Origin of the sequence: Acinetobacter sp. A3, assembly GCF_012371415.1 — a bacterium.
Classification (GTDB): Bacteria; Pseudomonadota; Gammaproteobacteria; order Pseudomonadales; family Moraxellaceae; genus Acinetobacter.
Map to the genome: position 1 here is coordinate 1 of NZ_JAAZQW010000005.1, position 57671 is coordinate 57671.

Here is a 57671-nt window from a genome sequence, read left to right on the forward strand (position 1 = left end):
TGACCGACTCAGGCTCTAGTTACACGCTTGGCAACAAGACATTAACAGAGTGCGAATTAGTCCTTGACTATGTTTGATACATTTTAAGGAACAGGATGGCATGCGATTACTCTTGGCTGAAGATGATGTATCTCAAGCAGAAAGTATTAAAACTTGGTTAGAAATGGATGGCTATAACGTCGATTGGGTCGAGCGTGGTGATCATGCTATTTTAGCCATTCAGCAGCATCAATATGATTGTGTGTTGCTAGATCGTGGTTTGCCTAAACACAGTGGCGATGAAATTCTGCAAGCCTTAAGACAACAGCAACAAGATACTCCAGTCATTTTCATCACCGCACGAGATAGCATTCAAGATCGGGTGCAAGGACTTGATTTGGGTGCCAATGATTATTTGGTCAAGCCATTCAGTTTAGAAGAGTTATCGGCTCGGGTGCGCAGTCAGTTACGCAATGCACAAAGCCATCCAAGCCATGATTTGGTTTTTGCTAATTTGGTTCTAGACACACAAAGCAAACAGGTGAAAGTAGATGATCAGCCAGTGAATTTAACTGCCAAAGAGTTTCAGATTTTACATAAACTGATGCAAAACCCGCAGCATGTAGTGACTCGCGAGCAGTTAGAAGAATCTTTATATGCATGGGGCGATGAAATTGAAAGTAATGCGATTGAGGTTTTTATTTATCAGTTACGTAAAAAAATTGGCAGTACTCGTATTAAAACCATACGTGGTTTAGGCTATCGTATGCAGCAAGATACAACCTAAAGCTGATTAAGCATGTCACAACATACGGTTTCTTTACAGTCAAAACTGGTCAAAAGTTCAGTACTGAGTTCAGTCTTGGCGGGAAGCCTTGCCTTAATTTTACTGTTGGCAGTTGCAAGTTATCAGACCATGCAAGTGCATGATGAAATTATGGATGAAATTGCCGATATGCTGCTGCGGGCAGACTTGCGTGATCATGCAGGTAATCAAGTTGATGAATTAAGCGAACAATTTCATATTGGCTATCAATTAACTTTGGATGATCTGATTCTGACGACATCAGAAGATGAAGATGACCTTTCTCAGCTTAACTTGCCTCAGCTAGTTCAAACTTCGACAGATAGTTTTTCATTTCATTGGCATGATGCTCAAATTTGGCGAAGCTATATTGCGCAAGAAGATGGCTTACAGGTAATTGTTACGCAGCCGCTAAAGTATCGCTTCAAGGAAATTGCTGCTACTAGTTTGGGTTATGCCGCCATTTTATTGGTGTTATGGTTACTGCAATGGGCAATTGTACATTTTATGATTGGTCGCCAATTTAAGCGGATTCAGCAATTATCTCAACAAATTGCAGCTAAAAATCAGCACGATTTAAGTGCCATTGTGCCTAGCCAACCCGAATTGAAAGAACTGCAACCGATGGTGCAGCAACTGAATAAATTACTATCACGTGTGGAACAATCTTTAATTGCAGAACAGCGTTTTACGGCAGATGCGTCGCATGAATTACGTTCCCCCTTATCTGCCATTCAAATGCGTTTACAGGTATTGAAGCGTAAATATCAACAGCAACCTGAGCTTGCACTAGATCTAGAGCAAATTCAGCGTGATGTTAGCCGTGGTACACAAGTGTTGGAAAATTTGCTGTTACTGGCACGTTTAGACCCGACAGATGAACAGTCCTTAAACAAAAGTGCGGTATCTGTCCAAACCCTCATGGATGAGGTTCTACAAAGCCTGGCGCCGTTCATTCAGGAAAAAAATATGCATGTTCAGTTGGATATACAGCCCATACAGGTACTGGGCAATGCAGAATTATTATTTAGCTGCTTACGTAACTTGGTTGATAATGCAGTGCGCTATGCTGCGCCACAAGGGACGATTTGGATAAAGACCAAAACCCATGAATTTACGCAGGAAATTTGCATAGCCGATAATGGGCAAACCGTAACCAATGAAGTCTTGGCACGTTTGGGGGAGCGCTTTTATCGGGCTTTGGGCAGTAAAACTCAAGGTTCTGGTTTGGGGCTTTCCATTTGTAAAAAAATTATAGAATTACATGCAGGTAAAATTGAGTTTGCACGAGCCGAACAAGGTGGTTTGCAAGTGCGAATTGTACTGCCTAAAAATAATTAAAAGGCCTCGTTAGTTTTTAAAATTGATCTAAAAAATAAATCCTTCAGCGCAAAAAAGCAGTATGCGCTGATTCATACTGCTGTTCCCACGTTTATTGTTGTATTAGTTATTTTTGTTATTTTGTGAGAATAAGGCGATTGTTGCGGGTTAAACGCAAACGATACTCTTCGCCCGCATGCAGAATACGAATTTCACGTCCTAGCGCAAATAAGTTATTTGAATGTAACATAGGTAAGGCATGCTGAGTGTCGGAATGACCTGAAAAAAAGCGAAATGGGGCATTCATTGTTATACTCCGTGGTGTGTAAGAATTGTTTTAAATGATAATCATTATCATGTAAACCTGTCAACGAATTATTGTAGAATTTATAAAATCGGTAATGCCTACCGAAATATGCTGCATTACAGAAGGAATGAGATTCATGTTCAAGCCAACTATTCATGTGGCAATAGCCTTACTTTTTCACCAAAATAAAGTTTTGGTTGGATGGCGGGAAGCCAAACAGCATCAAGGCAATAAGCATGAATTTCCAGGTGGTAAAGTGGAAGCAGGTGAAAGCCCTGTAGCGGCTTGCCGTCGTGAGGTATTTGAAGAAGTAGGCATTGGACTTCAGCATTGGCATGACTTTGATGTGATTTGCCATGAATATGACGATGTGATTGTCAATTTACACATCTTTCATGCTGCAGTACCCACTGCTTTATTAAAGGATATTCAAGTGCCTTGGGCTTGGTTTAGCCGCTCACAGTTATTAGATTTGAATTTCCCTCAAGCCAACCGTGCAATTCTACAGCGGCTAGTTTGGCCAAAAGCTATTAAAATTAGTGAAGATTTAAGCCTTTTAAGCAGCTTACCAAAAGAAAAATTACTGTATTGGCGAGTCGAGCCAACAGCTGAGCAGAAAATGGAGTTGATCCAATACTGCGTTGAACAATTGGGGCAGGTGATTATTAATTTGGAATTATGGAAGCAGCTTAATCCGATGCAGCAGCAAGCAGTCGCTGCGATTCATCTTAAACAATCTCAACTGATGCAATTACAAAAAGGCGATTTAAAAGTTGGTCTGCGCTATATTGCAGCGTGCCATGATATTGTTTCGGCACAGCATGCACAGCAGATTGGCTGTGAAGCAATTTTACTTAGCCCCGTTCTACCAACGGCTACCCATACAGATGCAACTGCTTTAGGGTGGGAAAAATTCCAACAGATTACCGAACTTGTCGATATTCCCGTGTTTGCTTTGGGGGGCTTAACGCAGGATGATCTCGCCGTGGCAGAGCAACACCATGCCTATGGTATTGCGGGCGTGCGTTTTATTTGATCTTTTGATTCCCAAACAAAAAAATCGCTGATGTGGTCTAACTCAGCGATTTTCTAAATTTTGCTCATGCACTTGTCATTACAAATTCTTTAAAGCCTGTTGGGCTTGCGCTAGGCTTTTCGCATTATTTTGTTTTTGTGCAGCTTTTTGAATCACCAGCCACAATTGGCGCTTCATGGCATCACTTTGTGCATAAGTCAAACCGCGACGTGCCAACGCTTCGGCATTGGCGGGTTGGTTTTTTTGATTGGCGATTAAAGCCAAATATAAATAAGTTTCAGCCGCTTGTGGAGCAAGACGCTGTGCTTGTAAGGCTGCAGTTTCAGCCTGATTAAATTGCCCTTGTTTATACGCCGTTTGGGTTTGCTGCATTAACTTTTTAAAAGCAGGTAAACTGCGACCATCTTCTAACTTTTGTTGTACCTTCTGTTGTGGCACCACCACTTGCAGAGATTGACGTTTAATTTCTTCACGTTCATAAGGTCGAATGACCACACCCTCGGGTGTCGTCACCGTTTTAGGTTTTTCTGGTGTTGGCTGAGCAGGAGTTGATTCAGGCAGACTTTGACAGCCCACAATTAAACTCAGTGAACCGAGCAACAGTGCGCTGAAAAAAGTTTTACCTGTAAAATGTAATTTCATAAGACCCAATGACCTATATCCTCAAGTGTTAATTGATATAACTACCGCTAGAGATGACACGTCCTTCAGCATTGTCATCAAATTCAGATTCAGTTTCACGGATATAATTCTCGATACTGTCGTCCGTTTCAGGTGTAGCTTGGTGAGTTTCGGTATCGGGTTGGTAAATAGGCTCGACCTGATAATGTGGCATACCACATGCTGTTGCCTGTCGTGGTACATTGTTACGATTCACAGGAATATACATTGCACCTTCACAGCCTTGTGCAGATAGATGCCCAGAACTGCGGTCAATCCAGTGCCATTGAATTTGCTCGGTTTGACGTAAATTAACTGGCTTTTGACGCAATTGCTGCATCACATTGGCCCACACTGGCAGTGCACCCGATGAACCTGTTAATCCAGTGACTTTGTTGTCATCTAAACCTAACCAAACCACCGCTAAATAGTTGCCAGAATAACCTGCAAACCATGAGTCACGGGTATCATTGGTGGTGCCTGATTTGCCTGCCAATTTTAAATCGGTGGATAAGCTGTTATATGCCGAGCGACCAGTACCTGAGCTCATGACTTGCTGTAAGCCATAATTCAAAATATAGGCTGCCGATGGGTCAATGGTTTGTTGTACGGTTAAGCCGTAACGATCTAATAAACGCCCATTGGCATCGACCACTGAACGAATGGCTTTGGTCGGATATTTGAAGCCACCTGTGGCAAAGTTGCCGTATATATCCATGACTTGCATAGGTGATAAATCTACCGCACCCAAGAAAATAGATGGGTATTGTGGAACTGCATCACTCGGTACACCAAATTTGATCAGGTGATTGCGGAAAGTAGAGAGTCCAAACTCTTGACCCAAGCGCACTGCAGACAGGTTATAAGACTGAGAGAGCGCTTGAGACATAGACACAATACCATGATCACTGCCACTGTAATTACGTGGTGTCCAAGACTTACCATCAATTGGGATACTGATGTGGCTGTCTTCTACAGGGCTGGCCCAGTTATAACGCCCGGACTCAATAGCACTCAAATAAATCACAGGTTTGAGTAATGAACCAACCTGACGTTTGGCATCTAATGCACGGTTAAAGCCTGTGAAATCTTGAGTTGAACCCACAGCTGCCACCAATTCACCATTTTCAGGATGAGAAATCAGCACCGCACCTTGTAGGTCTTTTAATCGTTTTGGATTGATTTTGCTTAAACGCTCAACCGAAGCTTTAAACGCACTTTGCACATTGGTTTGGGCAATTGGATCAAGCGTGGTAAAAATCCGCAAACCTTGATTGGTCAAGTCACCTTCTTGGTATTCGGTACGCAATTGACGACGCACAATATCCAAAAAGTCTGGGAAGCGGGCAGGGCCTAAGGTTGGTTTTGCAATGACATTTAATGGACGTGCAGTTTCTTTTTCATATTGTTCTTGGTTTAAATAACCCATCACCAACATATTATTTAAAACAATGTCACGGCGTTTTTTTGCAGCTTCTGGGTTACGCCACGGATTATATAAAGAAGGGCCTTGTACCAAACCGACCAAAAAAGCTTGTTGTGAAATATTCAGTTCACGTAATGGCATCCCAAAATAGAATTGCGAAGCCAAGCCATAACCATTGATTGAATAGTTACCATTTTGGCCTAAATTTACTTCATTTAAATAGGCTTCTAAAATTTCATCTTTGTTGTAATGCAGCTCAATAAGCATAGCCATAAGTGCTTCATTGGCTTTACGTTTTAAAGTACGTTCTGGGCTTAAATAAAAGTTTTTCACCAACTGTTGGGTGAGTGTAGAACCACCCTGACGCTTTCCGCCAGTGACGTTGCTGACAATGGCACGTGCAGTACCACGAATTGAAACCCCGTGGTGTTGATAAAAATTACGATCTTCAGTGGCAATTAACGCTTCAATTAAAGGTTTTGGTACTTTATTGAGTTTAATCAGGACACGGTCTTCATTGTGCTGCGGATAAATCCCGCCAATCAGCATAGGTTCTAAGCGTGCAATACCTGTATTAGACGGTTTGGTGGCACTCACTTCGCTAATTTGGTTATTGGCAAAACTTACTTTTAGTACTTGTTCAGGTTCGACACTATCGCCAAAGTCAAAACCACGGGTATGCACAAATAAGGTATTGCCATCTGTGACATAACTGCCTGTTTTGGCGTAATTATCCGTATTTTTATAACCCAGCAGTTTTAGTTCTTGCGTAAAGTCAGTCTGACTCACAGGTGCATTGCTATACACTTCTAATGGGCGTGCAAATACCTTGGCTGGAATATCCCATCGTTGTCCCTCGAATTTGTCTCTGACAATATTATCTAGACGAATCAAGTAGATACTAAATGCAATAAACCCACCAATAACGATAATGCAAAACAGTAATGCAATTATGCCTATGCCACGCTCAGACTTCATAAATCGCGATAAGATCCTGATAAATTTTGCTAATCATGCGAAGCTTTTACTGAATTTGCAATAATTAATCTGTGACTGAACAGAAAATTACGTCATAAAATAGGCCGTAAAATGTAGTTTTAAAGTTTTTTTAAATCAATCGGGTTAGTGCTATTATAGGCATCGAATCGTAGCGGAGCGATATCGCAGGTGCAACTCTCACATAAGAACTTTCGGAACATTGGACTGATTGGTCGTCCAGACAAATATTCTGTCGTAGAAACTTTATGTCTGATCCATGATCATATTTTAGGCTTGGGCTTGCATCCCGTTTTTGATTCTGAAACTGCTGAACTTGTGCCTTATGCCAACACACAAACCGTTAGCCGTGCTTTATTGGGGGAAGTGGTTGATTTGGTGATTGTGGTGGGTGGCGATGGTTCATTACTGCATGCAGCACGGGCACTGGTCAAATACAATACGCCTGTGATTGGGGTGAACCGTGGTCGTTTAGGTTTCTTGACCGATATTAAACCGACTGAAGTTATTTTTAAATTAGATCAGGTGTTACAGGGGCATTTCCAGTCAGACCGTCGTTTTTTACTGGAAATGGAAGTGCGCTCTAAAGGCGAAATCATTTATGAAGCGATTGCTTTAAATGATGTGGTGCTGCATTCGGGCAAGTCTGTGCACATGATTGACTTTGAGCTGAACATTGATGGGCAGTATGTCTACCGTCAGCATAGTGATGGTCTAATTGTTTCAACCCCTACAGGTTCAACCGCTTATGCTTTGTCGGGTGGTGGGCCAATTGTACATCCAAGCATGGATGCAATTGCGTTGGTGCCTATGCATCCACATACGTTGTCTTCGCGTCCAATTGTGGTGGGCGGACACAGTGAAATTAAAATCCAGATTCGTGAAAACCGTGTGTTGCCAATGGTCAGTGCCGATGGTCAACATAGTGTTTCATTAAATGTTGGAGATAGTTTGCATATCCGCAAACATCCTTATAAATTGAATTTATTACATCCACCTGGTTATGACTTTTATATGGCATGTCGTACCAAGTTAGGATGGAACCAAGATTTTGAATCAATGCAACAGCAGGATGAATGATGAATATTGAACAAATGCTTGCCGTACTCGATCCTGAAATTGTTGGACGTTTAAAAACGGCAGTTGAAATTGGTAAATGGCCAAATGGCGTTGCTTTGACCAAGGAGCAACGTGAAATTTGCATGCAAGCGGTATATGCATGGGAAATGAAAAACCTGCCTGAAACCGAGCGCAGTGGCTATATTGACCGTGGCACTAAAGAAGAAGGCGAGCAATGTGATGACGATCATCACAAGCATGAGGAATTTAAACCTATTCGTTTTGTTTAAATCACGCCATGTAACTTTTAATTTAGAATTGAAAGCGCAAAAAGACACCTCTGAAGGTGTCTTTTTTATTGCCGTATTTTTAGCAAAGTTTTGGGTTTTAGTGATGGCGATTTTGCCAAAGCTGCTGTGCGGTTTGCATTGCTGCATCATAATCGTCACAAACGCCCATGGTGTATAAAGCAATGCCCATGGTTTCAGTCACTGCAATTTCACCATATTCATGCGGTTGCTGACCTAACCACACCGCTTTCAAAACAGCCAAATCTAGTTCTTCTTCTACAGGGCTGCGGCTATCGGTCAATTTAGGTAGTTCGTGCTCATATAAGGTGCCATTCTTAATACCACAAATTAAAGTTCTGGCATCTGGATTGCGTTCAAATTCACCACCTTCACCTTTAATGACCGCACTGTTTTGATAACCTAGCTGAAATGCCGCTTGTTGATGTGAACTGCGGTAAGCAGGATGGAAAATAGCCTGCATCGTGGCTTTGGCATTAAATGGATTGATCAGCCGAGCAAGGGTATGAATTGGCGAGCGCAAACCCATGACATTGCGTAAGTTGATAAGATCACTCAAAATGGGTGAAATGGCATGTAGCGGCAAATAGGCAAAATTGCGTTGTGCCAATTGCTCCTCAACTTGTAGGTCGTTTTCGCAAATGGGGAAACCTAAATATTGCAGTGCTTGTTCGGTATATAAGCGGTTAATGGTGTGCCCAGAAGCGCCATGCATGACTACTTTATAGCCATGCTTTGCCAAAGTCAGTGCCGCCAATAAAAACCACGGATAATGTTTGCGTTTACCTGCATAAGAAGACCAATCTAAATCGACGTGTAGTGGTTTAAATTGCAACTGATCACGAGTCGCTTGGACAAAGCCTGCCAATTCATCTACCGATTCTTCTTTTACACGCAGCAGCATTAAAAAAGCTCCCAATTGCACATCGAGCACTTCATTGCGCAAAATCATGCCAAAGGCTTGATAGGCTTCATCATAGGTTAGTGAACGTGCGCCTGTTTTGCCTTTGCCAATAATACGGATAAATTGTGCAAAAGGATGTTCTGCATCTTTATAAATATTTCTTTTATTTGGGTTTGTATTTAGCATAAGCGGGTTCATACGTCTTTCATTTGAAATTTCACAATGACCTTAGTGTATAAACTTCGGCAACAGTTTGCAGCATTATTCACAGCGTTGGCTATAAGTTTAAGTGAGCATTTGCGCTGTGCATTAAAGTTTGACTGCAAAGTAATATAAGTGCGCACAATAATGCATGACAGCTAGGTTAAAAATGCATAGCATGGGATGGATTGAAAACAACAATTGAAAAACCAAGGATGTTATATGCTGGCTTATGATGCAGATTTAGAATTATTTAGAGATAACTTTCGCCGTTTTATGCAGGAACATATTGCACCGCATTATGCAACGTGGGAACGCGAAGGCATCATGCCGCGCAGTGTCTGGAATTTGCTCGGTGAAAATGGTTTTTTATGTATTGATGTGCCAGAAGAATATGGCGGTTATGGCGTGCCGACACATTATTCTTTAATGTTAGTCGAAGAATCAGCACGTGCAGGCTATAGCGCACTGTCTACAGGTATTTCTTGTCACTCTGAAATTGCTGCGCCGTATATTTTGCATATTGGTACAGAAGAGCAAAAACAATACTGGTTGCCACGCATGGTGTCGGGTGAGGTGGTTGGCGCAATTGGTATGACTACCAGGTGCAGGTTCTGACTTACAGGCCATGCGTACCAATGCCATTTTGCAAGATGAGTATTATGTTTTAAATGGCTCCAAGACATTTATTTCTAATGGTCAGCATGCAGACTTAGTGGTTCTCGCTGTAAAAACTGATCCACAAGCACGTGCCAAAGGTGTATCGCTGATGTTGGTCGATACGCATTTAGATGGCTTTAAAAAAGGAACCAATCTGGAAAAAATTGGTTTGCATTCACAAGACACGTCAGAGCTATTTTTTGACAATGTTAAAGTGCCAAAAAATCAATTGTTGGGTCAGGCAGGGCAAGGTTTTGCCTATTTAATGCAGGAATTGCCACGTGAGCGTACTGCTATTGCAGCGACAGCATTAGGCGCAATTCGCGGCTCGATTGATGTAACCACACAATATGTGCAAGAGCGTCAGGCTTTTGGACAAGCGATTGGACAGTTCCAGAACTCTCGCTTTGTATTGGCGCAGGCCAAAATTGATGAATTGGCAACAGCTGCTTTTTATAATCAAAACGTCGAATTGTATATGCAAGGCAAACTCGATGTAGAAACCGCAGCTGCGCTCAAAAGCTTTTCAACAGACATGCAAATGAAAATAGCCGATCAATTATTACAACTGTTCGGTGGCTATGGCTATATGACTGAGTATCCGATTTCACGTTTCTTTGTGGATGCGCGTATCCAGCGGATTTACGGCGGAACAAATGAAATTATGAAAGAAATTGTGGCACGTAGTTTATTAGGACGTTAAATAGATACATCTATTTTTGATATCAAGCAGCAAAATTTAAACGGAGAGTCAGCCCTGTGCTGGCTCTTTTTATATTCAGACTTAAAAGCAATCAGCTGATTGCTATTTACACTCAAACTAAGTTTGGAGCAGGTTAAAATAATCGGGCAAATAACCAAGTCAGTTATCGCTTATATTCATCATGTATTTAAGAGATTGGTGATGCTTTGATCAACTGTATGTTTTTAAATCTGAAACACTGAAAGTTGTATTGCGCAACATTTGAAAGCTAACTATTGTTATACTATTTGCAAAATGTTTATGAAGGGCGACATAACAATGATCCAAGACGATCAGAACACAACGACTTCTCTTGATCTCGCTAAAATCCGTGAAGATATTGACTCTGTAGACCAACAGATTCAACAGCTGATTAACCGTCGGGCACGACTTGCAGAGGCGGTGGCGAAAGCAAAATTTGCAGCAGAAGAGAATCCGTTGTTTTACCGTCCTGAACGTGAAGCACAAGTTTTACGTAATGTTATGGAACGCAACGAAGGGCCGTTGTCTGATGTGACCATGGCACGTTTATTCCGTGAAATTATGTCGGCATGTTTGGCGCTAGAAGCGCCACAAAGTATTGCGTTCTTGGGTCCAATTGGCACTTATACACATTCTGCCGTACTTAAACATTTTGGTCAGGATGCAATTGTGCGTCCGCTGCCTACCATTGATGAAGTATTCCGTGAAGTGGAAGCAGGCAGTGCACACTATGGCTTAGTACCTGTCGAAAACTCATCTGAAGGTGTGGTAAACCACACGCTAGATTGTTTTAAATCTTCACCCTTAAATGTCATTGGTGAGGTGGAGTTGCGTATTCATCACCAATTCCTTGTGTCTGAAAACACCCGTAAAGACAGCATTAAACAAATTTATGCACATCAGCAAACTTTAGCTCAATGCCGTAAGTGGTTAGATGTGCATTATCCGGGCGTTGAACGTGTAGCACTTAGCTCAAATGCAGAAGCAGCACGCCGTATTCGCAATGAATGGCATTCTGCTGCTATTGCTTCTGAAATTGCAGCTAGCATTTACGAACTCGAAACTTTGCATAGTAATATTGAAGATAACCCAGAAAATACCACACGTTTCTTGGTGATTGGTCGTGAGAAAGTTCCACAAAGTGGCAATGATAAAACTTCATTGTTAGTGTCTGCACATGACCGTGCAGGTGCCTTGCTTGAAATTCTTGCACCATTTGCGAAGCACAATATTAGTCTGACCAGTATTGAAACCCGTCCTGCTTTACCTGAAAAATGGTCGTATGTGTTCTTTATTGATTTAGAAGGGCATGTCGAGCAAGACAATGTACGTGCAGCGATTGAAGAAATTCGCCCATTGGTCAAAGAAATTCGTGTCTTGGGTTCATATCCTGCTGCAGTGCTATAACCGTATTTAATTTGTTGGTGTGCATTCCATGATGCGCACCACGTCCATCACCTAGTCTACTGGAAGTGTAAAATGTCGTTTGTCCCAGCCAATGAAGGTATCTCGAAGTTAAAGCCTTATCAACCAGGTAAACCAATCAGTGAACTTGAGCGTGAGCTAGGGATTACAGATATCGTCAAACTTGCATCTAATGAAAACCCATTGGGCTGTTCAGACAAAGTTAAAGAAGCTGTAGCGGCTGAAATTGCAGAAATTGGTCGCTATCCAGATGGTGGTGGTTTTATTTTAAAAGACCAAATTCAAAAACAGTTTGGTTTTGCACATGACCGAATTACTTTAGGTAATGGTTCAAATGACTTGCTTGAAATGTTTGCTCGTGCATTCGTTTCAGACAAAGATTCAGTTTTGTATAGTCAGCATGCTTTTGCAGTCTATGCCTTGGTAACGCAAGCAATTAATGCACAAGCCATTGAAGTACCTGCCAAAGGTTTTTCACATGACTTAGATGCAATGGCTGCAGCAATTCAAGACAACACTAAATTAATTTTTATTGCGAACCCAAATAATCCAACAGGTACTTGGTTTGAAGAGGCTGAATTTGAAGCCTTTATGCAAAAAGTTCCTGCACGGGTGATTGTGGTACTTGATGAAGCCTATGTGGAATATTTCCCAGAAAACTTCAACAGCCTGAAATTCCTTGAGCAATATCCGAACCTTATCGTGAGCCGCACCTTATCTAAATGTTATGGTTTGGCTGCATTGCGTGTTGGTTTTGCATTGGCATCGGCAGAAGTGACTGACTATTTAAACCGTATTCGTCAGCCATTTAACGTTAACCATTTGGCAATGGTGGCCGCAGTTGCTGCATTACAAGATGAAGATTTTATTGAAAAATCTCGTATTAGCAATAAAGCTGGTATGGCGCAATTAGAAGCAGGCTTTAAAGCATTGGGCTTAAATTATGTGCCTTCACGTGCTAACTTTATTTTGGTTGATGTAGAGGCTGATCCAGGTCAAACATTTAATGCTTTATTGAAAGAAGGCGTGATTGTTCGTCCTGTAGGTATTACAACGCATTTACGTGTTTCAATTGGTACAGAAGCAGAAAATGCCAAGTTCCTACGTGCATTAGCAAAAGTATTGGGCAAGGAAGCAAAGGCATAAAACATGGCGCAACCATTGTTTGAAAAAGTTGCATTTATCGGACTCGGGCTTATTGGCTCGAGTTTGGCACGTGTAATGCTGGCAGAAAATTTAACTCAGCATATTGTTGCTTCGACCCGCTCTGAAAAGACCTTACAGGATGCTTTAGAATTAGGGTTGATTGAACAAGGTTTTAATAATCCTGTAGAGGCCGTACAGGGTGCAGATTTGGTGGTGTTGGCATTGCCTGTACAAGCGACAGAAAAAGTCTTACGACAGATTCAGCCTTATTTGGCAGATCACGTGATTCTGACCGATGTTGGTAGCACCAAAGGTAGTGTAGTGGCTGCAGCCAAAGCCGTATTCGGTGATAACTTACCTGAAGGTTTTGTCCCTGGTCATCCAATAGCAGGGGCAGAACATACAGGTGTGCATGCAGGTAAGGTTGATCTATTTGCCAACCACAAAGTGATTTTGACTCCTTTACCTAGTAGTGCGTCATGGGCAGTCAGCAAACTGATTCAAATGTGGGAAAGCGCCAAAGCTGAAGTCATTTGCATGGATGTGGAAAAGCACGATGAAGTCTTGGCATATACCAGTCATCTTCCCCATTTAATGGCCTTTAATTTGGTCGAACAATTGGCAAATCGGGAAGATAATTTAGACATTTTCCGTTATGCTGCGGGAGGCTTTCGTGACTTCTCTCGTATTGCTGCCAGTGATCCGCAAATGTGGCATGACATTTTCTTTGCCAATAAAACTGCACTGTTAAAAGCGGTGGATGGCTTTGAAAGTCAACTTGAGATTATTCGCCAATTGATTGAACAAGAAGACTCGCATGCTTTAATGGGCTTGCTAGGACATGCGCAAGCGGCACGACAGCATTTTAACTACATGCTCGCCAAGAAACCTTTTATGGAGAACAATAACGTGACACAACAATTTACGATTTTGCCGGGTGCTAAGACTTTCCAAGGTAAATTTACCGTACCGGGTGACAAATCTGTGTCACATCGTTCAATTATGTTTGGTGCCATTGCTGAAGGCACTACGCATGTGACAGGTTTCCTTGAAGGTGAAGATGCTTTAGCGACTTTGCAAGCATTCCGTGATATGGGTGTAAGCATTGAAGGCCCTAAAAATGGTGAAGTCACTATTCATGGGGTGGGCATGCAAGGTTTAAAAGCACCTGCAGGCGCAATTTATATGGGCAACTCAGGCACCTCAATGCGCTTGTTAGCAGGTATGTTATCTGCGCAGCAGTTTGACTCTGTTATGACTGGTGATGCGTCATTGACCAAGCGACCAATGGAACGTATTGCAAAACCATTACGTGAAATGGGTGCTCAAATTCAAACGACGGGTGAACGTGGAACACCGCCTGTATCTATTACAGGTGCGCAAGCACTGAAAGGCATTCAATATGACTTGCCAATGGCATCTGCGCAAGTGAAGTCAGGTATTTTACTGGCAGGACTTTGGGCAGAAGGCGAAACGTCAGTGACTGAACCTGAACCAACCCGTGACCATACAGAGCGTATGTTGCGTGCATTTGGCTATGAAGTGAAAACAGAAGGCAACCGTATTTCATTGCAAGGTGGCGGTAAATTAGTTGGCACTAATATTCAAGTACCATCCGATATTTCCTCTGCTGCGTTCTTTATGGTGGGTGCTGCCATTACAGAAAATTCAGATGTCACCTTGGAAGCGGTGGGGATTAACCCAACCCGTACTGGTGTAATTGAAATTCTGAAACAAATGGGTGCGGACTTAAGTGTAGAAAATGAGCGCATTGCAGGCGGTGAACCTATTGCAGATATTCGTATTCGTGGTTCACGTACTTTAAAAGGTATTCATGTTCCTGAAGATCAAGTCCCTTTAGCAATTGATGAATTTCCAGCATTGTTCATTGCAGCAGCATGTGCCGAAGGTGAAACTGTACTGACAGGTGCTGCAGAATTGCGCGTGAAAGAATCTGACCGTATTCAAGTTATGGCAGATGGTTTAAAAACTATGGGTATTGACTGCACACCAACTGAAGATGGCATTATCATTCAGGGTAAAGGTAAAGCAGGCGACTGGTCACCAGTATTTACTGGCGGTGAAATTGAATCACATCATGACCACCGTATTGCCATGAGTTTCTCTATGGCAGGTTTGCGTACCTCAGGTGAAATTAAAATTGTCGGTACAGAAACTGTTGCGACCAGTTTCCCAACCTTTACTGAACTTGCTGGCGTGGCGGGTTTAAATATTCAAGTAACAGAATAAGCCAAAGTGATATAGGGGATGAGATGAAGCATCACAAACCCTATACTTTATGCTGAAACAGCCAAGCTTTTGCTTGGCTGTTTGCGTTTTATTGCTTATGCTAAACCCATACAAGAAAAAAGCCTTTGGGTCTGAGCATGCGCAAATTAAAATTTATGGCGAATTGTGAAAATAAACAAGAGTTACAAGATTGCACCTTGGCACAGAATTATGTTGCAAATTTACTTTCACAGAATTTATCCCAATATGGTTTTCAGACTTTGCCACAAAGCGGTGCGCAGGTGGCAGTGAGTGTAGATGAATACGCTTTACCATTGGCAGTAAACTGTCAAAGCCGTGATGAAGATGGGCATTTGGTTTGTGTAATTACCTCATACCCAAATGAAGAGCAAGACTGGCTAGAGCGTATTACTGAGCAAAGCTTGCTAAATCAATTGGCGCAAGCAGTAGAAAACACCCTGAAAGAAGATCATTCATTTAGCGAGTTTGAATGGAAAGGTTAAAACAATGTAGATGCAAATGAGTCATTTAAAATTTATACTTGATTTATAAATCAAAATTATTCATTTTTTAAATGATATGTCATCTAATTGACACATCCTAACCGTATATTGAGCAGCAAGAAAAATACAACATAACAACCTGATTTTAACCCGCTTAATTTGGGAGAGTTAAGTGGGTTTTTTATTGCCCAGAGAATAATAAAATTAAACATCGCCTAAGTTACAGCGACTTAAAAAATATTTTTAAGAAAACTTTTTCCGATGCAGTTAAGCAAAAACACACATTGGAGTTTGCCTTGTGCTGCTGCTATAGTGAGCTCTGTATTTTTTATTTAGGTGGTTTATGCTCGCTTTAATTTCTCCAGCCAAGACTTTAGATTACGAAACTGCATTACCTAGCGATGTATATACTCAACCTAGATTACTTGAACATTCACAAGAATTAATTGATGTGGCACGTAAACTATCAGCGACTGAAATTGCCAGTTTAATGAGCGTGAGTGAAAAAATTGCCACTTTGAATGTTGAGCGTTTTCGTGACTGGCAAGCAGAATTTGATCTTGCCAATGCGCGTCAAGCCATGTTTGCCTTTAAAGGGGATGTGTATACAGGTTTAGATGCCTATAGTCTGTCTCCTGCAGATATTGAGTTTGCCCAACAACATTTGCGTATGCTTTCGGGGCTATATGGTTTATTGCGTCCTTTAGATTTAATGATGCCGTACCGCTTGGAAATGGGCACTAAATTGCATAATGCACGTGGTGAAAATCTATATCATTTCTGGGGTGAGATTATCACCAATTTGATTAATCAAGATTTAACGCAAAGTCAGTCTGATCTATTGGTGAATTTGGCTTCAGATGAATACTATAAAGCCGTTCAGGAAACAAAAATTCAGGCTGAAATTATTAAGCCAGTATTTTTAGATCAGAAAAATGGCAAATACAAAGTCATTAGTTTTTATGCCAAAAAAGCCCGTGGTTTGATGGCACGTTTTATGATTGAAAATAAATTAGAACGCGCAGAAGACTTAAAAGCATTCAATAGTGAAGGTTATTATTTCGATGCAGACAGCTCATTAAAAGGTGAACTGGTCTTTAAACGTGATGAACAGGCGGCCTAAACTGTCGGTTTAATTCTTAAAACTCCCATCATGGCTAAAGTTTAGCTGATGGGAGTGTTGATTCAATCTGCATTTCGCCTATAACTGTTTAAATGCCTCAATCGCGCGCAGACGACTCTGTTTTAAATCTACTATCGGCTGAGGATAATTCAGTTTTAAATTTGGATTTTTCGCATAAGGTTCGTGAATGTGTTTGGCATCTAAATGTGCCAGTTCAGGTAACCAGCTGCGAATATAATCTCCCTGTGGGTCAAACTTTTGGGACTGGCTTACAGGGTTGAAAATCCGAAAATAGGGCACAGCATCTGTCCCTGTCGAGGCGCACCATTGCCAACCACCATTATTGGCAGCTAAATCACCATCAATCAAATGCTGCATAAACCACTGTTCGCCTAAGCGCCAGTCAATCAACAAATTCTTGCATAGAAACATTGCAGTAATCATTCTGACCCGATTGTGCATCCAGCCTGTATGCAGGAGTTGCCGCATTCCTGCATCTACAATTGGGATACCTGTTTGTCCTTGTTGCCATGCCGCTAAACCTGCTGGATCATTACGCCACACAATTTGTGCAGTCTGGTCTTTAAAAGGTTGGCGTTGGGAAACTTTGGGATAATCAAACAAAATATGTTGATAAAACTCACGCCAAAGTAATTCATCTAACCAAGTTTGTTGCCCAATATTTTCCAGATGAAAATGACCTTGCGACGAAGCAAAAACCGCAGCCAGACACTGCCGAATAGATAAAATCCCACAATTTAAATAAGCAGAGAGCCGACTTGTGCCTGACCGTGCAGGAAAATCACGCTGTTGCTGATAATCTTGCATGTGCTGATGCACAAAATCATCCAACAATTGCTGCGCATGTTGTTCCGTAACTGCCCATAAATTTTGCTGTTCTTGTGGCACAGCAGCCCATCCCCAAGTTTCTAAATTGGGAACAGTCGATTCATATTCAGAGGGTAATTCAATTGCAAATTGCGGCTGTGGAGAGGGGAAGCAGCGTGGTATAGCCAAACTTAATTGCTGATAGGCATACTTTTTAAATGCGCTAAATATCTGATAGGGTTTCATGCTCTGATTGCGCACACTGCCTACAGGGAAAAGCGTACGATCATGGTAGAGGATTAAATCCAGCCCTTGCTTGTTCAGGGTCTGTTGTAGTTGAAAGTCACGTTTTAGCTCATTTACGCCCAGTTCAATATTGGCATATATGTTTTGTATGGGGTGTGAGGTACTCAATTGTGTACAGAGTTGGCTTACGGCAGTTGGAATATCTGACCAAAGTGGAACTGTTTGGATAATAAGGGGGATATTTAGCTGTGCTAACTGCTTTTTTAAGGCCTGTAACTGACGCAAATAAAAGTCAATTTTAATAGGCGCATCATCATGCAAGAGGTGTTGCTGTGGAGACAGAACCACCAAACCAATACATGGCGCATTTTGACTCGCATGCCAAAGCGCACTGTGATCTGAAATTCTTAAATCTTGTCGGAACCAAACTAAATTATAGCTGCGCATGGAAAATATGCTTGCGGTGGGCTGAAATGTCGTCTCATTATAAGCATGGCTGTGCAGCCTTGTGTTCAATGAAAAAAGTTTGTTTGCTCAATAAATCGGCAATGTATAGCGCAGAATAATAATGATAAGACTTGAAGATTACTTTCCAAAATAAAAACAAAAAGGCAAAGTTATATAACTTTGCCTTTTCATTTGATCAGATGATCTTAGTGGTGATGACCACCCGCACCGTGTACGTGACCGTGATCTAATTCTTCTTGAGAAGCTTCACGGATTTCAACGATTTCAACTTCAAAAGTTAAATCTTGACCAGCAAGTGGGAAGTTTGCATCTACAACAACGTTGTCACCTTCAACCGCTTTTACAGTTACAATTTGAACGCCATCATCAGTTTGCGCTTGGAATTGCATACCAGGTTGGATGTTGTCTACACCTTGGAACATTTGTGCAGGAACTTCTTGAACTAGGTCTGGGTTGTATTCGCCATAACCTTCAGCAGCAGGTACGTTTACAGTAAATTTTTCGCCTACTGTTTTACCTTCTAACGCTTTTTCTAAACCAGGGATGATGTTACCTGCACCATGCAAATAGGCAAGTGGTTCACCTTGAGATTTGTCGAGAGTTTCACCCTCTGCGTTAGTCAATGTGTAGTGGAAAGAAACCACGAGGTCATTTGCAATAGCAGTCATGTTATTGATCCATTCAATTTTTTAAGGGTACATCATAAAGTGAAATGTGGAATTTGTTATAGACATTTCTGCAAATTCTTCACTTTTCCAAGTTTTTTATGACATTTTTTAATTAATAAGGGCAAAGTTTATTATTTCAATGCAAAAATATGCAAGTCTGCAAATTTTTACGGTTTTTCGCTGCAACTGATTCTGCCAGCTTTTTGTAATGTGTAGATGACAATAGAAAAGATGGGACATGGCCCATCTTCACTATATTAAAACTGAGTGATGTTTTAGTTCTAACCCAAAGAAGTATGTTGATCTTCTGCAGTTTGCTGCCCGAAGAAATTAAACAAGTTTCCAAACCACATCATAATACGTTCAAAAATATTGGCTTCTGCAATTTGCACTTGTTCTTCAATTGCGAAGCTATTAATCAATTGATTATTTTGATAGACATGCACCGTTGCTAACTTCATAACTTGCTCAAGTGGGGCAGTCAGTAACTTTTCTGACAATTCAATGTTCAAGTGGGTTTGAGTCCGTTGTGCAGGCTCAATGCTATGTAGCAGGCCATCTGCTGTTGCCACTTGCAGGCGTAAAGTATTTTGGTCAAATGCTGCTAAATCAATCGCATCTGCACGTTCGTATAAAGATGTTGTCACAAACTTTGGTTGGCTGCTTTCAATTTTAAACATACGTAATGTCGATTTTACGACAGGGAGTTCAGCAATCATTTGTTTTGGTTTAATTGCAAGCTCGTTACGGGTGTAGCTATAGGCTAAATTTAACAATTTATGCGCGACTTCAGCACGTTTTTGTACGCTTTTGGTGCCCATAACTACCACCACTAAACGACGTTTTGGTGCATCGCTGTCTAACGTTGGGCGGTTTGCGGTTAAAGCAAGGTTATATCCCGCTGCTTTGGTATAACCTGTTTTTAAACCATCTACACTCGGGTCTTGTTTTAATAAAATATTGGTCGCACGGTGATAGTGCTGATTATAGGTAAAACTGGTCTGTTTAGAGTAGGTCAAATAATCAGGTGTTTCGGTCACAATAGCTTGTGCCAAACGGGCCATGTCTGCCGCAGAAGAATAATGGTTTGGCATGGTTACGCCAGATGGATTCTGAAACAGTGTATCTTGCATGCCCAGCGCTTGTGCTTCCTGATTCATTCGAGCAATAAACTGCGGTACACCACCTGCAACTCGTTCACCCAAAGTCAGCGCAGCATCATTGGCAGACATAATAATTAGCCCAGCCAACAATTGATCTACCGAAATTTGTTCACCTGCTTTTAAGTACATTTGTGATTCATCCCACATCACTTGCTGTACCACAGGTGTTACGGTCAAAATTTCATGCTTGTTTAATTTACCTGCCTGAATATCTTTTAGCACAATATAGGACACCATCATTTTGGTCAGTGACGCAGGCGCACGTTGTACGTGGCTATTGTGCTCTGCAATGATTTGTCCAGATTGTGGGTCTAAAATTGCCCAAGCTTCGGCTTCAACACTTTCGGCTTGGATATTCAATAATGCGGCATGTGTGATTGCGCTGCAAAGCCAGCAGAGTAGCGCAATCAGATAAATAACACGTTTCAAAGAAGTTCCTTATGTACACCAGTCCGTTGGTGCTGTAATGGTGTCTAAACAGTAAAATCGGTGTCGAGTGACTTAGGCATGCTATGCTTTTTTTTGCCGAATGACTAGCCAAAAATACCCACAAATCAGGCGATGACGCATCAATTGCTAAAAAAATGTTAAGCTTGTGGCCAAGTTCTTATTTATACATTTTGTATTGCCCATTATGTTGCATTATCAAATCGAATTTGACGATTATCGTCAGCATCTTATGCATGTCACCGTGCGTTTTTTGGCTAATCCTACTCAGGTTTTATCATTACCCACTTGGATTCCAGGCAGTTATTTAATTCGTGAATTTTCAAAACATATTGAGTCGGTGCGTGCTTATGATGAGGCGGGGCGCATCCTCAAAATTCAGAAATTTGCAAAGAATAAATGGCGTTTGTTCAATACCGACCATGAATTGATTACGGTGGAATATGATGTTTATGCCTATGATTTGTCGGTGCGTGGCGCTTATGTCGATCAGACCCGTTTATATGTCAATCCTGCCTGTGCTTGTTTGGGCTTAGATGGTCAGGAAGATAAAGCAGTTGAAGTCGAATTATTTTTACCAGATGAATTAAAGCATTTTCAACTTGCGACAGGTTTGGCTGCAAAAAGTTTGGTGAAAGGGCGGTATACCTTAAAAGCCAAAAATTATGCAGAATTGATTGATGCGCCATTTGAATTGGCAGAACAAACCCGTTTTAGTTTTAGCGCAGCAGATATTCCACATGAATTTGTGGTATCGGGCAAACACGCGATGAACGCTGTGCGTATGCAGCAAGATATTGAAAAAATCTGCGCTACACAAATTGCTATGTTTGGTTCTGCGCCATTTGAAAACTATACCTTTATGACCATGGCAACAGGCAATAGTTATGGTGGTTTGGAGCATCCAAACAGTACTAGCCTGATTACACCACGTGATGATTTACCTAAAGCCAATGAGCCTGAACAACCATCTAAAGATTATCAGCGCTTTTTAGGCTTGTGTAGTCATGAGTATTTCCATAGTTGGTTAGTCAAATTCATTCGCCCTGAAAACTTTGTTAATTATGACTTGAATCAAGAAGGCTATACCTCACTGTTATGGATTTTTGAAGGTTTTACTTCTTATTACGATGACTTGTTATTATTGCGCAGTGGCGTGATTGATCAGGCAGCGTATTTAGAATTACTTAAAGCACAAATTGATCGCTATTTACAAAACCCAGGGCGTGCGATTCAAACTGTGGCAGAATCAAGTTTTGATGCATGGGTGAAGTTCTATCGTCAGGATGAAAACTCGAACCATGCAGGAACCAGCTACTATAACAAAGGCTGTTTGGTTGCTTTGTGCTTAGATTTGGGCTTGCGTTTACGTGGTTCAAGTTTAGATGCCTTAATGCAGAAATTATATGCCAATGCGCAACAGGGCATTCAAGTGCATGAGCGTACAATTTTTGAGTTATGTAAAGAGTTGACAGGAGATGATTGGTCAGAGCAAATCCATCATTTAATCAACACGACAGATGAATTGCCTTTAGATCAGTTATTGCCTGAATTTGGTATTCAGTATCAGCTTAAGCAGGACAAGTCTTTGCCATTTGGTCTGAAACTGACAGATAAGCCTGAAGGGGTGTTGGTCCAAGCTGCGCGTCGTGAAGGTGCGGCTGCAAAAGCAGGGCTTTCTGCACATGACGTGATTGTTGCGATAGATGGTTTAAAAGCTACGACAAAGTCGCTTGAGCAATATGCTAAACAAGATGCAGCTTATACTGTTCATGCTTTCCGCCGTGATGAGTTGATGACCTTTAAAGTGAATGCTGCACAGACTGAATTACATGAAGTTGAATTAAAACTGCAAGATCAGGCGAAAGTGGAATTGTGGTTAAAAGGTTGATTTGAAGTTAATTTTAAAATTCTGCAATAATAAAATGGATGCTTTGGCATCCATTTTTTGTGTTGAGCTAATGCGGCACTCAAGCATTAACGCGCCCGACGTCCACGGCTTTTGGTATTTGGGCGTGTTGTACCATTGGTCTTACGACGTGGTTTTTCACCTTCTTCCATTTGCCAAATACGTGGCGTACCAGATTTTTTCTTAGGCGTACCATCTTTATTTTTCTTTTGATGCATTGGCTTGCCGCCCGTACCACCTGGTTTTTTCACATAAGAACGCGAGCGATATGGCTCTGCCGCAGGGACATCTTTAAAGTCAGGATACAACAACGGTTCAATTTCTTTGGTTTCACCAGGTTGCAAGCCAAGTTGTACCAAGTCGATTGAACCTATTTTAGTACGAATCAAACGCAGGGTTGGAAAACCAACAGCAGCAGTCATGCGGCGTACTTGACGGTTGCGTCCTTCGCAAATTGAGATTTCAACCCAAGAGGTCGGAACAGAAGCACGGAAACGGACAGGTGGATCACGCTCCCATAACCATTCTGGTTCATCTACTTTGTGTGCTTGTGCAGGTAAAGTCATACCATCTTTAAGCTCTACACCTTTGCGTAGTTGTGCTAAAGCTTCTTCTGTGACATCACCTTCGACTTGTACCAAGTAGGTTTTGTATTTTTTATTGGCAGGGTTGGTAATAAACTGATTTAAGCCGCCATGATCGGTTAGGAATACCAAGCCTTCCGAATCCATATCTAAACGCCCTGCTAAACGTAAGTCAGGGTCGTCTACAAAAGCAGACATGGTGAGGTGTTTTTCATCCTCACGGAATTGAGAGAGAACGTCATATGGCTTGTTCAGGATGACGATTTTCATAAGAAATGCTTCTTTAAATTCAACAAATTGGAGATAAAGTGAGTTGTCTAAAATGAGGAAAATATTATTTCCCAATTAAAACTCAAATAAAGTGGGTTTGGATGTCGCTATTATGCGATAAGAACAACAGAAAGTATTGCATATTGGCAATTATTTTTAGTGTGTGCATTTAAAATTACAGAAACAGGCTAGGCATCTATAGTGCATAAAATTAAGATAAAACTGATATGAATAAAAATTAGGATGTTATGCAACAAGGTCGTTGGTGCTTAAAACTCTCACTTATCTTCTCAATGTTGGCTTTGCTTAGTGCATGTCAGCCACCTGTGTCTGGTGAATCTGCAGGAATTCAAACCCCGTATTTATACTGGAAATTGCAACAAACTGAACTGGCTGGGACTCCATTACAAATTCCCGTGAAAGGAGTAAATATAGGTCAAATACAAGATACATGGGGTGCAGCCCGCAGCGAAGGCCGTAAGCATCAGGGGACTGATATTTTTGCAGCGCGTGGTACAGCCGTCATTGCTGCGACAGATGGCATTGTGCATAAAATTGGTTTAGACCGTTTGGGTGGTAAAGTTGTTTGGATTACAGGGCCTGCATTAAGCCAGCATTATTATGCGCACCTTGATGATTATGCCGAACACATTCAAGCGGGAGATTGGGTACAGGCTGGAGAAGTCATTGGTTTTGTTGGCACAACAGGCAATGCCCAAAACACACCACCACATTTGCATTATGGCATTTATGTACGTGAGCAAGGAGCAGTGAATCCTTATCCATATTTACAGGCAAGTGCACGTTAATTTCAGATCAAATATTGTGTAAATATCAAATCTTTTAACCATTTCCGTTTCAAGCCTATTTATATTAGGTCGATGCTATCTTTTTTAGGACAAACCGTTTAGCCATGAAAATTTATCAAGTCGATGCTTTTAGCCATACATTATTTAAAGGCAATCCTGCTGCAGTTGTATTACTTGATACATGGTTAGACGATGACTTGATGCAACATATTGCACAGGAAAATAATCTATCAGAAACCGCATTTGTGAAAATGTTGGATGCTGAAAACTTTGAAATCCGCTGGTTTAGCCCGACCACCGAAGTTGATTTTTGTGGACATGCGACGCTTGCAAGTAGCTTTGTCATATTTAAGGACTATACCGCTGCCAAAACCATTCAATTTCATGTGAAAAATTTGGGTATTTTTACGGTACATCAACAGCCAGATGGCAAAATCTGCATGAATTTTCCAATCCGTCGTGCCAAGTTAGTCAAGGAATATCCTGCAGTTTTGCGACAGGCACTGAGCAAGCCATTTAAAAATGTATATCTGAATGCGCAAGCTTATATTGTGGAATATGAATCTGTGCAAGATGTACTAGACGAGCAGCCGAATCTAGAATTATTAAAACAGCTTGGACAGTTACGAACTGCTTTAACTGCCGCATGTTCAAGTGTTGATGTTGCAATTACAGCATCTTCACAAGCCGATTATGACTGTGTTTCACGTTATTTTGCGCCCGTCATGGGTATTCCTGAAGACCCTGTAACAGGTTCGATTCATACAGCAATTGCCCCGCTTTGGGCAGAACTATTAGGGAAAACTGAATTGGTGGCTTATCAGGCTTCACAACGTGGTGGGGTGTTGTATTGCTGTGTGCTAGACCATGAGCGCATTGAAATTTCAGGTTATGCCCAGTTATATCTACAGGGTGAAATTATGCTTTAAGTCCAATTTGGCAGTGTGTTGGTTGTTTGATTTAAATCCTGAATTTTGCAAATTTTTACTGTTTAAAGAAGTACATCTTGTTAAGCTGTTTTGGCAAAAATGCGTGATGACTGTGCGCTGTAGCAGTCAAAAATAAAATGAAATTTATCGGAAAAATAATGTTGCTACGTTTGAAAACCTTGAGCTTGTCTTTATGTGTGTTAGCATTTAATGGTGTGGTTTTTGCCCAGCCTGTTTTAGTTAAATCAAAACAAGATATACAAGAATATCAACTAGATAATGGTTTACGTGTCATTCTTGCACCTAATCAAAAAGAAAACAAAGTCTTTATGAATATGGTGTATTTGACAGGATCACTCAATGACCCACAAGGCAAAGGTGGTTTAGCACATTTATTAGAGCACTTGGCGTTTAAAGGTACAAAAAATGTGCCCGAAGAGGAGTTTCAGCGCCGTCTAGATCAACACAGCTTAATGCACAATGCCAGCACGGATTATTACTCGACCAAATATACCAATATCATTCGTCCTGAAACACGTGCAGTTAATGAAATGATTTTTCTAGAAGCTGAACGTATGGACAAACTGGTGCTGCAAGAAAAATACGTACCTGCTGAAATTGCGATCGTGAAACGCGAACGTGAAGTACGTATGGATCAGCCATTTTCAGTTTTGTTGGATCAGGTGTGGAAATCGGCCTATGGGAATCAGTATTTTGGACGCTTACCGATTGGTGATTTAAATGAACTGCAATCCATTAAAATGCAGGAATTGAACCAGTTTTATCGGACTTGGTATGCACCGAATAATGCTGTTTTGGTTATGACAGGTAAGTTTGATCAGACTGCTGTGTTAAAGCAAATTGATCAGCATTTTAGTCCAATTGCAGCACGTCAAATTCCAAAGCAGGTGCAAGTTCCGTTATTGGACAGCAAAAAAATTCAGCCACGCAATTTTGTCGTACAAAAGGGCAGTCAACTGGCAAAATTTAATTTGTATTTAAATGGCAAGGACGAAAAGTTAAAAACCGCTTTGGTGTTGTCGCCTTATTTGCATACCTTACAGCCGAGCGGACATTTATATCAAAATCTTGTGGAAACAGGTACAAGCACCATGGTGCAATCTAGCACATGGCTAGATCAAGATTTTAATTTAGTGCTGATGGGGGCATTGTATGCGCCAAATCACGACGCTAAACAAGTACAAGCTAGTTTGAATAAGAGCATCGAGCAGGCCAAGAATTTTGATGCAGCAGAATTACAACGGGTTAAAAACCTGATTCAAAATCAAGCTGATAGTGTTATGAATGATGCAGTAGCTTTGGGCGGTCGCTTGAGTGATTATGCGGTGGCTTATCAGGGGGACTGGACGCAGTATTGGCGTGATTTACAAGATATTCAGCAGTTAAATGTAGATGAGTTGAATCGACATTTAAAACAGTTTTTTACCGCAGAACATCGGGTCATTGGCGAAATTCAACCCACACCTGAAGATCAAAAACAGGCACTTACAGCGAAAAATAATTCAAGCGTTGCTAAAACTTTAGATCAGCAAGATGCACCTGTTATCCCTTTAAAAGATGTGCAAAGTTATCAGCACGAAGTTGCAGAGTATGTGCAAAAATCCAAACAGTCTTTGATTAAAAATGAAAAAAAGATTCTGCGTGGAAGTTTAAAAAATGGGGCCAAGTATGCATTATTTCCAACAGCGACCCGTGATGATAAAACCTATGCCGCTATTTCAGTCAATTTAGGTACGGCTCAGACTTTATTTAAGCAAGGTGAAATTCTAGATTTAACCGCATATTTATTGCTACGGGCTTCACAGGAACATAGTTTGCAAGACATTGCAGATCAATCCATTGCCGCAGGCGGTTCAGCTTTTGCCCAAGCCGATGCCAATAGTATGCATATCCAAATTGTGGCAAAAAAAGAAAAATTTGATGAATTTTTTAACTTTGTTTTAGATGTGATGCAAGCCCCAAGCTTTGAACAAAGTCAGTTCGATTTAATACGCTCACAAAGTCTATCGAGTTTAGAACGACCTTATACCGAGCCTGAAACTGTAGCGGCGTTGACCATGGCACGTTTAATCGAAATTTACCCAAAGGGCGATTTACGCTATCACTTTGAACCAGAGTTTGCCAAACAGCAATTACAAGCTGCGACACAGGTACAAGTACAGCAGTTGTATCGTCAGTTTTTTGCTATGGATCATGCCCATATTGCGATTACAGGGGAGTTCGACCCGAAATCGATGCAGAAGCTATTGAGCAAGCGTTTAGGGCAGTGGCGAAGTCATCAGCCATATCAACGCCTAGATTCGGCATACACGGCATATCCTGCACAAAAGTTGCATGTATTGGCAGAACAACGTGAATTTGGTAGTTATCAGAGTCTACTGACTTTACCTTTGGGCGTGAATCATCCAGACACACCTGCCATGATGGTGCTGAGTTATATTTTAGGTGAATCACAATTGTCTTCTCGTTTGGCACAAGAGTTACGTGAAAAAAATGCTTTGGTCTATGGTTTTAACAGTGGCTTGAGTCTAAGTGAGTTTGAGCAATCGGGTGCGCTAAGTATTTCGGCACAGTATAGTGCAGGCAAGTCGGCTCAAGTATCGCAAGCTGTTCATAAGGTGTTGATGGACTTGCGCCGTGATGGTGTTACGCTGCAAGAAGTTGAAGCAGCAAAAGCAGATATTCTAAAAAAACGTGTTACGGCTTTGGAGGATGAACGCAGTATCCACCGTATGTTGGTGCCGCAATTAGAACAAGGGCGTGATCTATTGTTCCGTGAACGCCGTGATCAGGCTTTGGCCAAACTCAGTAAAGCTGATGTGGATGCTGTGATTCAAAAATATTTAAATTTGGAACATTTACTGGAAGTGGCGGCAGATCAATACGGTCAAGTGCAAGCAGATATGGTCACACCCAAAGCTGCACAGAAATAAGATTCAATCTAGTATTTAACAGGCACATAAAAAGCGCATCAACTTCGATGCGCTTTTTTTTTCTTGAAGTTTGATTGGAGCGTTTTGAAAAGCTGTTTCACGGCTTTATAAGCGGTAAAACTGTTTAGCGTTATGATGAAACACTTGTTGCAAAGCATTTGGATGATATGCAGCAACAATATCGCTAGTTGCATCAATTAAATTGACCAAAGAGGTACTGACTCGATCCATAGGGAAGTTTGAGGCAAACATTAACCTATACATACCAAAGCTTTGCAAAGCATGCTGAATGAGTGGTGCGGTCAAATCTATAATTTCCTGTTTCGATGCTTCACGTTTTTGTGGGTGAAATTGGTGCCCCAAAACAGGCATGAATAAGCCTGATATTTTGCTGTAAACATTTGGACAATGTGCTAATTCTGCAATATCTTCCTGCCAGCGGAACAGGATATTTTCCCGTGCAGTTTTTGTCACACCTGTGTGATGGCCCACCTGTCCAAACAGTCCAGCAGGTGTGCCCAAATGGTCAAGTACAATGGATGTTTCAGGAAACTGTTTGGCCAGTGCCAAGACATCACTCAGTTGGGTCGAATATGTCCATGCATCAAAACTTAAATTGTATTGTGCCAAGACTTCAAAGCCTTTTAGAAACTTTTTATTTCGATACAAATTAGGTTCATCTGCCCATGCAAAAATCCCACGATCTTCATGCACTGCAGCCATTTTGCGAATACCACAAAAATGCGGTGAAGCTTTATGATGCAGTTTTAGAATTTTCTTAAAATTTGGGTCACGCGGGTCTGCGGCAGCCACAATTGCACCCAAGGCGAAACCATTATTTTTAAAATCTAGGCGTTCTATAAACTCCGTTTCACCAACCACACCTTTGCTTTTATGATCGTGCCAGTTGGCTTCAATATGCACGACTTTTTCGGCAGGATAAAAGCCTAAATCACGTGCATAGTGTTCAGGTAAATAGGCTGAAGTAACGTGTTCTGTGCGTCCCAATGTTTCAATCAGCGCTTTGGGTTTAATCAAGCGGATGGTTTTATCGAGTAAATTGGGATGTTTCCCCAAAAGTTTTACCGCCAATCTTGCGCTGTGTGGCGTGTTATACGGGTCCCATTGGTGAATATGCGCATCAATGAGTGCAAATCCTAGATTCTGCATAATCATCCTTTTTTATAACGCTGTTATTTCACTATTCAAAGCCATCACGTTGCAAAAGGGAAGGGTATTGATCGAAAAACTACAAATTGGAAAACTAGCGCATTAAAAAAGCCCCATAGGGCTTTTATGCAGAACTTAATGTTCGTGATCGTGTGAATGATCATGTTTATTGGTATGAAACTCTTCGTTATGACGGAAGCGCAAATAGTTTTCAAACTGTTCGCAGTATTCGTCGTAGTTATCTTCTAGCATCATTTGAAATTGCTGCAAAATATACGACATCACCTGATCTTTGGCATCGCGCATTTCATTGCCATCTTTAAAGTTATTGGCAGCGACCCAAGTATTAAAACGCGCTGTAGCGAACAACATGGCAGCACTGACCTGACCACGAATTTCAGCGGGTTTTACTGTAGAGCCTTTTTCAAAGTGACAAAAGCCATTCGCCTGTTTAATAAATTCATCGGCACGTTCAAAAAAAGTGGCATTTAATGCTTCTTCTTCGGTTACATCGGTTGCTTCAATCTTTTGAACCATGAACTTTTCCTAAGCTAAGAATTTAGATGCCTCATTATAGGCAAAGCCTTGCAGAAACAAAACCTTTGCCTTAATCTAAAAATAGCCTAAGTAAGATTGGAGCGGGTCATGCAAGATGCAATTGCAGTACAAAGTTTAAAAAGTGATATTGCCTTATTACGTCAAAATATTTGGCCACCTGCACAGCTTGCACATGTAGAAGGGCTGCCTATTTACTATGGAACTGCTGCCGAAGTTGCACATTATTATGGGCAGTGGACGGGGTTAATTGAGCGTGCTCAGGATTTATTCCAGCCTTTTATGCAAGATGAAGTAATCGATGCCATTCATTTGCCTAGCCATTTAAATTTACCGTTGTTTTATTTTCATGTAGATCGAATTCGGGTGAATAAAACCCGTGCTAAAGAGTCTAAAACTTTTCGGGGGATTGCCAGTCTAATTGAAAAATGTGGGCAATTTGAACCATCTGAAATTCAGGCCATGCAGCGCTGGTTAGATAGTGATGATACAGCAGCACTGGTAGCACATCGTGAGTTTATTGATTTGCGCACTTACGTGTTTCAACATGGGCAAAGTGACTATACTCGTACCCGTTTTTATGTGAATGGTATTGTTTTAAGTGTAGAGCCGCATTTTGAACTGGTTGATGCTCGTGACAAGCCACGTAAACAGCGCAGTGACAGCTATCAAGACCCTTTAGCCGATAATCAGACTTGGAAAGTATTTGGTAAGTATCGTTAGAAGGTATGGGGGTATTGATTAAATCTTGTGGTAATAAATGTGATTCAAAAATGATCACAAAACCATTTAGCTCAACACAATCCTAATGACTGTGTTGAGCTATTTATTTATCAAAACTGAACAATCAGCTATGACCAAAATGGTTCGCTTTGCGCAAATTGTTGTAAATCTTGCTCGGCCTGCACGGAAATGTGACGTTCTTCTGATGCAATCCAACCCAATACAAACCACGTTTTGGGTTCAGTTTGAGCGTGGCTTTCGTATAAACCTTGTGCCACCATCAAATCATTAAAATGTCCTAAAGTTTCCTGTAACGGTTTTAGGGTTTTTAAATATGTTTTGACTTCGTTTTCTGCAAATAGACTGCTGACAAATTCAACTGTATAACGCAAGCGTTTGACTCGTTTACGGGTACGGTGCTTGGTTTCTACATCAAATTGTTGGAAATGACCTGCATCTTCACAAATCTGTTGATGCATTTTTTGCAGTCGTTTACGCAAAATTTTCTTGATTGGTTTTTGCTCAGGGTCTTCAGCAGCCGAAGCATGGCTAAAGCTGATCAATTGTAAAAGTAAGAGTGTGGTTGTGGGTGAGCGGAAAATCGCATCAATCGCAATATTTTCATTGGCCGCAGGTGGTAATTCTGTAATTGGCGAACCAGCACTTTCAAGTTGTGGAATCAGGCTTTCACGCAAGGCATCTTGATCGCGGGTGGAGCCTAATTGCTGAAACAGGGTGGCCAATTGGCTTTCCCAGTTTTGATTGGCCAGCGCATCGTATTCAGCAAAGATTTTAAAGGCACTGCGTAAACGGCGGATAGCGACACGCGCTTGGTGTACATGCCCACTGGCATAATCTTGACTGGCAATGGCGGTTGCATTCGGTAGTAAATGTGCCAAACAATTTTGGGTAATTTGTGCCAACAGTGCGTGCATATTTTCTGGATGTTCCAGTTGTAAAGCACTTTGCTGTTGCACAGGAATCATACTTTCATTGTTATGCAGCATATTGCCACGTTGTGATTTACTGCGTGTATCGAGCCACAAATGGTACTTCTTAATCCAAGGCTGAATATAGGCAATTAAATCTGCAATCTCACCTTGTTTGAGTTCAAACTCAACTTCGTAAATTTCTACCGATTGTTTGCCTTGGCGGATTTCACCTAAGTCAAAAGCAACTTCAATTTGACTGTTTTTATAATGTGCCAATTGGCTGTAGCGCAAAACATCGGTTTCAAATTGCAGGGTTAAATTCGCATTTGAACCATCCAATGCTTTTTTCAAAATCTTTCTGGCTTGTTTATGGTTTTCATAACATGCCAAGTCGCATTGTTCAGGTGCTTCGTATCCTAATTCATGCTCTAGCTCAAAGCGTTCATAATGTTGTGGACTGGGTGCTTTTAGAGTCTGACGCCAAATATCACCCTCTAAACGCTGACGCAGTGCAATGCGCTGCTTGGCCAAGTGCTGTTCAGGGCTATCATAATATTTAGCCCATAAGCGTTGTTGCTGAACCAGTTTGTTCTTTTTAAATGCTTTTTCAAATGCGGCACGATAAGTAGACGGAATTTGAAACTTTAATTCTATTTCAGACATCGGGAACACCCTCGATGAAACAAGCCAAGTTCTTTTTACTATAGTGCAAATCTATAAATGAACAAGAGAGAAAATGTGAATAAAAGATTGAAAAGGAAAATAAATCTAAAGTTGGTGTTTTGCCCAAGCAGCAGGGGGAGTGCCCATGCTGCTATGTATGATTTTTTGTGATTACTTTAAAAATTTACGGCTCACCATAAATTGTTCTGTCGCTTCTAACAGACGTTGTGCATAGACTTCTTGTTTAGCCGTGAGCCAACCTAAAACAAACCAGTCGCTGGCTTCAAGTTCCGTTTGCTGAATATATTGTGCAGAAGATGCCAAAATTTGATATTCCTGTGCAGCCAGTTGCGCATCATTCAGGGCTTTACTATATTTTTGCAAATTTTTCACATCATAAATATGTGTTAAAACTGGGAAGCTAAATTTAAGTTCCTGAATACGCAAAGCCAGCTGATCTAAACTTTCAAAGTCATGAATATTGCTTTGCTGTAGTTGTTCATGCAGCTGTTTATATTGTTGTTGCAGGGTATTCTGTGCTGCAGTTTTTAAGTCAATACCTGTGCTGTCGTTTGGTGCCAAACTAAACATGAGCAATTCTAAATAGTGATGCACATTTTGCGTTGAGCGGACTAAGTTGACCAGTTTTTCCTGTGCATACAGTGTGTCTTTTTTCAGGTTTTCTGCTGTGGTTGGATTCTGTAAAAAAGCACCCAGTGTGGCCTGCATGTGTTCTAAGTGCTGCAAATGGTCAAAATGCTGTTTAAAAGCTGCAATTTGCATGGCCCATTTATCACCCAAATGTTTAGACCAGTCTTTAAATAACGACAGGGTGAATTGTAAATGCTGCAAGGCAAGCTGTGCCTGATCAATATGACTTTGCTCCGCCACTTGTGCAGAAATAGCGGCAATATTAGGCAACAAATGCTGTAATTGTTGTGCAATCAAGAGGCGTAAATTTTGGTCTGCATTGTCCTTTTTGCTAAAGTGGAATTCTTTAGCTAATGTTGCAGGGCTGACTTTTTGTTGTACCGAAAGTAAATGTCCAATTTCTGCTTTATTCCGTACATCTAACCACAAATGGAATTTTTTTACCCATTCAAAGCTGAAGGCTAACAGGTGCTGAATCGAACCTTGTTTAAGCTCAAATTCAACTTCGTGTACCTCAACTTCTGAATCTGCACAACGAATCTTGCCAACGTCTAAACTGATTTCAATATCAGTATCTTCTAACGTCATCACCCGTGAGGTACGTTGAATATCCGTTTCAAATTGAAGCTGTAATTGATCGAATTTTGTGCCCAAAGCATGCTGTAAAATTGCCTGTGCTTCTGGAGTATTTTGATAAATGTGCAGATCAAGCTGTGGAGGAGTGTCTTGTATCTCTGTTGTTTCGAGCGGGTGGTTATGTTCAAAACTGTGAAAATGACTTTGTCCTGCAGCTTTCAACGTTTGAATCCATTGTTGGCCTTCTAAACGCTGTCTAAGGGCTACTCCGTGTTGTGCTAAATCATGAGTTGGTGTATCAAAATACAAAGCTTTTAATGCAATTTGAGTGGATTTTTTAGGGTCTAAAGTTTTGAGTAAAGCAGTGCGGCGTGCGACTGGAATTTGAAATTTTAATTCAACTTCGACCATGAATGACGTCCTGAAAATAAAGCAAGCTACCATGAAGCAGCAAACATATTGGTATTATAAATTTGTGATAAAGCGCAAAATTTGAGTTTTGCAAAAGTGCCGTTGATTGTAACTAAAATCAGCAAAGATGTAAGACTTGACCTGATGCTTTTTCATGGGTTGGTTTTTATTTGAGCATCGTTTAGAGTGTGGTAATAAGCATAAGAATTCGCCCAAGCCAATTAACATCAGGAAGATGAACATGAACGCTGCATTAAAATCAGAATTTGAACCGACGCCAGAACCTGAGTTTGAATTGCCTATTCAAGACTACTCAACTTTTTATCGTTTTTATTTGACTGAACATCGCAATATCATGAGTCGTCGTTTGCACGTGGCGGGTAGCAGTATTGGGTTGTATTGTGTGAGCAAAGCGATACGGCATAAAAAAGCCAAATATGTGTTGTATGGCTTGGTTGCGGGCTATGCCTGTGCATGGGTTGGGCATTTTGTATTTGAAAAAAACAAACCTGCCAGTTTTAAACAACCTGTATATAGTTTCATTTCAGATTGGCGCATGTTTGCCGACGTATTACGCGGTCATTTAAGTTTACAAAACCGTGCTAAAGATAAAATTCCAAGTTGAATAAAAAGTATTTTTATACCATTTAGACAAAAAACTACCGATGTGTGATTATTTTCATAAAAAATGTACAAATTAAATTAATTTTTTCTTGAAATACTAGAGTGAATATTCTAATAATGTGTCTATCAAATTTAATATGACAATTTGATGACATTTGTGACTTTCCAAGCCTAGAGCGACCTTCTCTAGGCTTTTTTTATGGCTGTGCAATTTCGACTTAATATGAATAAAGATCAACTATCTAATACCTTTAAGCATAGCTTTTATAGGATGTAAGTTGGAGATAGCCTTAAAAAAAATTGCATTGAATACATTGTTTATTAAAAAATTTAGACACCCGATGATTTGTCGCACCCCCACATGCGCTCTGGCACAAACCCTCGGGTGTCTAATGGCTTACCTAAATATATTGTTATTATGTTAGGTAAACATTATGGATTGCTCAGTCTACATCACCAAGTATCCATATCTTATTGAACTTTTTACAGTTCTTGCTTTGTTTTGCGCAATTCAATTAAAACTAAATTTGCTAGATGCGGCTATCACTAGAATTGGGTATTTTTAAAATTTTTATCTCTATAAATGAAGCGCATAGCATTTGAGTAAATTTAGCTTTTATCCGCAGGCTTCTGCCGTAGTGCATCCGAATATGTCATAATGCGCGCATTGTATTTTGTGTGGTTGGGATGATGCGCGGTTTATATTTGATTACCAATGATGATCCGATTGAACTTCTGTTGGCAAAGCTGGAAGGAGCAATGGCAACCGCAGAAGTGGCAGTATTGCAATATCGCCGTAAAAATGTGCCGAAAGAACAGCAGGCTTACGAAATTGAATATATGAAATCGATGTGTGATCAATACAAAGTTCCTTTTGTGATTAATGATGATCTTGAAACAGCGGTTAAATATGGCGTTGGCGTGCATTTGGGCCAAGACGATGGTTCAATTGTTGAAGCGGTCGCGCGTTTACCTAAAAATGTTCTGATTGGTCGCAGTTGTAATAACTCATTGAAACTGGCGGAACAAGCCATCGCCGATGGTGCTAACTACGTGGCATTCGGCGCAGTCTATCCAACACCAACCAAACCAGAAGCGAGTCAGGTCAGCCTAGATACCATTCAGCATGCTAAGCAAAATTTGAATGTGCCTATTTGTGTCATTGGTGGTTTAACGGTCGAAAATAGTCAACCTGTGATTGATGCAGGTGTAGATTTGTGTGCAGTAGTGAGTGATGTATTGGATCGTCCGATGCACACCGTTGCACAGCGAGTTTATGATTGGTCTGCTCTTTTTAATGCAGAAGCCTAATTTTTAATTTTATCTTTTAAGTTGAGTGCCTCCATGAGCTTATCTCCAAAGCAAGAACAATTGTTTAAACAAGCCAATAAACATATTCCAGGTGGGGTCAATTCACCTGTACGTGCATTTAATGGGGTAGGTGGAACCCCTGTGTTTATTGAAAAAGCCAAAGGTGCTTATTTGTATGATGTCGATGGCAAACGCTATGTTGACTATGTTGGTTCTTGGGGACCAATGATTTTAGGGCATGCACATCCTGCAATTATTCAGGCAGTGCAAGCTGCGGCAGAAGATGGTTTGAGCTTTGGTGCGCCAACTGTGCATGAAACAACCTTGGCCGATATTATTTGTGAAATCATGCCTTCAATTGAATTGGTGCGTATGACCAACTCAGGTACAGAAGCGACCATGACTGCAATTCGCTTGGCGCGTGGTTATACAGGCCGTGACAAAATTGTGAAATTTGAGGGCTGTTATCATGGTCATTCAGATTCTTTGTTAGTAAAAGCAGGTTCAGGACTTTTGACCAGTGGTGAGGGCGAGGCGACTTCTGCGGGTGTGCCTGCCGATTTTGCTAAACACACCTTAACCCTTCCATACAACGACATTGCAACCTTAAAAGAATGTTTTGCAAAATTCGGTGCTGAAATTGCAGGTGTAATTGTTGAACCTGTTGCGGGCAATATGAACTTAGTGAAACCAATCGATGGTTTCCTGCAAGCCATTCGTGATGTGTGTGATGAACATGGTTCAGTCTTTATTATTGATGAAGTAATGACTGGTTTCCGTGTTGGTTTAGGTGGTGCTCAGGCACATTATGGTGTTAAACCTGACTTGACCACATTGGGTAAAATTATTGGTGCAGGCCTACCAGTGGGCGCTTTCGGAGGTAAGCGTGAAGTGATGGAATGTATCGCACCATTAGGCAAAGTGTATCAAGCCGGTACTTTGTCGGGTAACCCATTGGCCATGCGTGCAGGCATTGAAATGTTCAAACATTTACGTGCCGAAGGTTTTTATGAAAAGCTAACAGCACAACTGGAAAAATTGCTTACAGGCTTGCAAGCTGCAGCAGATGAAGTCGGTATTCCATTCAAGACGCAACAAGTTGGTGCGATGTTTGGTTTGTACTTTACCGATCAAGAAGACATCACTAGTTTTGATTCTATGCTGAAATGTGATGTAGATGCTTTCCGTAAGTTTTTCCACGGTATGTTGCAACGTGGTGTGAACTTGGCACCATCTGCATTTGAAGCAGGCTTTATTTCATCTGCACACAGTGATGAAGATATTGCTTTCACCATTCAAGCAGCGAAAGAAACATTTGCGGAAATGAAAGCTTAAACATTTTATTTTTGCAAAACATTAGGCCCGAATTCGTTCGGGCTTTTTTATACGACTTTGATTAAGAGAAATAGCGAGATGCAAACCAAACATTATTTGACTTTAAGCGATGCGGAATTTTTATTAGACCAAGCCCATCAATACTCAATTCAGAATAACTTTAATGTCAGTATTGCAGTGGTCGATGAAACAGGTTCTGCTTTGGCGATGAAACGTATGGATGGTGCATCGCCAATGACAGCAAGTTTGAGTTTGGAAAAAGCCAAGTGTTCTGCGCTCAGCCGTTGCCCAACTAAATTGTTGGAAGATTTGATTAAAAATGGACAATTAGGTTTTCTCAGCCTAGACAGTTTTTCAGGCATGCTCGAAGGTGCTGAGCCGATTATCTATCAAGAGCAATTGGTGGGTGCAATAGGTGTGTCTGGCGTCAAGTCATTTGAAGATGCGGAAATTGCTCAGGTGGCGATTGAGAAGTTTTTGGCGCAGCAAAGCTAATTCAAAATAGAAATTGATTAGCTCAATTCAATAAACTCAACTAAAGTTGTTCCAACATGAAGCGTGGAACCTGACAAATCATTAAAAAAGCCCACTCAGGTATGAATGGGCTTTTTGGAATGCTGTAAGAGTGTGATTTATATGGAATAAAAAATTGAATTGCGTATAAGCTGTACTATGTTAATTTTAGGGAAATTAAATAATTGATGAACAATGAAATTGAAAGTCTAGAGCCTTAATAATTTAAAAGCTGATAACATTATTTGAAGAGTTTGATTTGAAATTTGGGAAAAATCATATAAGAATATGCTCTTATGTCTTCAAGAAGATCCCGATTATGCAAAGTATCAATTGCGTATTAGTTTTGGTGGAATGGGATCAATTAATGATCTCATCTTACATAGTGATGGAATTCCTATTATTAAAGAAAATAACTATTTAAATGAATTAAGAAACAAATTGTATGCTTATTTAACATAATGTCTGTATGGGACATTTCTATTTGGTTTTAAGGTAGGACATTTCTACTTGGGAATAACATATGATAATGAAGGTTTGGAAAATAACATCAAAAAGATAACTCAATTGTAAACTACAATAAACATCGAATGATTGAAGTATTACTTTGTTTTTAAGAGCCGCTCATGTTTTACCCCATGCCTAAAAAAATCCAATTGGCAGCATCACAAGCCAAATGGTCACTGCATGCATCTACTTCAGTTTTAGTGTTAGTCGGTTTACACCATATCAGAAGTTTGTCTGGGGCTTTAGAAAGCCAACTCATGCAGCATCTGATTCAAATTAGCAACAAAGCCAAAGCACTTGATATTCCAATTGTCGATTTATATGGCGATGATCTGATTCAAGGGATGCAGCAACTTGGAGAATATGCAGCGAGTCATCCACAGCTTATTTTTGCAGGGCAGATCACACCCGCTTTGAAACAGGTTTTGCCTTATTTGCAAAGTGTCACAGAAACAATTTGTGTGGTGGATGACGCCATTTTATTGTCCAATTTAGAGCAGCATATTCAATGGATTGATACTATTTCCAAGCAAGGCTTACATCATGTAAATAGCTATACGCTGAATCGTTTATGGAGTTTAACTGCACCATCCGACTATGTTCTTTCCCCTAAAGGAATTTTGCTCGCTCTTGCAGAACAGCTCAATATGGAAGCCTTAGAAATTGATCCACATGTTGCTTTAAAAGATTATGGGCTCGATTCTGTGGCAATAGTCAGCTTAGTTGGATTGTGGCGAGCCAATGGCGCCAATATCCGTTATGAAGATTATCAACCGAGCTTAAATTTGTTGCAATTGCTGCAGATTTTAAAGTCACCCATATCATCTACGTCATAAAAACACATTTCTAAAAGTGGTCTGATTTAAAATCCAGCAGATTGTCGGATTCAGGAATGTAAATCGGAAAATTCATCTGGAATTCGCAAATTTTGCATTGTAATTCTGTGTCAGGCTTTTTATCATTGCCGCCTTATTTTCACGATCGGCCTGGAATTGAAATTGAGTAATTTTCTAAGCGAACACCTGATTCATCGTGATGATGAGTTTATGGTGATACATAAACCCGCAGGTCTACTCACAGTTCCAGGTAAAACAGTCGATTTGCAAGATTGTCTGATTAGTCGTTTAGTTAAAATTGAACCACGTACTTTGCTGATACATCGCTTAGATCGTGATACTTCTGGCATTTTGGTTTTTGCTTTAAGCAAATGGGCGCAAAAGCGAATTTCACGTCAGTTTCAAGAGCGCCAAACCGACAAAACCTATCAAGCATTGGTAGCAGGGCAACTGCAAGGTGAAGGCACTGTAGATGTGCCTGTGGTGTATGATCCTGCACATCCTCCATTACATATTGCCGATGCAACCCATAACAAACCAGCTTTAACGCATTGGCGTGCGTTGGAACAGTTTGAATTGCAGGGGCAAACCGTGACCCGTGTAGAGCTAACTCCGATTACAGGGCGTTCACATCAACTGCGGGTGCACATGCAATATTTAGGTCATCCGATTATTGGCGATACCTTATATGCTACGCCAGAACAACAACAACTCATGCCGCGTTTGTGTTTACATGCTGCCGAATTGAGTTTTTTGCATCCGCAAACTGAACAACGTGTGCAGTTTGTTTGCCCAGTCCCATTTTAAGCTAAAAAGATTATGTAAAGCCTGTGCTTTAGGCTCTCTTTTTAGTGCGCTTTATGTCAAAATATATTGCTATACGCACTGAATTTTTGCTCAAATACTCATCAAGTTTTGCGCAAAAATTTATACGTCCTAACTTCTAAATAAAGGTGGAAAAATTGCAGCAGTTTGCTATTGGTCAACGTTGGTTATCAGACACAGAAACAGAATTAGGACTAGGTGTTCTGATTGATGTAGATGAGCGATCGGTCAGCATTTTATTCCCTAAAAGTGATGAAACCCGTGTCTATGCACGCAACAATGCACCTTTATCGCGTATTATTTTTAATGTAAATGATGAAGTTCAAGACCAAGAAGGCAATCTGTGGACGGTTGAATCTGTAGAAGACCGCCATGGGGTGCTGCGCTATAACGTCGGACGCCGTTTAGCCGATGGCACAGAAGAACATAAATCACTGAATGAAACCCGTATAGGGGCCAGTATTCAACTGTCTAAACCTTTAGACCGCTTGCTTGCCAGCCAAATTGATTATAAAGAATGGTACGACCTGCGTATTGAAGCGATGTTGATGCAAGCCAATATGCAAAGCAGTCCATTACGAGGCTTGGTCGGTTCACGTGTCGGTTTAATTCCGCATCAGCTTTATATTGCACATGAAGTGGGTAAGCGTTTTGCACCACGCGTACTGTTAGCAGATGAAGTTGGTTTGGGTAAAACCATTGAAGCAGGTTTGATTATCCATCAGCAACTCAAAACAGGGCGTGCAGAACGTATCCTGATTTTGGTGCCAGATTCTCTGCAATATCAGTGGATGATTGAAATGCGTCGCCGTTTCAATCTGCAATTCTCTTTGTTTGATCTAACCCGCACAGCATCTATTAAAGAACATGACCCTGACCTGAATCCATTTTTAACTGAACAATGTATTATTGCTTCAGTCGACTTAATGATTGACCACGATGATTTACGTGAGCAAGCCCTAGAAGCCGGTTTTGATTTGCTGGTGGTGGATGAGGCGCATCACTTAATGTGGAGCGAAGAAGAAGGCGGCAATGACCGCTATGATCTGGTCGAAGAGTTAGCAGAACAAACGGCAGGGGTGTTATTACTCACAGCAACGCCTGAACAATTGGGTGTAGAAAGCCATTTTGCACGTTTACGCTTGCTTGACCCACAACGTTTTAGTTCACTAGATCGTTTCTTGGATGAAGAAGCACAATATCAACATACGGCAAAAATTGCTGAAGTGTTAATGTCAGATACTGCATTGGAAGAAAACCATTTTGCAGCATTGGAAGGTTTGTTGGGACATCGCATTGAAGATAATACCGAGCAGCGTTTCCGTGCTATCCACGAATTATTAGATCGTCACGGTACAGGGCGTATTTTGTTCCGTAACACGCGTGAAGCAATTCAAGGTTTCCCAGGTCGTGATTGTCAGCCTGCGCCATTGGCTGCACCAGAAAACTGGTCTAAAGATGGTAAATTACGTGAACAAATGTGGCCAGAAGAAGCACAGCTCGATGGTAGCTGGATGGAAACTGACCCACGTGTGATGTGGTTAATGGAGCGTTTGCGCAGCGATTTAAAACACAAAAAAGTGCTTTTAATTGCGCGTAGCGGCCCTGTAGTAGAGGCGCTTGAAAATGCGCTGCGCCTACATGCAGGTATTCGTACAGCAATGTTCCATGAAGGTATGAGCTTACTTGAGCGTGACCAAGCGGCAGCGTATTTCGCAGAAGACTCTTACGGCGCACAAATTTTATTGTGTTCTGAAATTGGTTCTGAAGGACGTAACTTCCAGTTTGCCTCAGACCTGATTTTGTTTGACCTGCCAGCCAACCCAGATGTATTGGAGCAACGTATCGGTCGTTTAGACCGTATTGGTCAGGAAAACCGTATTCAGATTCATGTGCCATATTTAATTGGTACAGCACAAGAACGTATGTTCCGTTGGTACAACGAAGCACTTAATATTTTCAGCAACATTTCCCCAACTGCACAAACCTTACAAGAAAACTTTATTGTCGATTTAAAAGACTGCTTACTTGCAGATTTGGGACAACAGTTTGAAGATTTATTGGAAGCAGTAAGCGTACAGCGAGAAGCGTTGGAAGCAGAATTACAAGCAGGCCGAGATCGTTTGTTGGAGTACAACTCATGCCGTCCTGTGGTAGCACAAGAAATTGTGCAGGCACTTGAAGAGTATGATGACAATACCACTTTGCCAATATTTATGAAGCGCTTTATGGCCTCGACCAATATTGACTTCGATGAGCAAAGTAACGGTACAGTGATTATTAAACCTACGGATCAAATGCAAGTTCAAGGTTTGACTTTAGACGAAGAGGGCATGACTGCGACTTTTTATCGTGATCAGGCACAAATTCGTGAAGATGCGCAATATCTAACACTAGAGCATCCATTCACAGAAAGTGTGATGGAAATGATCAATACTCAAGGGTTCGGTAGTACTAACGTTGCAGTATTAAAATCTGCTGCCTTGCCACAAGGTTCGATATTACTGGAAGTTTGGTTTAAAGTGGATGTAATTGCACCGAAAGCGCTGAACTTGCCATCGAGTCTGCCGCAGCAACTTGTTCGTGTTTTATTGAGTGAAAAAGGTCAGGACTTATCGCAAAAAATTGCACCTGAAATTTTAAAACCTTATTTACATCATTTAGATGGCAACAGTTGCCGCCAAGTGGTGAAAGCACGCCGCGATGTAATCGAAGCACGTTATACACAAGCCTTGGAATTGGCCAAAGCTGCGTTGCCTGAATTTAAGCAACAAGCCAAAGATGTATATAGCAAAAAATGGCAATACGAAATTGACCGTTTAAGCTATTTAAAGCAATTTAACCCAAGTATTCGTGAAGATGAAATTACACGCTTACAGAAATTGCAAAAAGAAGGTTTGAGTTTGTTGGATGGTTTGTCGGTTACGCCTGAAGCCATTCAGGTGATGGTGGTGGTTAAGCCATAATCAGTGACAGTAAATCTGTATCTACTGTATCCATAATAAAGCGCCTTCGGGTGCTTTATTTTTTGACTTTAGTTGTGTCATGCAGGTTTTGCTATTTAGGGTTTGTCATTTAATCTGTGTCTGTTGCATCACCTAGTAGAAAGTAGGTATTGAGTAAATATTCGACTTCTGCCTCAAAGTTAGCATCGGGTTTGATCATATAAAATAAATGACTCAATTGTTTAAATTGAGGATGATCCTGAGATAGCATCACGATTACATTATAAAAACGCTGTTGCCCACGTTGTAAAAAGGCTTGTTGTAACTTTTCAAAAGAAACATTTTCTAGCGTTGGTTGTTTGAGGGCAATGGCACCGCAGTGAGGTTGAATTTCAGGTAAATTTTCTAAAATATAATTTGCCTCTATACCTTCAGCGACAATCACTTCAGGTTTATGCTTTTGACAGAGTGCTAAGATGTGTCGCTGAATAGAGGCAGCATTTTGTGATACATCGAGGCTGAATTGTTGTTGCGGTTGTGCATCGTTCGTGTCATCAAGAAAGAGCATATTTTTCCTTTATTTTGTTGTTATTACACTATTATCATAGAAAGTTTGGGATTTATTGTCGAATTTCTGCGTCATAAAGTGACGTTGTGGTTTTCTGCTTAGTAAATTATGCTGTATATCAAAACAGATTCATTCCAAATAAAAAATAAGCTTTGTATTCACAAAGCCGCTTTGATAGAGAGGAGCAAAGTTTAGATTTATCGAATTTTAGCTTCATCCAAATGACGTGCGCCTTCTAAAATCATACGAATCATAATCATGGTTTGTTCGGCGGTTTCTTTACGTTCAGCCGTGGGCATATCAATCACTTTGGCGCCCATATTAAACACCAGTTGAGTAATCGCTTTGGCTGCAATATCAGGATGCGCCAGCTTACTGTTATTTAAGCGTTCTAGACGAATTAAATCATCCTGCAATTCTTGTTGGAAGTAGTTCAATTGACGCTCTACTGCCAGTTTATATGGAATTGAACCTGTATACCCTTCACGTAATAACAGACTTAAATTGCCTTCATCGGTATCTAATTGTTCAATAAATACTTCAACCGAGCTGCGAATAATACTGTTTTGTTTAGATGCTTTTAAGCGTGCTTGATGCAAAATTTGACGTAAGACCACACCTGCACGATCAATCAACTCAATTGCAAGTTCATCTATATCTTTAAAATGACGATAAAAACTGTTTGGTGCAATGCCTGCTGCACGTGCAACTTCACGTAAACTTAACGAGGCGATACTTTTCTGTGGGCCAATTAAATTTAATGCTGCCTGAAATAGCTCTTGTTTGGTAATGGTGGCTTTTCGCCCAACCGTACGCACGACAAGAGGCTCACGAACCGTTTCAGATTCTGGGAAAGTCACATCATGGTTTGTTTTCATGGCAGGTTGAGTCATATTTTCAATAATTTATAAGCTTAGAGGCATTATAGCGGCTGCGCTAGTACTTGTGAAATGATTAGAAACAATACAAGTGTATATACAAATATATATACATGTGTATAATAATTAAAATTTCATCGGGTGGTGCTGAATCATGCAGCTAACTGAAAAAAGAAAATCTCCCCTTAGTAGTCTTGCAACGGCTGTGTTAGACCCTTATGCAGCAAACTTCTGGTTGCAAAAAGTAAATCCTTTATGGTCGGTGAATCAGTCACTCGGCAAAATTGTAAAAAAAGAGCAAACCGCAAAAGATGTGGTGAGTCTCACACTACAAGTCAATAAAAAGTTTCAAATGGGTGCAGCAGGTCAGCATCATCCAGTTTATGTAAACATTCAAGGTGTACGCTATGAGCGAACTTATAGTTTGACTCAGTTAGATGCACAACATGTTTTATTGACCGTGAAAAAGGTCGATCAGGGCAAAGTCAGTACATGGCTGGTTGAGCAGGCTAAGTTGGGCGACACATTAGAATTTGGTGCACCTTATGGCGACATGCAATTGCCTGCTCAAACGCAGCCTTTAATCTTATTGGCAGCGGGCAGTGGCATTACGCCAATGTACAGCTTCATTCAGAATTTGGTGCAGTCAGGCCGTTTGGGTGGTACTTCAATTCATTTACTGTATTGGGTTAAAACCTTTGCAGATGCAGCTTTTAAAGCACAATTCGAAGCTTGGGCAGAGCAATTTCCTAACTTTACATTGCAAGTATTTTATACCCAAGAGCCGAGTTTGAAACACAGTCGTTTAAATGCGGAACATCTACAAGACTTGGCAAATATGGATCAGAGCACCGTATTTGCATGTGGCCCATCTGGTTTTACTACTCAGGTTGAACAACTGTTTACTCAGGCTGCTGTGGTTAAAACTGAAGCTTTTAGCATGACCCCTGTTTTAGGGGACGATGTGGGCTTGGTACAAGTCACCTTAACTAAATCTAAAAAGATTGTGACCATTCCAAAAGGCAAATCAATTTTAGAAAGCCTAGAGCAGCAAAATATCAAACCGAAATATGGTTGCCGCATGGGTATTTGCCATAAATGCGTATGTAATAAAGCTGAAGGCTCAACAAAAAACTTGGTAGATAGTGTTCAAAATAGTGAACCAAATAACCAGTTAAAAATATGTGTTAACTCAGCACAAACAGATTTAATTATTGATTTATAAGCGAGTTTCGATTATGAATATGCCAGTGAAAATAGAATACTTTCGCAATCCTAAAAACCGTGAACTCACTCAATTAGAATTAGATGAGCTTGCACGTGAATTAGATGCTATTAAACAAGAAGTTTTGGATGATATTGGCGAAAAAGATGCGAAATACATCCGCCGTGTTTACTCAACGATTCGTTATAGCTCAATGGCAGGTCGTGCCTTATTGTTTGCTGGTTGGTTTCCGCCAGCATGGGTATTGGGTACAGGGCTATTAGGCTTTGCCAAAATCATGGAAAACATGGAGTTAGGCCATAACGTCATGCACGGTCAATATGACTGGATGAATGATCCTAAATTCAATGGCGCAAGCTATGAATGGGATACTGTGGGTACTTCAGACAACTGGCGTCAAACCCATAACTTCAAACATCATACCTATACCAATATTAAAGGCATGGATGATGATATTGGTTATGGTTTAGTGCGTTTGTTCCCAGAACAGCGTTGGAGATCGGGCTATTTATTACAACCTTTATATAGTATCCCGTTCTGCTTATTGTTCCAGTGGGGCGTTGCGATTCAGAATTTAGAAATTGGTAAAATTTTGAATGGCCGAAAAAGCAAAGCACAAGCTAAAAAAGAATGGCAGCCAATGCAGAAGAAAATTGGCAAACAATTGTTCAAAGACTATGTGTTTTTCCCACTAATTGCTGGGCCATCAGCTCTGCCAGTATTTACAGGTAATTTGGTTGCGAATGGTATTCGTAATATTTGGACATTTAGTATTATTTTCTGCGGTCACTTTACTAAAGATGTAGAAGTGTTTCCAAAGTCAGTCATGCAAAATGAAAGCCGTGGACATTGGTATATGCGTCAAATTCGTGGTTCATCTAATCTTACAGGTTCAGAAGCATTCCACATTTTGACAGGGCATTTAAGCCATCAAATTGAACACCATTTGTACCCAGATGTGCCTGCGCGTCGTTATCGTCAAATGGCGCCAAAAGTGCAAGCTGTGTGTGAAAAATATGGCTTGAACTACAACAATGCTAGCTTGGTTAAGCAATACGGCAGTGTATTAAAACGTATTGTGAAATATGCTTTTCCATTCAAGAAATAAGCATGAATATCATTTATGAAATTTTAGATTAGTAAGTGATTCATCAAACAGTGATAAATATATCTTTAATGATATAGAAAAGCGGCTTAGATGAGCCGCTTTTTTTATGTGGTAATCCCCCCTAAAAATAATACTTTTACTAGGCTTTATCAAGCCAGTTTTTTATAAGCCATAATTTCAGGTAAGGTTTGATCTACACCGACCATATATGGATGGGTTGCTAAACTCAGCATAGCTTCATCTTCATCACTATTGCCATACGCATAAATAGCAGCATAATTTTTTAAATCATACTGTTCTAAAATCCGAATTTGCTTTTGTTCCCGACTACAATCAGGTGTTGAATATTGCCCTGTAAATTGCTGACTTTCAATTTCTGTTTCGGTACAAATCAAACCAACATTTAATTGCTGACAAATATACTGCAAATAAATATCCACACTCGCAGAAACCACCACCACATCATCACCATTGAATTGATGTTGCTTTAATCGTAGTAATAGTTGTGGGTTTAGATCATGCATTAAATCTGCTGCATAGCGTTGTGCAAGTGCTAATATTTCAGTTGTACTTGCATCTTTAAACATAGCATTAAACAATTTAGGGCGCATGGCATGTGCAGGATAGACTTTTAAATAAAAGGCCTGAATCCACGGTAAGGTTTTTAAACCTTGTTTGATAATGTGTCGTTTAGACAAGGCATAGAAAATGAACCCCGTAAAACTGTCTTTGCTGCACAGGGTGCCATCAAAATCAAATAAGGCTAGATTTTTATATTTTTGGCTTTTTGTATGCATGTTTTATAACGTCCATTGACTCGTGTTGCGAACCAATTGGTGTTGTAATCTCGACTCAGTTTAGGCCCTGAAATCACCACTTGTGGCATCATGGCATAAAATGGCTCTTTGCCCGTTTGTGCTTTATAGAGTTTAGTGACAGCCAGATAGGTCGCAGTATCTTCAAATTTCTTTTCTTTTTCTTTTTTTAAGTCTGCACGAATTTGTCGTGGTGTAACCAAAATATTATGTTTAGCAAAAACAGCAATTAATTCACGTTCTGATTCACTCTTTGCATTACGCACACCGCCATCTTTAGCGTAAAGAAGTAAATCACCATCTAAATCGAGTTCAGCTTCGGTTAAATCATTCAGCATACTTTGGAATGCAGCATTGCGGCTCGAATACATGCCCGAGTTATAGTCAGCAAAACGGTATAGCGGTTGATCATAGTCAGCAGGGTACATCATTAAACGATGAATCCCATAATATAAGCCACCATACTGGGTATATAGATCACTGCGTAACTCTGCGATGTTACCACTTTGACGTTTATGCTCTTTGGCATAGCTAATATGCACTTGCATAGAACCTAAAGTGGTAATTGGATTAAGTTTTTCACCAATATTTTGACCAAACAGTTTGGCAGCACCTGTTAGTGCGGAAACATGATAATGCTTTGCCATGTAGTCAAAAATTTCACGGTATAGTTCATCTAATTCACGTTCAGTTTTTACCCGACGCATTTGACTCAAATAGTTATCTTCAGGGCTAGGGTGATTTTTCAGCACATCCTGAAAATAGCCTGCGACCGTACCGCCAATTGCTTCGCCCAGTTTATCTTTAAATTTTTCATCCAAACGATCTTGTACTTCTTTAACAGCTTTTTCGCCTAAACCATAAACTTGCGGGTCTGCTACAAAGTTGGATTCCTGATCAACCACAGCAATAATGGTGCACATATTTTCTTTGGTTTGTGGAATACCTAATTGCTCAGAAATATCATAAATATCTTTAGCCCAAGCACTGCGTTCACTGACACGGTTAGGAATCAGTTTGCGAATATGTTCTGCTTCCAAGGTTGGCTCATTGTCCTTAGACCACCATGCGCTGTCTCCACAGGCTGCTAAGCTTAAGGATAAGGCGAGCACGCTGAAGGGTTTCATCAAAGAAGTGAATACAGTGTCTTTCATAGATAGGGAAAACTCGTTCCAAATGGATGAGCCCAAAGGGCAGATGCAGTATACTATGCCAATCATTAAAGTTAAGAATATATATGTATATTGGTCCCTATCAACTGTCAAATAATTTGATTGTTGCCCCAATGGCAGGCGTTACTGATCGGCCATTTCGCTCACTGTGCAAATACTTTGGAGCTGGGCATGCAGTCAGTGAAATGATGACATCTGACAAAACTTTGCGCATGAGTAAAAAGAGTTTGTATCGTGCCAATTTTGATGGGGAGCTTGCGCCAATTTCTGCACAAATTGCAGGTTCAGATCCGCATGATTTAGCGGAAGCAGCACGCTATCAGGTGGCCAACGGGGCGCAAATTGTTGATATCAATATGGGCTGTCCTGCCAAAAAAGTCTGTAATAAATTGGCGGGGTCTGCCTTGTTGCAAGATGAAGATTTGGTGGCACGTATTTTAGACACAGTTGTTGCTGCGGTTGATGTACCTGTAACCCTTAAAACCCGTTTGGGTTTTTTAAATGGTCAGGAAAATATCTTACGTGTGGCAAAGCGTGCGGAACAAGCCGGTATTGCCGCTTTGGCTTTGCATGGTCGTACCCGTGAAGATATGTATTTAAATCATGCACGTTACTCACTGATTAAAGACGTGAAAAGTATGTTGCAGATTCCAGTCATTGCCAATGGTGATATAGATAGCCCTGAAAAAGCCAAATATGTACTAGATTACACAGGTGCTGATGCCATTATGATTGGACGTGCAGCACAGGGACGTCCGTGGATTTTTCGGGAAATTGCACATTATTTAGCAACAGGGGAGTTGCTTGCCGCACCGAGTATTGCAGAAGTTCAAAAAGTCTTATTGGGGCATTTAGCCGAGCTTTATGAGTTTTATGGGGAATATTCAGGTTGTCGAATTTCACGTAAACACATTGCTTGGTACACCAAAGGTTTACGTTCAAGTAATGAGTTTCGCCAAAACATGTATAAAGTTGAAAGTACTGCCGAACAATTTAAAGTGGTGGAGGACTACTTCAATCAGTTATTGGCACATGGTGAAATCATGAGTGATGTACAAGTAGAAAGTGTTAATTTACTGGATACTTGATTAGCATTTAAGATTTTGATTTTATAGTTAAAATTTCACTCTTAACCGCTTTGCTTGTTTAAAGCAGAGCGGTTGTATTCTTGTTTAATGTGCGTGAATCATCTCTAGCACCAATTGATTGATTAAATCTGCAGCTTCTAATTCACGAATTTGGCTAACATTACTGCCTGCCCAGAATGGCGCATAACCTTGCTCACCATGTTTGACTGCTGCTGCATGTAATTGTTTGGCGAGATCGTAAGTGTATGGATAGCTAGGCACAGCGATACGATTAGGTGTATCAATCTTTGTGTGCCAGTGATTAATCAAACCACGTGCAGGACGTCCAGAAATACTTTCTGTAATTTGGGTGATGTTTTGTTGGAACAAAGCTTGCCGATAAGCCGCATTGGCATTTGAACTTTTACATTGTACAAACGCAGTACCCAGTTGTACGGCAGATGCACCAAGGTTAAGCATGTGTTTGGCCTGCTGACCATTCATAATTCCACCTGCAGCGACCACAGGTGTTGTGCAATGCTGATGAATCAGTTGCACTAAATCACTGGTTTTCACAGCACTATCAAATGCCTGATTAAAAACACCTCTGTGCCCACCAGCTTCAATCCCTTGCGCAATAATAATATCAATTCCTGCTGCTTCAATCGCCTGAGCTTCGGCTAAATTTGTAGCAGAAACCATGGTGATGATTCCTGCATCTTTTAATGCTTGAATTTGATGCTCATGTGGAATTCCAAAATGAAAACTTACTGCTTGTGGTTGGGTTTCCAAAACCAGATTTAAATAATCATCATGGTCTTTAAAGCTTGGATAAATACATTTTAGTTGTGCAGGTGGGGTAACATCATATTGGGCAAAAATTGGCGCAAATTGTGTAATCCATGCCTGTGCAATCTGTTCATTGAGTGGTGTGGATTCATGGCAAAAGAAATTTACTTGAAATGAATTGTCGGTGAGGGCTTGAGTTTGAATGATTTGTTCACGCGCAGCTTCGACTGTATGTGCGCCTAAACCAAGCGAGCCTAATCCACCTTGATTAGAAACTTCTGCAGCAAGTTCAGGGGTTGAAACACCCGCCATTGGAGCAAGAAAAATAGGATGTTTTATATTCAGTTGTTTTAATAAAGCCATATTATTTACTCCAGTTTTTATCTACTTTGCCCAAGTCTATAAAAATTGGCAAATCATATTCATCATTTATTCTAGAAATATCAGCACTAAACTTTAACTATGTAGGAGGGGGAAAGTACAGGTTCGTTTTAGTCATTCTTTTCACTTTTTTTCAGGCATAATGTCTAACAAGTGTGAAATGATTGAGTAAATAAATGAAACCATTAGTTTACGGTGCTTTACTTACTGTGCTGGGTTTAGTGGCTTGTCGTGAAGAACCAAAAGTACAGCAAGTTGATCCTCAAAAATATCAGGTGCAGGATGCAGTAGCATTGCAGCAACGTATAGATGCTTTAAATACTAAATTAGCTCAAGATTTTAAGCAGTTCAAACAAGTGGAAAGCATTGCGTTTTCACATCAATTTCCATTAGATGTAAATAACCTGCGAAGTTTAAATCAGCATCTCGTGAGCAGTACTGCGTTGAAGCCGACTAAAATTGCATATTGTGACATGATGAATGGCTATTTTTCAGAGTTGTATCGGCTGGGGCATTACAATCTAGCGTTGCTAAAAGATGTGCAATTGCCGCAAGCTGAAAAAGAGAATTTGCCGGCTAACTTTGCAAGTCCTGAAGCATATTATGATTTTATTTTGAATCGCTATACCAGTTACCGACAAGTCCAGCAGACGATGGGTTATGGTTGCAATTTAAAGGCAGCTTTATAGTAGGCAATGGGAGCTTTCTACATAGTCTAATAGAAGATGTACTTTAGATGTTGAAATGAAACGTGTCACATAAAACACCGACATTAAAATCAAAAAACTCCTGAGCAGAGACTCAGGAGTTTTTTTATTGACACAATCAATTATTGTTGTGCTTTTTCTTTTACGTTTGCAGCACCTTGTTCAACAGCACCCGCAGTTGCAGCAGTCGCATCTTTAGCAGCTTGAACAGTTGCATCTGCAGCATTTTCAGTTGCAGTTGCAATATTGTGGGCAGCATTTTCAGTCGCTTCAGCAGCATTATCTACAGCTGTTGCTGTAGCGGCAGCAGCTTCATGAGTTGCATCTTCAGCATCATGTGCCGCTTGAGCTGCAGCATTTTCTAAGTGTTCACCAGTGGTTGCCCCAGTTTCAGGTGCTTTTTCTTTTGCACAACCAACAAGCGCCACAGTAGCGGCAAGACCTAAAGCAAGAAGTAGTTTATTCATTATCATGTTTCCTTTTTTTACATCCACTTAAGATGGGATAAAGCGAATATAACTAAAAAATATACAGCCCGATACGCATAATTGTTCAATAAATGTAATAGTTTTTAGCCTAAATAGTGTCTATGGGGTCGATCTTTATGTGTTATGCCCAGGTTGCTTGGGGGGAGAGTGTGTTGAATAAAGCTGTATTGTATTGATAAGCAGAAATTCATTTTTTATTGTACATTGTTGCTGTTTAGTTGAAGAAGGACAGCACAATGCTTAAAAAAGGTATTTATCAACATTATAAAGGGCAGTTGTACCAAGTGCTGCATGTGGCAACCCATAGTGAAACTCAAGAAAAGTTGGTGGTCTATCAGTGTTTATATGGAGATTACTCTATTTGGGTAAGACCACTGTCAATGTTTACTGAAACCATCACCTTGGATGATGATCGAGAATTGGAGCGTTTTAAACTTGTACAAGAAGTACTTTAAATTTTAGCTTTGTCTATCCAATCGGCATTAAACTAATTGGATAGATTGAGTAATTAGATAATTCTTAAAGTTAAAATAATTAAAATGTAATGATGATTTATTGAATGGAAATGCGGTTAAAGCTTAGGTCGTATGCTAAATATTTACTCACAAAAGCAGCTTTGTCGCTGCGCCTCAATAAGTTGTCATAAATAGACTGCGGTACAGGGTGGAATAAATCCCCAGAGCCATTTTCGTAAAAAATTTTCAAATAACGTGAAGATGCACTGTATGTCCAGGATGTCACGACAAGTGCTTTATCCATAAGCAACTCCTTTATTTTTTATATTATTTTTCACAGATTTAATCTGCTTATTCTGAACATAAGTGAAGTATGAAATAAAAAGTATTACAGAATTGTAAAAATAGATTTGATCTTATTTTATATTGTGTTGTTGATCAAAGTTAAAAAACCACATCATAAGATGTGGTTTTTTTAAGTCTGCTATTTTGCATTTTTAGGCATTATAAATGACGACATTGATCTTCTTTATCGCCTGAAACGCGATTAGAACCGCCAGTAGGTTTTTGGCGATTATCTTCGCATTCTAAATTACCAGAAACACGATTATTTTTAACAATAATATTGCCAGTATTGTCTTTTAGTTGAATATTGCCATCAACACGATTTGAGCTGAGTTGAATATTTCGACCATCTTCTAATTGAATGTTGCCATCAATACGGTTGGCCTGAGCATTTACTCGGCTAAATTGTCCTTTAGATTCTAAGTTGCCATCAATACGGCTATTTTTGATTGTGGCTTGTGCGTTGCTATGCAGCATGACATTGCCTTTAACAGTCACATTATCTAGGGTGCATAACTTTTGGATTTTTACATTATCATCAATAGTACGATTTTTAATGGTGCCATTGCAGTTTACATCTGCCAATGCAGGCACAGAAAATGCCAGTAAAGTCGAAAGTACCAATAATTTTTTCATAGAACCGCCCTCATAAATTACAACTTAAAAAATCAAATGTGCCATGTGCTGGCTGTTTTGTAGTCAATCTAGTTTACGATTCAATGATGAATAAATTAGGTAGAAAAGTGGAGTTTTTATGCATTACTGTAAACAAACAGCTTGAATAAAAAAACCACGCCTAAGCGTGGTTTTTGTGAGTAGTGAAATCTAAGACTTAGATTTTACCTACTAGGTCGATAGATGGTGCTAAAGTTGCATCACCTTCTTTCCATTTAGCTGGGCATACTTCACCTGGGTGAGCGTGAACGTATTGAGCTGCTTTAACTTTACGAAGAAGTTCTTGAGCATCACGACCAATACCGCCAGCATTGATTTCGATGATTTGGATTTTGCCTTCTGGATCGATAACGAAAGTACCACGATCAGCAAGACCATCAGCTTCGATTAATACTTCAAAGTTTTTAGAAAGCGTCCAAGTTGGGTCGCCAACCATTACGTATTGAATTTTTTTGATTTCTTCTGAAGAGTCGTGCCAAGCTTTGTGCGTGAAGTGAGTGTCAGTAGAAACTGCATAGATTTCAACGCCTAATTTTTGGAATTCTGCGTAGTTGTCTGCAAGGTCACCAAGCTCAGTTGGGCAAACGAAAGTAAAGTCAGCTGGATAGAAGAATACAACAGACCATTTGCCTTTAAGATCAGCTTCAGTTACTTCAACGAATTGACCGTTATGGTATGCATTAGCTTTAAATGGTTTAACTTCAGTATTAATTAAGCTCATCATTGTCTCCATGATTAAGGTTTGTATTTCGTTAGCAATAGAGTATCTAATTTTGTTTTATTGCTGAAATGGTATTTTTACATTACTAGCATCGGAAAAACAAATGAGAATGTAAATATCAACAAGTTCATCAATACAATTTTGAGACTTTATTAGGCCTTAAAATGATGATGATTGAATGACAGCCACTTGTGGGCTATCCAATAAAACCAAATCAGCAATTGAGTTACATTCAACAATATGGGGATGTAATTTAAAAGTTCAAGGTGGCATCAAAAAATATTTAAATGATTGTTCTGTAGCGCTGTTCTTTCGCTTCAGGGCATTAGTGCGTAAAATACGTGTTTGTGTTTTGGTTAGGAAGCGTATTCTGTGCAGAGTCATTTAAATGTAGACCACCTCGTTTTGGCGCGTGATCGTCATCGTTTAAATCGACTACGAAAAGGCAAAGATGCCAATCCAAAGCAATATCAGGAATTATTTGAAAAATCCAATTTCAAAGTGTTGGAGCGTGCTCAGCGCATTCCCAATATTCAATTGAATCAAGATTTACCTGTAACTCAATACGCTAAGCAATTGGCAGAAGCAATTCAGCAGCATCAAGTGATTATTGTGGCAGGGGAAACGGGTTCAGGTAAAACCACGCAGTTACCTCAAATTGCCATGTTGGCAGGTCGTGGATTAACTGGTCTCATTGGTCACACCCAGCCAAGACGTTTGGCTGCACGTAGTGTGTCGCAGCGTATTGCAGAAGAAGTCGGCGAAAAACTGGGTGAATCGATCAGTTTTAAAGTCCGCTTTAATGAACAAGGTTCTCAAGACTCTATTATTCGTTTAATGACCGATGGTATTTTATTGGCAGAGCTTGCCAATGACCGTTATTTGAACAAATACGACACCATTATTATCGATGAAGCGCATGAGCGGTCTTTAAATATTGACTTCATCATGGGTTATTTAAAGCAATTGTTGCCACGTCGCCCTGATTTAAAAGTCATCATCACCTCTGCAACTTTAGATGTGCAGCGTTTTAGCAATTACTTTAATGGCGCACCGATTTTTGAAGTTGAAGGGCGCAGCTTTCCTGTAGAAGTACGTTATCGTCCAATTTCTGAATTAAGTATTGGTGGCAGTGATGATGATGAATTTGATGATTTTGAAGAAAACTTGCCACGTGCTGTGGTGCAAGCAGTAGAAGAGTGCTTTGCCGATGCGCAGGAAAAAGGTCATCCTGAACACGCCGACATTCTGATTTTTGCCAGCACTGAACAGGAAATTCGTGAACTCCAGGAAACCTTGCACAAACATGGGCCACGTCATACAGAAATTTTGCCTTTGTATGCGCGTTTGGCGTTAGCTGAACAACAAAAAATCTTTAACCCAACGGGTGGTGGACGCCGCATTATTATTGCCACCAATGTGGCTGAAACGGCTTTGACTGTGCCAAATATCCGCTACGTAATAGATAGTGGTTTTGCGCGTATTTCACGTTATAACTATCGTTCACGGGTGCAGCGTTTACCCATTGAAGCAGTTTCTCAAGCGGCAGCGAATCAGCGTAAAGGGCGTTGTGGTCGTATTGCGCCAGGTGTGTGTATTCGTTTGTATTCCGAAGAGGATTTTTTAAGCCGACCAGAGTTTACTGAGCCTGAAATTAAACGTACCAACTTGGCTTCGGTCATTTTGCAAATGCAAAGTCTGGGCTTGGGCACGCTTGAAGAATTTGATTTTATTGAGCCGCCCGATCATCGTTTAGTGAATGATGGTCGCAAATTATTAGTGGAATTAGGTGCGCTGACAGAACATAAAGCCAAAGATGTTTCATCTAAGACTGTAAATCCGCTCAGCAAAATTGGTCAGCAGATGGCGAAAATGCCAATTGACCCACGACTGGCACGTATGATTTTAGGCGGTGCGCATTTTGGTGTGCTCAATGAAGTATTAGTTATTGTGGCGGCACTAGCGGTGCAAGACCCGCGCGAACGTCCTGCAGATAAACAAATGCAGGCCGATCAAAAACATGCTTTGTTCCGTGAAGCAGATTCTGACTTTTTATTTTATTTAAAGCTTTGGGAAACTTTGCACGAAAACCGTGAAGGTATGAGTGAAAACAAACGTCGTACTTTTGCACGTCAGCATTTCTTAAGTTGGTTGCGCTTACGTGAATGGAAGAAAACGCATGAACAATTGGTTGATTTAGCACGTAGTTTAAAACTGTCTTTTAATGAGAAAAAAGCCAGTTATGAAAATCTGCATCGAGCATTGTTAACTGGTTTGTTATCGTTTATTGCAAATAAAACCGATGAGCGTAACGTGTTCATGGCCGTACGCCAGCAAAAAGCACGGATTTTCCCTGCATCTACCTTGCATAAAACCAATACGCCGTGGGTGATGGCATTTGAGATGGTGGAAACTTCACAAGTGTATTTGCGCACCTTGGCAAAAATTGAACCTGAATGGATTTTATTGGCCGCACGTGATTTGCTCAAGCATCATTATTTCGAGCCGCATTGGTCTAAAAAAGCTGGCGTGGTAAATGCCTATGATCAAATTTCACTGTTTGGGCTGATTATTGAACCGAAACGTGCTGTAAATTATGAAAAGGTCGATCAAGAAGCTGCGCATGAAATTTTCTTACGTGATGCTTTAACCACAGGCAACTTGGGCATTACACCGCCATTCTTAAAACACAACCTACTCAAACTTGAAGAAGTGGAACGGGTTGAAGACAAGTTACGTCGTCGAGACTTAGTTGTCGATGAAGAAACTATTTATCAGTTCTATGCAGCCAAAGTCCCTGCAGAAGTCGCTAGCCGACGCTCATTTGAAGATTGGCGTGCCACCGTGGAGCCGCAAAACCCACGTTATTTATTTGTGGAAGATGATGCACTTTGGTTGAATGATCGTCCGACCACGCAGCAATTTCCAGATTATTTGCGTAATGGTGAGCTGCGTTTGGCAGCCAGTTACCGTTTTGATCCAAGTCATGATGAAGATGGTGCAACGGTTAAAATTCCTGTGCAAGCATTGGCACAGGTCGATGAAAATATTTGGTCATGGGGTGTTCCAGGCTGGCGTGAAAATTTAATTGAAGCTTTGCTCAAAACCTTGCCGAAGGAAAAGCGTCGTCACTTAGTGCCTATTCCGGACACTGCACGCAAACTGTTGCAACGCATTGATGCTGTCAATTTACGTGAGCATATTTTTAGCTTTTTGGCATTTCAGTTACGTGCAGAACAAATTACCGAAAAAGACTTTAGTTTTGAGCGTGTAGATGCGTATTTGTTACCGTTCATCAAAGTACTGGATGAAAAAGGGCGGGTGATTGAACAGGGGCGTGATTTAGCAGAATTAAAAGCACGTTGTCGTACCGAAACCCACAGCCCTGTGAAGCAGTTGCAAGGTGAATTTCAGACCTTTCCTGAACGATTCATTTTTGAGGCTTCACAAAAAGTTACCGGTGTGGTGGTCAAGCAATATCAGGCTTTGGTGCCAAGCAAAGATTTTGCAGAATTGAGCCAGAAAGATGAATCGGGTGTGGTGATTCAAACCTTTAATGATCAGAGCGAGGCGATTCGTCAGCATCGTGAAGG

Annotated in this window: 49 protein-coding genes and 1 pseudogene (1 of these 50 running past the window's edge); 29 read left to right on the forward strand and 21 right to left on the reverse strand. The window is 40.6% G+C overall.

What is annotated here, in order from left to right; translation table 11 throughout:
* The first annotated feature begins 100 nt into the window (after positions 1-100).
* Entirely contained in the window at positions 101-766 is a 666-nt protein-coding gene (locus tag HHA42_RS03040; RefSeq protein ID WP_168417991.1) for a response regulator transcription factor, read from the forward strand.
* A gap of 12 nt (positions 767-778) precedes the next feature.
* The gene (locus HHA42_RS03045) at positions 779-2125 is read left to right on the forward strand and encodes an ATP-binding protein (RefSeq protein WP_168417990.1); all 1347 of its coding nucleotides are present in this window, start codon (positions 779-781) and stop codon (positions 2123-2125) included.
* A 115-nt stretch (positions 2126-2240) separates the two neighbouring features.
* On the opposite strand, the gene HHA42_RS03050 is transcribed toward HHA42_RS03045, so the two are convergent.
* Positions 2241-2411 carry a hemin uptake protein HemP gene (locus HHA42_RS03050; RefSeq protein WP_168417989.1) on the reverse strand — a complete coding sequence of 57 codons (171 nt, stop codon included), beginning with the start codon at positions 2409-2411 and terminating at the stop codon, positions 2241-2243.
* Between the two features lie 136 nt (positions 2412-2547).
* On the opposite strand from HHA42_RS03050, the gene HHA42_RS03055 reads away from it, so the two are divergent.
* Entirely contained in the window at positions 2548-3447 is a 900-nt protein-coding gene (locus tag HHA42_RS03055) for a thiamine phosphate synthase (RefSeq protein ID WP_168417988.1), read from the forward strand.
* Positions 3448-3525: 78 nt separating this feature from the next.
* Here HHA42_RS03055 and HHA42_RS03060 read toward each other — a convergent pair whose 3' ends face one another.
* A complete protein-coding gene (locus HHA42_RS03060) occupies positions 3526-4089 on the reverse strand; it encodes a tetratricopeptide repeat protein (protein WP_168461320.1) in 564 nt (187 codons plus the stop codon).
* A gap of 28 nt (positions 4090-4117) precedes the next feature.
* A complete protein-coding gene (mrcB, locus tag HHA42_RS03065; RefSeq protein ID WP_168525421.1) occupies positions 4118-6511 on the reverse strand; it encodes a penicillin-binding protein 1B in 2394 nt (797 codons plus the stop codon).
* A gap of 180 nt (positions 6512-6691) precedes the next feature.
* Here mrcB and HHA42_RS03070 point away from each other — a divergent pair, with 180 nt between their 5' ends.
* Positions 6692-7609: an NAD(+) kinase gene (locus HHA42_RS03070; protein WP_236162403.1), complete on the forward strand. Its 918-nt coding sequence runs from the start codon at positions 6692-6694 to the stop codon at positions 7607-7609.
* The gene (locus tag HHA42_RS03075; RefSeq protein WP_168417984.1) at positions 7609-7878 is read left to right on the forward strand and encodes a DUF1315 family protein; all 270 of its coding nucleotides are present in this window, start codon (positions 7609-7611) and stop codon (positions 7876-7878) included. The genes HHA42_RS03070 and HHA42_RS03075 overlap by 1 nt, the downstream gene beginning before the upstream one ends.
* A 97-nt stretch (positions 7879-7975) precedes the next feature.
* On the opposite strand, the gene HHA42_RS03080 is transcribed toward HHA42_RS03075, so the two are convergent.
* Positions 7976-8986: a glycosyl transferase family protein gene (locus HHA42_RS03080; protein WP_168417983.1), complete on the reverse strand. Its 1011-nt coding sequence runs from the start codon at positions 8984-8986 to the stop codon at positions 7976-7978.
* A gap of 237 nt (positions 8987-9223) precedes the next feature.
* Between HHA42_RS03080 and HHA42_RS03085 the strand changes: the two are divergent.
* The 6 genes and pseudogenes from HHA42_RS03085 (at position 9224) to yaaA (ending at position 16832) form a co-directional block, all read left to right on the forward strand.
* Positions 9224-10364 (forward strand): annotated as a pseudogene (locus tag HHA42_RS03085) (acyl-CoA dehydrogenase family protein).
* Positions 10365-10682: 318 nt separating this feature from the next.
* Complete coding sequence (gene pheA, locus HHA42_RS03090) at positions 10683-11792, forward strand: prephenate dehydratase (RefSeq protein ID WP_168417981.1); 1110 nt, start codon at positions 10683-10685, stop codon at positions 11790-11792.
* Between the two features lie 72 nt (positions 11793-11864).
* Positions 11865-12956, forward strand: a complete 1092-nt coding sequence (gene hisC, locus HHA42_RS03095) for a histidinol-phosphate transaminase (RefSeq protein ID WP_168461325.1) — start codon at positions 11865-11867, stop codon at positions 12954-12956.
* A gap of 3 nt (positions 12957-12959) precedes the next feature.
* Positions 12960-15206, forward strand: a complete 2247-nt coding sequence (locus HHA42_RS03100; protein WP_168461326.1) for a bifunctional prephenate dehydrogenase/3-phosphoshikimate 1-carboxyvinyltransferase — start codon at positions 12960-12962, stop codon at positions 15204-15206.
* Positions 15207-15343: 137 nt separating this feature from the next.
* On the forward strand, positions 15344-15709 hold the full coding sequence (locus tag HHA42_RS03105) for a hypothetical protein (RefSeq protein WP_168461328.1): 366 nt from the start codon (positions 15344-15346) through the stop codon (positions 15707-15709).
* A 343-nt stretch (positions 15710-16052) separates the two neighbouring features.
* Positions 16053-16832, forward strand: coding sequence for a peroxide stress protein YaaA (yaaA, locus tag HHA42_RS03110; protein WP_168525422.1), 780 nt, complete (start codon positions 16053-16055; stop codon positions 16830-16832).
* A gap of 78 nt (positions 16833-16910) precedes the next feature.
* Here yaaA and HHA42_RS03115 read toward each other — a convergent pair whose 3' ends face one another.
* The 3 genes from HHA42_RS03115 to HHA42_RS03125 form a co-directional block, all read right to left on the reverse strand.
* Positions 16911-18353: a deoxyribodipyrimidine photo-lyase gene (locus tag HHA42_RS03115; protein ID WP_168525423.1), complete on the reverse strand. Its 1443-nt coding sequence runs from the start codon at positions 18351-18353 to the stop codon at positions 16911-16913.
* A gap of 206 nt (positions 18354-18559) precedes the next feature.
* Positions 18560-19042 carry a peptidylprolyl isomerase gene (slyD, locus tag HHA42_RS03120; RefSeq protein ID WP_168417977.1) on the reverse strand — a complete coding sequence of 161 codons (483 nt, stop codon included), beginning with the start codon at positions 19040-19042 and terminating at the stop codon, positions 18560-18562.
* 281 nt (positions 19043-19323) lie between these two features.
* Entirely contained in the window at positions 19324-20634 is a 1311-nt protein-coding gene (locus HHA42_RS03125) for a D-alanyl-D-alanine carboxypeptidase family protein (protein WP_168525424.1), read from the reverse strand.
* Between the two features lie 205 nt (positions 20635-20839).
* On the opposite strand from HHA42_RS03125, the gene HHA42_RS03130 reads away from it, so the two are divergent.
* Positions 20840-22543, forward strand: coding sequence for a M61 family metallopeptidase (locus HHA42_RS03130; protein WP_168461333.1), 1704 nt, complete (start codon positions 20840-20842; stop codon positions 22541-22543).
* Between the two features lie 86 nt (positions 22544-22629).
* Here HHA42_RS03130 and HHA42_RS03135 read toward each other — a convergent pair whose 3' ends face one another.
* Entirely contained in the window at positions 22630-23415 is a 786-nt protein-coding gene (locus HHA42_RS03135; protein WP_168417974.1) for an rRNA large subunit pseudouridine synthase E, read from the reverse strand.
* A gap of 248 nt (positions 23416-23663) precedes the next feature.
* Here HHA42_RS03135 and HHA42_RS03140 point away from each other — a divergent pair, with 248 nt between their 5' ends.
* From HHA42_RS03140 to HHA42_RS03150, 3 genes are all read left to right on the forward strand, one after another.
* Positions 23664-24224, forward strand: a complete 561-nt coding sequence (locus HHA42_RS03140) for a M23 family metallopeptidase (RefSeq protein WP_168417973.1) — start codon at positions 23664-23666, stop codon at positions 24222-24224.
* A 104-nt stretch (positions 24225-24328) separates the two neighbouring features.
* Complete coding sequence (locus tag HHA42_RS03145) at positions 24329-25153, forward strand: PhzF family phenazine biosynthesis protein (protein WP_168461335.1); 825 nt, start codon at positions 24329-24331, stop codon at positions 25151-25153.
* Positions 25154-25311: 158 nt separating this feature from the next.
* A complete protein-coding gene (locus tag HHA42_RS03150) occupies positions 25312-28107 on the forward strand; it encodes a M16 family metallopeptidase (protein ID WP_168461337.1) in 2796 nt (931 codons plus the stop codon).
* Between the two features lie 105 nt (positions 28108-28212).
* On the opposite strand, the gene HHA42_RS03155 is transcribed toward HHA42_RS03150, so the two are convergent.
* Positions 28213-29277, reverse strand: coding sequence for an amidohydrolase family protein (locus HHA42_RS03155; RefSeq protein ID WP_168461339.1), 1065 nt, complete (start codon positions 29275-29277; stop codon positions 28213-28215).
* 135 nt (positions 29278-29412) lie between these two features.
* A complete protein-coding gene (locus HHA42_RS03160) occupies positions 29413-29814 on the reverse strand; it encodes a DUF3144 domain-containing protein (protein ID WP_168525425.1) in 402 nt (133 codons plus the stop codon).
* 108 nt (positions 29815-29922) lie between these two features.
* Here HHA42_RS03160 and HHA42_RS03165 point away from each other — a divergent pair, with 108 nt between their 5' ends.
* Complete coding sequence (locus HHA42_RS03165; protein WP_168417969.1) at positions 29923-30555, forward strand: hypothetical protein; 633 nt, start codon at positions 29923-29925, stop codon at positions 30553-30555.
* A gap of 128 nt (positions 30556-30683) precedes the next feature.
* On the opposite strand, the gene HHA42_RS03170 is transcribed toward HHA42_RS03165, so the two are convergent.
* Complete coding sequence (locus tag HHA42_RS03170; protein WP_168461341.1) at positions 30684-32150, reverse strand: CHAD domain-containing protein; 1467 nt, start codon at positions 32148-32150, stop codon at positions 30684-30686.
* A gap of 171 nt (positions 32151-32321) precedes the next feature.
* Positions 32322-33788: a CYTH domain-containing protein gene (locus HHA42_RS03175; protein WP_168417967.1), complete on the reverse strand. Its 1467-nt coding sequence runs from the start codon at positions 33786-33788 to the stop codon at positions 32322-32324.
* 241 nt (positions 33789-34029) lie between these two features.
* Between HHA42_RS03175 and HHA42_RS03180 the strand changes: the two genes are divergently transcribed.
* From HHA42_RS03180 to rapA, 7 genes are all read left to right on the forward strand, one after another.
* Positions 34030-34413 carry a DUF962 domain-containing protein gene (locus HHA42_RS03180; RefSeq protein WP_168417993.1) on the forward strand — a complete coding sequence of 128 codons (384 nt, stop codon included), beginning with the start codon at positions 34030-34032 and terminating at the stop codon, positions 34411-34413.
* A gap of 689 nt (positions 34414-35102) precedes the next feature.
* A complete protein-coding gene (thiE, locus tag HHA42_RS03185) occupies positions 35103-35723 on the forward strand; it encodes a thiamine phosphate synthase (RefSeq protein ID WP_168417966.1) in 621 nt (206 codons plus the stop codon).
* A 33-nt stretch (positions 35724-35756) separates the two neighbouring features.
* On the forward strand, positions 35757-37058 hold the full coding sequence (gene hemL, locus HHA42_RS03190; RefSeq protein ID WP_168417965.1) for a glutamate-1-semialdehyde 2,1-aminomutase: 1302 nt from the start codon (positions 35757-35759) through the stop codon (positions 37056-37058).
* A gap of 78 nt (positions 37059-37136) precedes the next feature.
* Positions 37137-37553 carry a heme-binding protein gene (locus tag HHA42_RS03195; protein ID WP_168417964.1) on the forward strand — a complete coding sequence of 139 codons (417 nt, stop codon included), beginning with the start codon at positions 37137-37139 and terminating at the stop codon, positions 37551-37553.
* Between the two features lie 644 nt (positions 37554-38197).
* Positions 38198-38914, forward strand: a complete 717-nt coding sequence (locus tag HHA42_RS03200; RefSeq protein WP_168461343.1) for an acyl carrier protein — start codon at positions 38198-38200, stop codon at positions 38912-38914.
* A 162-nt stretch (positions 38915-39076) separates the two neighbouring features.
* Positions 39077-39721 carry an RluA family pseudouridine synthase gene (locus HHA42_RS03205; RefSeq protein ID WP_168461344.1) on the forward strand — a complete coding sequence of 215 codons (645 nt, stop codon included), beginning with the start codon at positions 39077-39079 and terminating at the stop codon, positions 39719-39721.
* A 146-nt stretch (positions 39722-39867) separates the two neighbouring features.
* Complete coding sequence (rapA, locus tag HHA42_RS03210; protein ID WP_168461346.1) at positions 39868-42705, forward strand: RNA polymerase-associated protein RapA; 2838 nt, start codon at positions 39868-39870, stop codon at positions 42703-42705.
* Between the two features lie 109 nt (positions 42706-42814).
* Here rapA and HHA42_RS03215 read toward each other — a convergent pair whose 3' ends face one another.
* Together HHA42_RS03215 and fabR are read right to left on the reverse strand one after the other, a co-directional pair.
* Positions 42815-43252 (reverse strand): hypothetical protein, encoded by a 438-nt coding sequence (locus HHA42_RS03215; RefSeq protein WP_168461348.1) that lies wholly within the window; start codon positions 43250-43252, stop codon positions 42815-42817.
* A gap of 197 nt (positions 43253-43449) precedes the next feature.
* Entirely contained in the window at positions 43450-44130 is a 681-nt protein-coding gene (gene fabR, locus HHA42_RS03220) for an HTH-type transcriptional repressor FabR (RefSeq protein ID WP_168461349.1), read from the reverse strand.
* Between the two features lie 154 nt (positions 44131-44284).
* Between fabR and HHA42_RS03225 the strand changes: the two genes are divergently transcribed.
* Both HHA42_RS03225 and HHA42_RS03230 read left to right on the forward strand, forming a co-directional pair.
* Positions 44285-45355 carry a ferredoxin reductase gene (locus HHA42_RS03225; RefSeq protein WP_168417958.1) on the forward strand — a complete coding sequence of 357 codons (1071 nt, stop codon included), beginning with the start codon at positions 44285-44287 and terminating at the stop codon, positions 45353-45355.
* Between the two features lie 13 nt (positions 45356-45368).
* Complete coding sequence (locus HHA42_RS03230) at positions 45369-46463, forward strand: acyl-CoA desaturase (protein ID WP_168417957.1); 1095 nt, start codon at positions 45369-45371, stop codon at positions 46461-46463.
* A gap of 149 nt (positions 46464-46612) precedes the next feature.
* On the opposite strand, the gene HHA42_RS03235 is transcribed toward HHA42_RS03230, so the two are convergent.
* Positions 46613-47260 carry an HAD-IB family hydrolase gene (locus tag HHA42_RS03235; protein ID WP_168525426.1) on the reverse strand — a complete coding sequence of 216 codons (648 nt, stop codon included), beginning with the start codon at positions 47258-47260 and terminating at the stop codon, positions 46613-46615.
* A complete protein-coding gene (locus HHA42_RS03240; RefSeq protein WP_168525427.1) occupies positions 47227-48432 on the reverse strand; it encodes a DUF1615 family protein in 1206 nt (401 codons plus the stop codon). Before HHA42_RS03240 ends, HHA42_RS03235 begins: the two co-directional genes overlap by 34 nt.
* A gap of 83 nt (positions 48433-48515) precedes the next feature.
* Here HHA42_RS03240 and dusB point away from each other — a divergent pair, with 83 nt between their 5' ends.
* Positions 48516-49538, forward strand: coding sequence for a tRNA dihydrouridine synthase DusB (gene dusB / locus HHA42_RS03245; protein WP_168461352.1), 1023 nt, complete (start codon positions 48516-48518; stop codon positions 49536-49538).
* An 84-nt stretch (positions 49539-49622) separates the two neighbouring features.
* Here dusB and HHA42_RS03250 read toward each other — a convergent pair whose 3' ends face one another.
* Positions 49623-50669, reverse strand: coding sequence for a nitronate monooxygenase (locus HHA42_RS03250; protein ID WP_168461353.1), 1047 nt, complete (start codon positions 50667-50669; stop codon positions 49623-49625).
* Between the two features lie 194 nt (positions 50670-50863).
* Here HHA42_RS03250 and HHA42_RS03255 point away from each other — a divergent pair, with 194 nt between their 5' ends.
* Positions 50864-51376, forward strand: a complete 513-nt coding sequence (locus tag HHA42_RS03255; RefSeq protein WP_104852169.1) for a hypothetical protein — start codon at positions 50864-50866, stop codon at positions 51374-51376.
* Positions 51377-51516: 140 nt separating this feature from the next.
* Here HHA42_RS03255 and HHA42_RS03260 read toward each other — a convergent pair whose 3' ends face one another.
* On the reverse strand, positions 51517-51861 hold the full coding sequence (locus HHA42_RS03260; protein ID WP_168417951.1) for a hypothetical protein: 345 nt from the start codon (positions 51859-51861) through the stop codon (positions 51517-51519).
* 257 nt (positions 51862-52118) lie between these two features.
* On the opposite strand from HHA42_RS03260, the gene HHA42_RS03265 reads away from it, so the two are divergent.
* Positions 52119-52337, forward strand: coding sequence for a DUF1653 domain-containing protein (locus tag HHA42_RS03265; protein WP_168417950.1), 219 nt, complete (start codon positions 52119-52121; stop codon positions 52335-52337).
* 97 nt (positions 52338-52434) lie between these two features.
* Here the strand turns inward: HHA42_RS03265 and HHA42_RS03270 are convergent, their stop codons facing one another.
* From HHA42_RS03270 to ahpC, 3 genes are all read right to left on the reverse strand, one after another.
* Positions 52435-52641 carry a KTSC domain-containing protein gene (locus tag HHA42_RS03270; RefSeq protein ID WP_168461712.1) on the reverse strand — a complete coding sequence of 69 codons (207 nt, stop codon included), beginning with the start codon at positions 52639-52641 and terminating at the stop codon, positions 52435-52437.
* 200 nt (positions 52642-52841) lie between these two features.
* Entirely contained in the window at positions 52842-53318 is a 477-nt protein-coding gene (locus tag HHA42_RS03275) for a right-handed parallel beta-helix repeat-containing protein (RefSeq protein ID WP_168525428.1), read from the reverse strand.
* Positions 53319-53514: 196 nt separating this feature from the next.
* The gene (gene ahpC, locus HHA42_RS03280; RefSeq protein ID WP_005178834.1) at positions 53515-54078 is read right to left on the reverse strand and encodes an alkyl hydroperoxide reductase subunit C; all 564 of its coding nucleotides are present in this window, start codon (positions 54076-54078) and stop codon (positions 53515-53517) included.
* A gap of 372 nt (positions 54079-54450) precedes the next feature.
* Here ahpC and hrpA point away from each other — a divergent pair, with 372 nt between their 5' ends.
* Positions 54451-57671, forward strand: partial view of an ATP-dependent RNA helicase HrpA gene (gene hrpA, locus HHA42_RS03285; protein ID WP_168525429.1) — the 5' portion only. 661 nt of this gene lie beyond the right edge of the window; only the first 3221 of its 3882 coding nucleotides appear in the window; its start codon is at positions 54451-54453; the stop codon falls past the right edge of the window.

Excerpts from the sequence above, each read along its gene's own strand:
- HHA42_RS03040 (WP_168417991.1), top strand. The coding sequence starts at position 101 with ATGCGATTACTCTTGGCTGAAGATGATGTATCTCAAGCAGAAAGTATT.
- HHA42_RS03045 (WP_168417990.1), top strand. The coding sequence starts at position 779 with ATGTCACAACATACGGTTTCTTTACAGTCAAAACTGGTCAAAAGTTCA.
- HHA42_RS03050 (WP_168417989.1), bottom strand. The coding sequence starts at position 2,411 with ATGAATGCCCCATTTCGCTTTTTTTCAGGTCATTCCGACACTCAGCAT.
- HHA42_RS03055 (WP_168417988.1), top strand. The coding sequence starts at position 2,548 with ATGTTCAAGCCAACTATTCATGTGGCAATAGCCTTACTTTTTCACCAA.
- HHA42_RS03060 (WP_168461320.1), bottom strand. The coding sequence starts at position 4,089 with ATGAAATTACATTTTACAGGTAAAACTTTTTTCAGCGCACTGTTGCTC.
- mrcB (WP_168525421.1), bottom strand. The coding sequence starts at position 6,511 with ATGAAGTCTGAGCGTGGCATAGGCATAATTGCATTACTGTTTTGCATT.
- HHA42_RS03075 (WP_168417984.1), top strand. The coding sequence starts at position 7,609 with ATGAATATTGAACAAATGCTTGCCGTACTCGATCCTGAAATTGTTGGA.
- HHA42_RS03080 (WP_168417983.1), bottom strand. The coding sequence starts at position 8,986 with ATGCTAAATACAAACCCAAATAAAAGAAATATTTATAAAGATGCAGAA.
- pheA (WP_168417981.1), top strand. The coding sequence starts at position 10,683 with ATGATCCAAGACGATCAGAACACAACGACTTCTCTTGATCTCGCTAAA.
- hisC (WP_168461325.1), top strand. The coding sequence starts at position 11,865 with ATGTCGTTTGTCCCAGCCAATGAAGGTATCTCGAAGTTAAAGCCTTAT.
- HHA42_RS03100 (WP_168461326.1), top strand. The coding sequence starts at position 12,960 with ATGGCGCAACCATTGTTTGAAAAAGTTGCATTTATCGGACTCGGGCTT.
- HHA42_RS03105 (WP_168461328.1), top strand. The coding sequence starts at position 15,344 with ATGCGCAAATTAAAATTTATGGCGAATTGTGAAAATAAACAAGAGTTA.
- yaaA (WP_168525422.1), top strand. The coding sequence starts at position 16,053 with ATGCTCGCTTTAATTTCTCCAGCCAAGACTTTAGATTACGAAACTGCA.
- HHA42_RS03115 (WP_168525423.1), bottom strand. The coding sequence starts at position 18,353 with ATGCGCAGCTATAATTTAGTTTGGTTCCGACAAGATTTAAGAATTTCA.
- slyD (WP_168417977.1), bottom strand. The coding sequence starts at position 19,042 with ATGACTGCTATTGCAAATGACCTCGTGGTTTCTTTCCACTACACATTG.
- HHA42_RS03130 (WP_168461333.1), top strand. The coding sequence starts at position 20,840 with ATGTTGCATTATCAAATCGAATTTGACGATTATCGTCAGCATCTTATG.
- HHA42_RS03135 (WP_168417974.1), bottom strand. The coding sequence starts at position 23,415 with ATGAAAATCGTCATCCTGAACAAGCCATATGACGTTCTCTCTCAATTC.
- HHA42_RS03140 (WP_168417973.1), top strand. The coding sequence starts at position 23,664 with ATGCAACAAGGTCGTTGGTGCTTAAAACTCTCACTTATCTTCTCAATG.
- HHA42_RS03145 (WP_168461335.1), top strand. The coding sequence starts at position 24,329 with ATGAAAATTTATCAAGTCGATGCTTTTAGCCATACATTATTTAAAGGC.
- HHA42_RS03150 (WP_168461337.1), top strand. The coding sequence starts at position 25,312 with ATGTTGCTACGTTTGAAAACCTTGAGCTTGTCTTTATGTGTGTTAGCA.
- HHA42_RS03155 (WP_168461339.1), bottom strand. The coding sequence starts at position 29,277 with ATGCAGAATCTAGGATTTGCACTCATTGATGCGCATATTCACCAATGG.
- HHA42_RS03160 (WP_168525425.1), bottom strand. The coding sequence starts at position 29,814 with ATGGTTCAAAAGATTGAAGCAACCGATGTAACCGAAGAAGAAGCATTA.
- HHA42_RS03165 (WP_168417969.1), top strand. The coding sequence starts at position 29,923 with ATGCAAGATGCAATTGCAGTACAAAGTTTAAAAAGTGATATTGCCTTA.
- HHA42_RS03170 (WP_168461341.1), bottom strand. The coding sequence starts at position 32,150 with ATGTCTGAAATAGAATTAAAGTTTCAAATTCCGTCTACTTATCGTGCC.
- HHA42_RS03175 (WP_168417967.1), bottom strand. The coding sequence starts at position 33,788 with ATGGTCGAAGTTGAATTAAAATTTCAAATTCCAGTCGCACGCCGCACT.
- HHA42_RS03180 (WP_168417993.1), top strand. The coding sequence starts at position 34,030 with ATGAACGCTGCATTAAAATCAGAATTTGAACCGACGCCAGAACCTGAG.
- thiE (WP_168417966.1), top strand. The coding sequence starts at position 35,103 with ATGCGCGGTTTATATTTGATTACCAATGATGATCCGATTGAACTTCTG.
- hemL (WP_168417965.1), top strand. The coding sequence starts at position 35,757 with ATGAGCTTATCTCCAAAGCAAGAACAATTGTTTAAACAAGCCAATAAA.
- HHA42_RS03195 (WP_168417964.1), top strand. The coding sequence starts at position 37,137 with ATGCAAACCAAACATTATTTGACTTTAAGCGATGCGGAATTTTTATTA.
- HHA42_RS03200 (WP_168461343.1), top strand. The coding sequence starts at position 38,198 with ATGTTTTACCCCATGCCTAAAAAAATCCAATTGGCAGCATCACAAGCC.
- HHA42_RS03215 (WP_168461348.1), bottom strand. The coding sequence starts at position 43,252 with ATGCTCTTTCTTGATGACACGAACGATGCACAACCGCAACAACAATTC.
- fabR (WP_168461349.1), bottom strand. The coding sequence starts at position 44,130 with ATGAAAACAAACCATGATGTGACTTTCCCAGAATCTGAAACGGTTCGT.
- HHA42_RS03225 (WP_168417958.1), top strand. The coding sequence starts at position 44,285 with ATGCAGCTAACTGAAAAAAGAAAATCTCCCCTTAGTAGTCTTGCAACG.
- HHA42_RS03230 (WP_168417957.1), top strand. The coding sequence starts at position 45,369 with ATGAATATGCCAGTGAAAATAGAATACTTTCGCAATCCTAAAAACCGT.
- HHA42_RS03235 (WP_168525426.1), bottom strand. The coding sequence starts at position 47,260 with ATGCATACAAAAAGCCAAAAATATAAAAATCTAGCCTTATTTGATTTT.
- HHA42_RS03240 (WP_168525427.1), bottom strand. The coding sequence starts at position 48,432 with ATGAAAGACACTGTATTCACTTCTTTGATGAAACCCTTCAGCGTGCTC.
- dusB (WP_168461352.1), top strand. The coding sequence starts at position 48,516 with ATGTATATTGGTCCCTATCAACTGTCAAATAATTTGATTGTTGCCCCA.
- HHA42_RS03250 (WP_168461353.1), bottom strand. The coding sequence starts at position 50,669 with ATGGCTTTATTAAAACAACTGAATATAAAACATCCTATTTTTCTTGCT.
- HHA42_RS03255 (WP_104852169.1), top strand. The coding sequence starts at position 50,864 with ATGAAACCATTAGTTTACGGTGCTTTACTTACTGTGCTGGGTTTAGTG.
- HHA42_RS03260 (WP_168417951.1), bottom strand. The coding sequence starts at position 51,861 with ATGAATAAACTACTTCTTGCTTTAGGTCTTGCCGCTACTGTGGCGCTT.
- HHA42_RS03265 (WP_168417950.1), top strand. The coding sequence starts at position 52,119 with ATGCTTAAAAAAGGTATTTATCAACATTATAAAGGGCAGTTGTACCAA.
- HHA42_RS03270 (WP_168461712.1), bottom strand. The coding sequence starts at position 52,641 with ATGGATAAAGCACTTGTCGTGACATCCTGGACATACAGTGCATCTTCA.
- HHA42_RS03275 (WP_168525428.1), bottom strand. The coding sequence starts at position 53,318 with ATGAAAAAATTATTGGTACTTTCGACTTTACTGGCATTTTCTGTGCCT.
- ahpC (WP_005178834.1), bottom strand. The coding sequence starts at position 54,078 with ATGAGCTTAATTAATACTGAAGTTAAACCATTTAAAGCTAATGCATAC.